Here is a 57,671-nt window from a genome sequence, read left to right as displayed (position 1 = left end):
GAAAAGACTATATATATTAAACCAGCTTGAAGGAGCTGGAATCGCCTACAATATACCTGGCATAATATTGCTGGAAGGTACTGTTGATAAAGCACGTTTTGAGCAGGCTTTTTATAGTCTGATAGAAAGGCATGAGAGCTTTCGAACCTCCTTCCATATGATCGAGGAAGAGCTGTCTCAGAAAGTCCATGACAAGGCGGACCTAAGTATCATGTACCTGGAAACCAGTGAAGAGAAGGTTCCCGAAATAGTGGAGAAATTCATAAGGCCCTTTGACCTTGGAAAGGCTCCACTATTAAGAGTTGGACTTGTAAAGATTGGAGAAGCCAGACATATTATGGTGTTTGACATGCATCATATCATATCGGATGGAGTGTCCAACGACATACTGGTAAGAGAGTTTATAAGCTTATATGAAGGGAAAATACTTCCTCCACTGCGTATACAGTACAAGGACTACTCAGTTTGGCAGAGGGAATTGTTTGCAGGAGCTGTCATAAGTAAGCAGGAGGAATTCTGGCTCCAGACCTTTCAGGGAGAGATCCCTGTGCTGGATTTATCCACCGACTACCCAAGACCCGCAGTACAAAGCTTTGAAGGAGACTACATCAGCTTTGAAGCTGATAGCGAGCTTGCGGTTAGACTTAACAAGCTTGGATCAGACAATGGAGCTACATTATATATGACGCTTCTTGCTGCATACAATGTGTTGTTATCTAGATACACTGGACAGGAAGATATTATTGTGGGAAGTCCTATAGCTGGAAGGCCTCATGCTGACCTTCAAGACATCATAGGTATGTTTGTAAACACTCTGGCCATGAGAAACCACCCGCAAGGAGAAAAGACTTTTATTGAATTCTTGAAAGAAGTTAAAGAAAATGCTTTGAAAGCATACGACAATCAGGACTATCAGTTTGAAGAATTAGTGGATAAGCTGGACATAAGGAGGGATATGAGCAGGAATCCCCTCTTTGATACCATGTTTGCCATATACAATGTTGGAAAAGCAGAGCTCATAACGTCTGATCTAAGCTTCAAGCCGTACAACAAAGGGATAGAAGGCAGAATATCAAAATTTGACATCACCTTAAATGCATTTGAGACTGAGGATGGTATAGCCTTTGAACTCGAATACTGTACAAGACTGTTTAAGAAAGAAACAGTTGAAAGACTTGGGGCTCATTACATCAATTTGCTGGAAGAAATTGCAGCATACCCCGAAAAAAGGCTTTATGAAATCGAAATGTTATCACAGGAAGAAAAACAGCAAGTATTATACAGCTTTAACGATACTGCTCTCGAATATCCCCTGGATAAAACCATACACCAAATGTTTGAGGAGCAAGTGAAAAAGACTCCTGATCATATTGCAGTGGTTTTTGAAGGTAAACAATTAACCTACCGAGAACTGAATCAAAAGGCAAACCAATTGGCCAGGGCATTAAGAGAAAAGGGAGTAAAGCCTGATGATATTGTAGGCATAATGGTGGACCGCTCGCCTGAAATGGTTATAGGTATAATGTCAGTAATCAAGGCTGGGGGGGCGTACCTTCCTGTAGATCCTAATTATCCATTGGAAAGAAAAAGGTATATGATGGAGGACAGCAAGGCCAAAATTTTACTCACCCAAAATCATCTTATGGATCGTGATGATTTCGATGGTGAGATTATTGATTTATCTGATTATGATTATAATTTTATAAACGATGTGAATATAAAATGTATAAATAAGCCTGGTGATACAGCGTACATCATCTATACCTCTGGCTCAACGGGAAACCCTAAAGGTGTTTGCATTGATAATAAGAGTGTATTAAACCTGGTAGAGGGTCTGTTCCAGAGAATATATAGCAAATATGAATCACCGTTGAATGTTTGCCTCATTGCCCCTTATGTTTTTGATGCTTCGGTGCAGCAGATTTTCGCAGCACTGCTAATGGGGCATGCATTGTACATTGTACCGGAGGAAGCAAGGAAAGACGGTAAAAAGCTGCTGGACTTCTATAGTGAAAATAGGATTGATATTTCGGATGGAACGCCCATACACGTAAATATGATGTTAAATTCTCCTCCTATAGATAATAACCTAAAAGTGAGACATTTTATTATAGGCGGAGATGTTCTTCCATTTGATGCAGTAAAAGACTTCCTAAGCAGATTTGAGGATGTGCAACCTTGCATCACAAATGTTTATGGTCCTACCGAATGCTGTGTGGATTCTACGGAATATTTGATTACTGCGGCGGGGCTTAGTAGATTGGATAATATCCCCATAGGCCGTCCTTTGCCAAACACCAGAGCATTCATACTTGGTAAGAAATTAGAAGTAAATCCTATAGGTATCGCTGGGGAATTATATATATCTGGGGATGGTCTTGCCAAAGGCTATTTAAACAAGACGGGGCTTACTGCAGAAAGATTTGTATCTAACCCGTTTATAAAGGGAGAAAGAATGTATCGTACTGGGGACTTGGCAAGATGGCTGCCTGACGGGAATATAGAATTTTTAGGCAGGATGGACCACCAGGTAAAGATAAGGGGATTTAGAATAGAACTTGGAGAAATAGAGGCTCAGCTATTAAGACATGCTTCAATAAAAGAAGCTGTGGTTATTGTAAAGGAAGACCAACAGAAGAACAAGGATCTGTGTGCATATTTCGTTGGGGAAAATGAACTGACAATAACTGAACTAAGGGAATGCCTTTCAAAAGAATTGCCCGAGTATATGATTCCGGCATACTTCATGCAGCTGGATGAAATGCCTTTGACAGCCAATGGTAAGATAGACCGGAAGAACTTGCCCCACCCTGCTGCTCATTTAAATACTGGAGTAGAGTATGAAGCACCTTCAGGTGAAGTGGAAGAGAAGCTTGTACAATTGTGGCAGGATATCCTGGGGGTTGAGAAAATAGGGAGAAATGATAATTTCTTTGTGCTTGGGGGGCACTCATTAAAAGCAATAAACTTTGCAGCCAAAATTCACAAAGAGTTCAATGTAAATATATCTCTTAAGGAGATATTCAAGCTGCCGACAATTGCAGAAATTGCCAAGTACATCCAGGAAGCCCAAGAGAGTATTTATCAATCTATCCAGCCCACTGGAGAAATGGAATACTATCCTATGTCGTCTTCCCAAAGAAGGCTGTATATATTAAATCAGCTTGAAGGAGCAAGGGTGGCATACAATATGCCAGAGTTTATGTTGTTAGAAGGCAGTATTGATATAGAACGTTTTGAGAAAGCCTTAGATCAGCTGGTAAAAAGGCATGAGGCTTTCCGGACCTCCTTCCATATGGTAGATGGTGAACCGGTGCAGAAGGTCCATGATGAGGTGGAATTTAGTATCATGTACATGGAAACCGGCGAAGAAAAAGCCTCAGAAGCAGCAAATGAATTCATAAGGCCATTTGACCTTGGCAAGGCTCCTTTACTAAGAGCAGGGCTCGTAAAAATTAGAGAAGACAGGCATGTCATGATGCTTGATAAACACCATATCATATCTGACGGGGTGTCGGATGAAATACTGGTAAGAGAATTCATAAGCTTGTATGAAGGAATGAATCTTCCAGCACTTCAGATTCAGTACAAGGACTATTCCGTATGGCAGAATAAATTGTTTGCTGACGGCACAATCAGTAAACAAGAAGAATACTGGCTCCAGGCATTTAGGGGAGAAATACCAGTACTTGATATGCCGGTAGACTACCCAAGGCCGGCTATACAGAGTTTTGAAGGCGATATGGTCAGTTTTGAAACAGGCCGGGAACTTGCACATAAACTGAACAAGCTTGCCGTGGATCATGGAGCAACACTGTATATGGTGCTTCTAGCTTCATACAATGTGCTTCTTTTCAAATACACCGGACAGGAAGATGTCGTAATTGGAAGCCCTATAGCAGGAAGGCCACATACAGATTTGCAGGACATCATAGGCATGTTTGTCAATACCCTAGCTATGAGGAATTACCCTCAAGGTAAAAAGAATTTCAGCGAGTTTTTGAGGGTAGTAAAAGAAAACGCTCTAAGGGCTTATGAAAACCAGGATTACCCATTTGAGGAACTTGTGGAGAAGCTTAGCATTAAGCGGGATTTGAGCAGAAATCCGCTGTTTGATACTATGTTTGTCTTGCAAAATAAAGAAGCATCAGAATTTAAGATGAATGGGCTAAGGTTCATGCCCTATGATAATGAGTTCAGGGCGTCCAAATTTGATTTGACCCTAAACGCCCAAGAGACCCAGAATAATATTGTATTTGGGTTAAAGTATGCTACTCGTCTGTTTAAGAAAGAGACAATAGAAAAACTTAGGGTCCATTTCATCAATGTACTGGAAGAGATCACAGCTTACCCCGAAAAGATGCTGTCCGAAATAAATATACTATCTCAGGATGAAAAACAGCAAATACTAAATAGTTTTAATGATACAAAGGCAGAATACCCTAGGGATAAGACTCTACATGAGCTGTTCCAAGACCAAGTGGAAAGGACACCTGATAATGTAGCTGTAGTGTTTGAGGACAAGCAATTAACCTACAGGCAGCTCAATGAAAAGGCAAATCAGCTTGCCAGAGCACTAAGAAGTAATGGTGTAAAGCAAAACAGCATAGTTGGAATAATGGTAGAAAGATCCGTAGATATGCAGGTTGGAATACTGGGAATTTTAAAAGCAGGAGGTGTCTATTTACCAATTTCAACCAAACTTCCTGAACTAAGAATAAAAAAATTACTGGAAGATAGTAATGCAACTATGCTGTTGACGCAATCACATTTAGCGGATAAAGCAGAGTTTTACGGTAATATATTACTGCTTGATTCCCCTGAAATATACATTGGAAGTGCTGAAAACCTTGATAAAATAAATAAACCAGAGGACTTAGCTTATATCATTTATACATCGGGATCTACTGGAGTTCCGAAGGGTTCAATGATAGAGCATCGAAGTGTAGTTAACTTGGTTTATGGACTAAGAAAGCTTGTCTATGAAAATTATGATAATTATTTAAATGTTGCCCTTGTGTCCCCTTACTTTTTTGACGCATCTGTAAAACAAATATTTGCGGCTTCTCTCCTTGGCCATACGCTGTTTATAGTTCCTGAGGATACAAGGCTAGATGGTGAGGGCCTTCTAAAGTACTATAACAGGAATTCAATTGCTGTTTCAGACGGAACACCAGCACATATAAAGCTTTTAACAGATACTGCCAGGCCTGGCGAAAGTCTTTCAGTTATGCAGTTTATTATCGGAGGGGAAGAACTTTCATGTAAAGGTATACAAGGTTTCTATGATCGGTTTAAAGATAATAACCCTACTATAACAAACGTTTATGGTCCAACAGAATGCTGCGTAGATTCAACTTATTACCATTTAAGCCGTGAGAAGGTGAGAAATCTAACAAGTATACCTATAGGTATGCCATTGCAGAATTATAAGATATATATACTTAATGAAGACATGAATATCTTACCGGTTAATACAACTGGTGAAATATATATATCTGGAGATGGGCTGGCAAAAGGCTATTTGAACAAACTTGAATTGACTACGGAAAAATTTGTAGCTAATCCTTTCAGCTCTGGAGAAAGAATGTATCGTACCGGTGATCTTGGAAGGTGGCTTCCTGACGGAAACATCGAATTTATAGGCAGAGTAGACCATCAGGTAAAGATTAGGGGCTTTAGGATAGAGCTTGGGGAAATAGAAGTGCAGCTATTAAAGCATCCTTCAATAAAAGAAGCTGCGGTAATTGCAAAGACAGACCAGGAGGGCAACAAGTATTTGTGTGCTTATATAGCAGGGGAAAGTGAATTTACAATATCAGATTTAAGGGCGCTTCTCTTAAAAGAACTTCCCGATTACATGATACCACAATACTTTGTTCAGCTGGAAAAGCTGCCTTTGACAGCCAATGGCAAAATAGATCGGAATAATTTACCCCAAAATGACGGTACTTTAGCTACATCAGTAGAGTATGTAGAGCCTTGCGGTGAAGTTGAGGAGAAGCTTGCACTGCTGTGGCATGATGCCCTTGGAGTACAAAAAATTGGTGTGAATGATAACTTCTTTGAACTGGGAGGATACTCACTGAAGGCAATATCCCTTATAAGCAGAATTTATGAACAGTTAAATGTTGAGGTACCACTAAAAGACTTTTATATGGCCCCAACCATAAAGGAAATTGCCCGTTTTATACACAATACGTACGCCAATGATTATATTACACCAAGTCCGGCAATTCATTTTAATTCAGCAATGGAGAGTCTTATGTTTGCATTCCCTCCAGGAGGAGGAAATGGAATAGCTTATGGTAGTTTATCAAAACAAATGAATGCTTATTCCATATATTCCTTTGACTTTATAGAAAATGAGAGCAGGATGGAGGAGTATGTGAAGGCAATTACTTCTGTCAAACCCGAGGGCCCATATATTCTATTTGGTTACTCGGCAGGAGGTAATCTGGCATTTGAAGTTGCTAAAGTATTAATTGAAACTGGACATCATGTATCCGATATAATCTTTCTGGATTCGGCTAAATCATTTGTCCTTATTGAGGAAGAAAGCGAAGATGCTAAGAAACTTGCTGAGCAACAGGATAAAGAATTTATAGAAGAAAATGAGAAACTTATAAAAGGCATGTTTGGAGATAACCAGGCAGTTATTGAAAAGGCCATTGAAAGAATGAGAAATTATCATAAATACACTAGAAGTGTTATAAACTCGGGACAGATAAACTCCAATATCCATCTTATTATATCACAGCAGCAAGACAATGAAGGTGAAGCTGATTTATGTGAAGGATGGAGAGAGGCAACAACGGGAGAGTTCAAAGTATATAACGGATTTGGCAGTCATTTTGATATGTTAAGTACAGGATATATAGATAAAAATGCGGCTATTATTAAAGAAATATTGGAAGAGATCAACCAATAGTTCAGATATAAGGGGTAGATATAATGGATAAGATTAAATTGTTTTGTCTGCCGTATGCAGGAGGTTCTGCAGCAGTATATAAATATTGGGAACAATACTTGCATGATAGGATTGAGCTTTTCCCGATTGAGCTTGCGGGAAGAGGCAGCAGGATTGGTGAACCGTTTTACGGAAGTGTTGAGGAAGCGCTTGAAGATATACACCGTATTATCATAAGCAACCTTGAAGAACAACCTTATGCGTTGTTTGGCCACAGTATGGGCAGTGTACTTGTATATGAACTTGCCTATAGAATAAAGGAGCTCGGACATCCATATCCTGTCCATATGTTTATTTCCGGCAGATATCCTCCGGGTTTTGTAAGTAAGAAGAAGGTACTCTATGATTTGCCGGATAAGGAGTTTGTGGATGAGGTATTTAAGCTGGGAGGCACGCCCAAAGAGGTTCTGAAAAGCAATGAATTAATGGAGTTGTTTTTACCGATACTCAGAGCGGATTTTAGAATTACTGACACATACAGGCACATTGAAAAAAACGCTAAGCTTGACTGCGATATAAGTGTATTGTGGGGAAAAAGAGAAAAGGGAGCCACTATTTTTGACGTTGCAAAATGGCATGATTATACGTCCAAAAGTTGTAAAATTCATATGTTTGACGGGGATCATTTTTTTATACACGATTACAAAAGGGATGTAGCAGCAGTAATAAATAGTAGTCTCATCGACTTTGCAGACAATGTTATGTGAAGACTGAAGTTTATTTAAAATTTAATATGAAATCAAGAGGCTAAGTTTTTAGGTTGACTTTAATGACCTGTAGACTTAGCCTCTTTCCAGTCTAATTAAGAATTTCAAGAAAGTAGAACCTACGTCCTATTGGAATTATTTTCATGTTTCTGTATTACGACGAAAGCAGCGCTCCATTCCTATACGCTATCCCAACGGTACATGCTTAAAGACACATCGGTGAAAATCCTGGAAATTGCGCCGCCAGGGGTTCAAACGTATTTCAATAACGATCCGAGCTCTATGCTACTAGCATCATTCATTGATGAAACGATGAAGGTACTTGGTACGGATGCGGACGAGGTTCTAGTGGAAGAAGCGAAAGTATTTCGAAACAACCCGGGCCCGAACGAAGGTATTTTTGTGAACCAGTTAAACAATATGATGTTTGAGCCGCCAAAGGGTCATTAATCCGTTTAATACTTAGCGTATATTTTCGTTAATTATCTCAACTCGCTTTTAGAAAATCCTTGATTATCAAGGGCGTGTACATCGAAGACATGTAAACAACGTATTCGCCTTGACAATGAGCCTCGCGGCATCGGAGTCTAAACACGTGCGCCGATGCCCATAGGACACGGTTTACCTAGGGCTTGCTGAACGAATCAAAACTCCAACAGGCACAAGGGTTTAGGGCCTCTTATGTCGAAGGAAAACGGGGCAGCCCCGTGAAAAACCGTGCACTTGGAGGCGTCAGGATTGTATCAGCGAACCGAGAACCAGATGAACCTGCCCGTCGACTTTTTTCTGCCGTTCGGCGGAAAGCTCGCAGAAGATAACCGCTGGGTGCTGCTGGCCCAGATGATTCCGTGGTGGATGCTCGAAGAGAAGTATGCGAAAAACTTCAAGAAAAGCCTCAAGGGCCAAAAAGCCGTTTCGATCCGTATCGCGCTCGGCGCACTCATCATCCAGGAGCGGCTTGGCACCGATGATCGGGAGACACTTCGTCAGATTCTGGAGAACCCGTATCTGCAGTACTTCCTCGGTCTGCCGGAATATCGGTACCGCCGTCCGTTTCATCATTCTCTCATGACGCATTTCCGCAAGCGATTGGGTGGCGAAATTCTGGATGAAGTGAATGAATGGATCGCTCTGGAAGAAGCGCGCAAGTGTCGGATGATTCATCGGACGACGATGAACCTGGCAGCGGAACTGACGCAGCGTCCGGTAAGCCTTCAGAAACGCAGCCACAGCAGATGGAACTGACGAACGAGGGCGAACTGCTGCTGGACGCTACCTGCGCGCCGGCGGATATCGCCTACCCGACGGATTTGTCGTTACTGAATCAGGCCAGAGAAAAGCTGGAGAAGATCATCGACATCCTGCACGAACCGGAACGTGGAAAGACCCGCAAGCCCAGAACATACCGAGAGTGTGCCCGCAAAGCCTATCTGGCGGTTGCCAAGCAGCGGCGCGTGAAGCCGCGCGCGATACGAAAAGCGATCGGCAAGCAGCTCAGGTTCGTTTCCCGTGATCTGCGCATGATCGCCGAACTCGCCGATATGACGAGCGGCCTGCCGCGGCGTTTGTACAAGGAACTGCTGGTCATTCAAGAGCTTTATCGTCAGCAGCAAACGATGTATGACAAGCGGACACACAGCATATCGGATCGGATTGTCAGTATCGCACAGCCACATGTCAGACCGATCGTGCGCGGCAAAGCCAGGGCAAACGTCGAGTTCGGAGAGAAGCTGGCGATTAGCGTGGTGAACGGCTACGCTTTCCGCGAGCATCTGTCGTGGGATAGCTACAACGAAGGGCAGACATTGCAGGACGCCGTAGAGCGTTACCGCGCCAGATTTGGTTATTATCCCAAAGCGGTGCTGGCCGACCAGATCTATCGAACCCGCGACAACTTGCGCTTCTGCAAAGAGGGAATTCGCTTAAGCGGACCGCAGTTGGGTCGTATTAATAATGGTTTCGCATTTTCAATAACCTTAGATATAGTCGAGCTATTTCATAACTACACTCACCTAAAATCACTTTGCGATGATTCGCTGCTCTCATCAGTTGGAGTAACTACAGACAATCTCTTTGTATTCTACTAAAGTAGGGAACTTTGTGTCATTTTAGTAGGGGATTTTGTGTCAATGTACAACAACAGTTGCAGCAGAAAACTACATCTATAAGGTTCTCTTCAGACATATTCACAAAACCCGTATTTTGTACATATGTATAGCATGATCTTCGGAGATAAAAATGCCTTAACATAAACTGTTGATTGACACAAAACTCCCCTTGTTTTCGATACCAAAGCACCCTCTTTAACTTTATTCCTTGTGCTATCATTGAAAAATCATTATGTAATTTTATGTTGGATGTAAAATTGCATAGTTCTCACTTATTATAGTGGGATTTTGTGTCACTGATTTCATGTTTCCTTACGTTGGAAATTGCTCACTTATCCATATTATTAACTGCAGTTCTCATTTCTTCATCAGACAAATGTGTATAGATCATGGTTGTTTGTATAGACGAATGCCCTAACTGATTCTTCAACCTAGGTACGTTATTGTTCTCCAGGTGATAACGAGTTGCGAATGAATGTCTCAAAAAATGCACTGTCAATGCGGGTTTGCCAAATGCCTTCGCATATTTCTCAACGAGCTTTTCATCCAGCAGTCAATAATGTCAGCAGACTCGCCAGACGTTCTTCCATCTGTTCCAATGTCAATATGCTCATTCTGGAAGCCGCAAGCTCAATGGCTAACGGAATCCCTTCTATTTTTTTGCATATGGCACCTACAAGCTGCAAGTTTTCCAGCGTGGGCTGAAGCTTAGGAGCAACCAAAAACGCACGTTCCATAAACAGTTGCACGGCTTCAAATTCCTTGATTTCTTCTTGCGAAAGCATCTCCAGCGAATACTCCTCCCCTGGAAAGGATAACTGGGGAATCCGATAGACGTATTCCCCAGTTTACTTTATGACGTCCTGGCAATCACTTAGGACGAGGTGCAGCTGGTCCAAGCCCAATTGAGCAGAGCCAATTCAGCGCTACCTCATGTAGCACGTTGATGTTGTCTACCTGACAGTGTTCTAATCCCCCAAGTCTTCTATCCTCTATCGGGAAGAATGTCTTGTTTTTCGAACCCGCTTGCTCATAATTTTTCAAGGCTTGTGTCAGCGGATTTGGCTGAACCAATATCTCTTCCGCTCCGTGCATTACAAGAAGCGGACATTCTATCTGGTGAAGCACCCCCTCAAGATCATAGGCAAAACGCGGATTACCCGCAAAGTCCTCCATGCTTTTTGCCCCCAGAATTCTCATGCCATGTGCGGCCAGACTCGGTGGCATCCATTTAAGCATTGCATCCCAATCAAAGGCATGCGTACCGCCGTCGGAGATGACGGCAGCAATTCTGTGATCGAACGAAGCGAATCGCAAAGAGTCGTAAGCCGCAAAACTCTCACCGTGCACGATAATCTTATCGGGATCGACTTCTGGCCGCGTTAGAAGAAAGTCGATTGCTCGGGAATGGAAAGCCTCACTGTCCGCTCGTCTTCCTTTTCCCTTTTCGTACAGCGAGAGGCCGGTGCCAGGCTGGTCATAAACCAGAAAGTTATATCCACACGAAATAAAAGCGGGACCTAGCCAGAAATAGTTTTCAATTGACCACTCGTCGCCACCGTTGAGAGCAAAAAGGGTCGGCTTCGGACCTTTTATCCAGGAAGGGGAGAAGAAGTAACCATCCAGCTTGACATCTTCGTAATCGACTTGGATCTTCTCCGGTTGGACATCGAAGTACTTCCCGGCAGCTTCGAAGAGTTCATTTACTTTTTTAAATACACGGATTTTCTCGGTGTCATCATCCATCACCGTATATTCTGCAATTCTGTAGTAATTGCAGGCACGAATGTAGCAGTTTCGTGCTGTATACCAGTTTCCAGCTGTTTCGGCCTCCTTGCCGTGTCTTTCCAATGCCTGAGCCGTTATGAGCCATTCCCTGTGCCACGTGTCCTTGTCTTCGGGGTCGATTTTTTTGCAGGCCTCGTAGATCTCGGTGACGTCCGTAGCACCGAGGCTTGCCATACCTAAAGCTTTGGTGACTTGGTATGACATCATGTAGTGATTGGGCCAACGGCTGAACTCAATTGACATTGTAACATCCCCCTTTTCCAGTTCTAGTTCTTGTAGTTTTTTTACTACAAGTAATTTTTACAACACAAAGATAAAGCTTCTTTAAAAGAAAAATAAATGTTTGTAAAGAGAATATAAAAAATTATAAAACACTAAAAAAATAAAAAATGGCTGCTGCCTGGGTGTTCATAGCTGGCAGCAGCCTTTAACTCCTGTAGTAAAAGAAAATGTGCAAAAAATAAAATCAGTGTTGTGCGGCCAAGGGAAGGCTGAATCTTATCCCCAAACCGCCATATTCGGAAGGGTAGGCGTCAATTTCGCCCCTATGATGTTCAATAATGGATTTACAGCTTGCAAGACCCAGCCCCAGCCCGCCCTTTTGGATTTGTCGCGATTTATTCACAGTGAAAAATTTGAGGAACAGAGAAGATATATCCTTATCCGGCACTCCAATTCCATTATCCTCGATTTGAAAAAAGGCATACTGTCCTAGCGGGTAACCGGTCATATACACTTTCAGCTTATTTTTCCCTCCATATCTTACAGCATTGCTAAAGAGGTTGCCGAAAACCCGACGTATCATCGGTTCATTGATCATCAGCCATATATTTTCCGTGAATGAATGGCGGCAAGTAAGCTCATTGTCAAGTCCCGCCAACTCATATTCATATTCAAGGGCAATGTTTTCAAATAATTTTGATGCTTTTACAGGTTTAGCTACCATAGATTCCAACTCCAGTTTTTCTTTGGTGAAGCTGGAGAAATCATTGATGAGTTCGACCATATATCCTGACTTCTTTTGAATCAAATCATAATATTCCTGCTTTTCAGTTTCTGGTAAATCCTTGTGCATAGCCAGCAGTTCAGTAAAGCCATTAATAGATGTCAAGGGAGTTTTCAAGTCGTGGGCAATTGCCGCGATCATATCGGTCTGCTCTTTGTGCGCGAGTTGAAGCCGATGCTCCATCTTATTGAAGTGTTTATAAAGTTCTCCGATCTCGTCATTACTTCTTAGAACTAGGGGAGGCAGTGGATGTACAATATTTACTTCTTCAAGCCTGGTATTCAGAAGCTGAATGGGTTTCTCTATGCAAAAATGAATATAGATAATTAGAATAATAAATATGATGCAGGCAATTGCAAATATGGGCAGGAGCAATGCTATATATCGCGAGTCCAGTAATGAACTGCGTATAGGAGAATATACTGCAAAGACAAGCTTCAGGTACATTCCAATCGAAAACATGAATATTATAAACATCAGCAGGAACAAAAGAGGAAGCTTTATTTTCAGTTTCATACTATTGCTCTCTTTCCGTGTATTTATATCCTATGCCCCATATTGTTTTAATAAAGTCATATTCAGGACCAAGTTTCTTACGGATATTTTTTATATGAACCGTTACGGTATTTATTTCTCCGTATTCGTCTCCCCAGACGTTTTCATATATCTGCTCACGAGTCAATACATTATTGGGGTGGCGCATGAGGACAGACAGAATCTGAAATTCCTTCGTTGACAAGTCGAGCTTCCTGCTATTCAGGAATGCTTCAAACGTCTTATCGTTCAGAATGAGCGGAGAATCCGCCTTTTCGTTACTGGGACTAAGTTCATCCCACTCTTTAAAAAGCCTGTCCACTTTTCTGAAGTGAGCCTTTATCCTGGAGACAAGCTCCTGAATACTGAAAGGTTTGGTCATGTAATCGTCTGCTCCTATTTCGAGCCCGACGATTTTATCAATGTCCTTATCACGCGCACTTAAAAACAAAATTGGAACATTATAAGAGTTTCGGATACTTCTGCAGACATCAAGTCCATCCATATCAGGCATCACTATATCAAGAACGATGAAATCAATATGATTTTCTTCCAATGCGGATAAGGCTTCTTTCCCAGAATATGCCGAAGTTATTGCAAATTGCTCGTATCTTAAACTCTTTGTGATGAGTTTTACGATTTCTTCATCGTCGTCTACAACTAATATCGTTTTTAGCATATTTATACCTCCCAGCCGCTTTAAATGGACTGAATTTATAAAACAAAAGCCGCATGGACTTCTCGCTTTGAAAAAAGTCGCGCTCAAAGCGTCTCTCCAGTCCCGGATAAGCTGGAAAAAGAGCTTGAGCAACGACCTGGGCAATGCTGGCTTTAACAAACTGGTATGCTCTTCAATAGCGTTCGAGCTATGTACATATTCCAGCTTGAAGGCCTGCACATAGCTTTTGACGTAATGTCCGGGAGTGTGTCTAATCAAAAGACAGTGTGAAAAGGAGCAAGAAAACCATCACAAGTTTTGGTTTTCAGCCTTTTCCGATAAAGTCCATCCGAGCTCCGCACTCCACATGACTTGAGTGTCGGTCACTTTGCAGTTATTAATAACTTCTTGCAAGTTTATCATACAGGAGAATTGAACACTAATTCATGCAGGAAATCACTTTTGGATGATACTACCGCTAGTTAGCGGAATCATGGTATTGCCCTGTGGGTTAGGTGAAACGAATGCTAGGCCTGTATGTGTTTGAATTAAATGCAGCGGCAAGCTTAAATGACCGCCACTGCCCATAATTACCCCCCCTTAATTATCCATTACAAAAATTCGATATACCCTTCTGTTCCATGCACGCGAATTCGTTGGCCATCTTTTATCAGTTTGGTTGCATTCTCCACTCCGACAACGGCTGGCAAGCCATATTCACGTGCGATAACGGCTCCATGCGTCATCAGTCCGCCCACTTCCGTAACTAAGCCTTTTATGGATAAAAACAATGGAGTCCAGCTGGGGTCAGTAAAGGAGGTGACTAGTATGTCGCCATCTTCCAGATCAGCCCCTTCTATATTCAGGATCACACGAGCTCGCCCCTCTACAACGCCCGAAGAAACAGCCAGGCCTACAATAGCTTCAGCGGGGATATTTTCTCGTTTGTATTGACCTGTAATGATTTCGCCATCAGATGTGATAACACGTGGGGGAGTTAATTTTTCATATAATCTGTACTCATTTTTTCGTTTGTCGATGACCTGGTAATCCAGTTTATTGGTGCGTATAGTTTCCTGCAATTCTTCAAAAGAGAGATAGTAAATATCTTCTTTTTCATGAAGAATGTTGGCTTGTACGAGTCGTTCCGCTTCCTTTAGTAAAGCCTGTTTATAAATGAAGTAGCGACTAACAATGTCGTATTTCGGATATTCACGATAACCGATGAAATTCCGGATCTGGTCGATAATTTGTTTTGTCTCTTCGGCTTTTTGTTCACCACCTGGTAATTGTTTCAATCGGGCTAATAAGTCCTGTTCTTTTTTCAAAGCCTCCTGTCGCCCTTGCTCAAATTTTCGTTTACTGGCGCCAGGCTCAAGGTTTTTGATGTTACTGAGGATCATAGGCACCAGTATACTTGGTTTTTCACTCCAGCGTGTTCTTGTAATATCGATCTCCCCGGCACATCGCATGCCATATTTGTCGAGATAAGTAGCGACAGCATCACGCACCTGCTGCCCACCTTCAAATTGAACCAGTTCATCTAAAAAATTATCATCCTTTACCTGTTGTAAATACTCAACTATTTTCGGATAGGGACGAATCACATCTGCAACATCCAGTAGCTCCATGCCCATTTCAGAAGTGACGTTATTAGGTACAGATAGGGAAAGTGTGTCTGCTACATTTTTTTCTCCTAACCATTCATTCATTTTTTCATTGATCCATGCTGAAGCATGGATGGCGGACATAATTACACTCAAATTTTTCAGATCTGATGCACGCTGCCTCCGTTGCTGCATATCTTCCAGGATACAATCAAATACATCCAATCCTGATTTCGTTTGGATGTTACGTTTTAACGCTGATAACGATGTCTCACTACTCTTAATCAAATCAGCAACAATTACCGGGTCATTTCCTGCCTCTTCCAGAATATCCGCAGACGACATACCCTTATGGCTTTTAACAGGCCCCGGTTCGCTTTTGTCAGATGGGTCCAATTTTATAAAATCTCCCCGCTCTATGATGGTAATAAGCGCGTCTTTTATGAGCGGATCGGAGTGTCCTAAAACATCCAATAAATTCTGCCTCCCATCCAGTGAAGATAGGCCCATCGTGATATCCACAAACAGCCTTCCACCACCAGTTTTAAACATGGGTGTAGCACCTGTTAACATCCAAACAGATATCCCCAGTGGTTTAATAGGATCAGTCATCATTTGCTGATGGCCGACAGATACATACACGTGATTCTCCTGGTCATTTGCTTCAGGAATGGGATATAAAGTGGTGATCGGCCGACTCTGAACAATATAAAATGTATCATCAGCCAAACACCATTCAATGTCTTGTGGGCAGCCGAAATGTTCTTCGATCTGTCTTCCAATGCGTGCCAGTTGTAAAATTTGTTGATCCGTAAGGGTTTGCGTCTTTTGCTGATCAGGACTGAGCTGCTTGGTCTCTGTTCCGCCTTCTTTTCGTCCATAAATAGCCATTTTCTTGGTTTCCACCCTCTTGTTGACGATTACCCCATCCTGTACTTGGTAATAATCGGCAGATACCAAGCCGGAGACCAGCGCTTCTCCAAGTCCGAAACTAGCATCGATAGAGAGCAGCTTTCGGTTGCAATTGATGGGATCAGCGGTAAATAAAATCCCTGAAGCCTGTGGAAACACCATCCTTTGAACGATAACAGATAAATAAACTTGGCTGTGATCAAATCCATTCTGCATTCGGTAAATTACCGCGCGTTCTGTAAATAAAGAAGCCCAACATTTGCGGATATGCTCCAAGATGGATTCTTTGCCGATAATATTTAAATAGGTGTCTTGTTGACCAGCAAAAGAAGCATGCGGCAAATCCTCAGCAGTCGCACTAGAACGCACGGCATAAGCATATTCATTTCCAAACTGGGAGAGATAGTGGGCAACTGCTTTCACAACATCGGAAGGAATGGCTACTTCCATAATGGCCTGTCGAATCTTTTTGCTGACTTCATCAATTTGTTCTCGATCTTCTACTTTAAGCGTAGTTAGCTGATCCAACAAAGCATGAACCATTTCGTTTTGTTCGAGGGCTTTTTGATATCCCACTGTTGTAACACAAAACCCTTCTGGCACTTGCATTCCTTCCATTTTGGCTAATGCCCCTAAGTGCAACCCTTTTCCACCAACAAGCAAAAGCTGAGTGTTATCCATTTCTTGAAAATCAAGAACCAGTGAATTCATTCAACATCTCTCCTAACCATTAATATAGAGAAAAAAGCGAACAATCATGATCATGCCTAGTCACCACTGAAGTAAGTCGTCGTGTACTTCTTCTCAAAACCGCTTGAGGATGTACCCAGCCTGATCGCACATTCCACCATCCTTTTCTATTTTTTTGGGGGCAAAAAAAGCATTGACAAATCAAAGTTCTAGATGTATTATTAAAATAGGGATAATAAAATTATTGGCATTTATATGATTTGTCAGTAGCGTTATCGATTATATCATAGCGTTTATTCGTGTTCAATTGTTTTATATAAAAAGAGATGATCCTTGAATTTATTAGGGTTATCTCTTTTTGTGTTCAGTTGAACCATCATGTTAGTTTAGTTAGTCATTCTTGATGATTTATCGTCCCGCTGCCTCTTAGATCTATTATTGGCTTGTTAGTGATGATGCTTCCTTCTTGGGAACTGTTTCATTTCCTCTATTGACATGGAAGTTATAAGTTCGTTCTCAATCTCTTGTGTCAATCCGCTTGTCTGTTGCACCATCTCATTCTCTATATCTGTTAAATAAATTCCTTATTAGACTGAGCCTAGAAATTGAAACAGCGACAATCAAGGACGAGAAAATAAAGTCCTAGACTGTCGCTGTTCCATATCTGTAAACAACCGATTTCCACTCACCCGCCGCTTCCAAGCACCAAGATGTTTCTTCCGGGTTGCTCTTTTTTGATTCAAGAGATACCCAATCTATTCACGTATGGTTCTCACCTGTGACAAAACTGTCGGATGCTATTAGCTAGTTATAATGGGTGAATTCTTGCGAATATGCAAATCCCGTTAATGAAAGGGCAATCACCACTAGCCGCTTAAACATAAATGGATATGATAACGCAAACTCAGTCACCACTTGCCCACCGATGGAATGTCCGACAATATACTTTTGTGGGATATTCATTTTCATTTATTGAGTGTATCGATAAGGTACATTCTCGCTTCATAAGGGCGCATTTCTACATCAGACATGTTATTTGGATAATTGGATATTAGCAGCTGTTTAGTCTCTGCCAGCTCTTTCTGAAGTGGGAGATCAGTTGTGTATTTTTGAAAATTACATACTACAAGTAGTTTAGCTCCTTTCAGCGTTCGAGTGTACGCGAATAAATCTTTATTCTCGGGATACATCAGCTCATAATCCCCATATATGATCACTTCATGATCTTTCCTTAATCGGATTAGTTTCCGATAATAATGGAATATGGACTCAGGGTTATTTAAACTTTCTTGTGCATGGATATCCTTATAATTCGGGTTTACTTTAATCCAAGGATTCCCTAATGTAAAACCAGCGTTGCCTGAAGCGTCCCACTGCATTGGTGTTCGAGCGTTATCACGACCCTTTGCAAAGATTGACTCCATAACATTGTCTTCGGGGTATCCTTTCTCAATTCTATCTTTATAGAAATTTAGTAACTCAATATCCCGATAGTCTTCAATTGGATATTGAACATTCGTCATCCCTAATTCTTCCCCCTGATAAATGTATGGTGTGCCTCGCATGCCATGAAGAAGGGTTGCCAACATTTTAGCCGATTCTATCCTGTATTCTCCGTCATCTCCCCAACGAGAAACGATTCGGGGTAAGTCGTGATTATTCCAAAACAAACTGTTCCAGGCATCCCCCTTCAGCTCTGTCTGCCATTTGGACAACACTTTTTTTAATTCTAGAAAATCTAGAGGCTTAAGATCCCACTTCCCTTTTCCCTCTTGTTCATCCAAACTAATATGTTCAAATTGAAATACCATTGAAAACTCACTGCCGTCCGGGTTGCTATACAATTTGGCGATCTCTGGCGTAGCGCCCCATGTTTCTCCAACCGTCAGCAGGTCTCCAGCTTTTTGAAACGTCTCCTTGCTGAGTTCCCTTATATACTTATGCAGATTTGGCCCGTTGCTGGTAATTTTCAAATCTGGTTCTTTTCCGATTAAGTCAATTACGTCAAGCCGAAAACCGCCTACACCCTTGCTTATCCACCAACTGATCATTTCGTAAATCTCTTGTCGGACTTTTGGGTTTTCCCAGTTGAGATCCGGCTGTTTTACAGAAAAAAGATGTAAATAATATTGTCCTATCTCGGGTACCCATTCCCAAGCTGAACCACCAAAGGTGGAACCCAAGTCGTTTGGTGGCATTCCTTCAACGCCATCTCTCCAGACATAATAGTCATGGTGCGGATTTTCTTTACTTTTTTTTGCTTCTTGAAACCAGGGATGCTCATCGGAAGTATGGTTCAATACCAAATCCATTATGATCCGAATGTCACGTTTCCCAGCTTCATGAATTAACATCTCCATATCATCCAAAGACCCGAACATCGGATCAATATCCCGATAGTCCGAAATATCATAACCATAATCATCCTGAGGGGATTTACAAACTGGTGATAGCCAAATTGCACCGACACCGAGTTGCTGCAAATATTCCAGACGGGAAACAATTCCTTTCAAATCGCCGATTCCATCACCATTACTATCTTGAAAGCTCCGTGGATATATCTGGTATACAACAATTTCTTTCCACCAATTTTTATTTTCCATTGTTCATTACAACCTTTCCAATAGACGAATAGTGTTTTTATCTTAATCAAGTCACATCATACAATTACTCTTTTACCGATCCTACAACAATTCCAGTCACAAAATATTTTTGAAGCAGCGGATAAATCAGCAGCAGCGGGATGACAGCGACTACGATTTTGGCCGCATTTAGATTTTTGTTTGAAATTTCAGTCAAGTTGCTGAGTTGTGCTGAGTTGGTCCCGGATTGAAGAAGTTCCGCAATATTCACGTTAAGGGACTGAATATAAGTCATTAGTGGATAATTGCTGACTTGAGTCATATAGATCAAACCGCTGAAGAAATCATTCCACGTTCCCACGATACTGAATAGTGCTACCGTCGCCAGCGCAGGGATGGACACGGGAACATACACTTTGAACAGGACCTGCAGCGGACTCGCCCCATCGATGAATGCTGCTTCTTCTAGGGCCTTAGGTACAGCAGAGAAGAAGTTCATGACAAGGATGACACTGAATATAGGGACAGCTCCTGGTAGAACAAGCGACCAAATTGTATTGAGCATATTGAGGTTTTTGATCAATAGATAACTTGGGATCATTCCACCGCTGAACAGCATGGCAAAAATCATGACGTTCATATAAATGTTTCTGCCCCTAAATTCTCTTTTCGACTTGGAGAGCGGGTATGCCATTAGAACAATAAGAATCATGTTGAGAAGAAGTGTGAGCACAACACGTAGAACAGATATGCCAAAGGAACGCCAGAACTGAGCATCATCGATAATTTTCGTATACGCTGCGGTTGTAAAATTGACCGGTACGAGACCTACAGCATTAGCTGACACGGCCTCACTGCTGCTAAATGAAATCGCAACGATATTCCATAATGGAAGAAGGCAAATCAATGCCAGCAAAATGACGATGGCATAGATGATTAACCCGCCAATTCGACCTTTTTGGTTTACAAAATAGGACACAGGCTTGACCTCCTTAAAATATTTTTCGGTCAGTGTATTTTTTGGCCAATTGGTTGGCGGACAATAGCAAAACAATACCGATCACTGACTTGAACAGACCAACAGCCGTACCAAAGCTATACTGTCGCCCGACAAGTCCAATCCGATATACATAAGTATCCAGAATATCTCCCGACTCATAGACAACGGGGTTATACAGATTATAAATTTGATCGAAGCCGGCACTCAAAATATTGGTCAGACTCATCACTCCCATGAGCAGGATAATAGGCAGCATGCCTGGCAACGTAATATGCCATACTTTTCTCCACCAGCTGGCTCCATCCATTCCTGCCGCTTCATACAGGCCCGGATCAATCGAAGTAATTGCAGCCAAATAGACGATGGAACTGTAGCCGAACTCCTTCCACACGTCTGTCCCAATAATCAGCGGCTGGAACCAGGTGTTGCTGCCGAGAAAATTAATATTCTGCAGACCGAAAAAAGCCAAAATTTGATTCACAATTCCATCCAAACTGAACATGTTAACAACCACGGACGCTAGAACTACCCAGGATAGAAAGTGTGGCAGATAAACAATGGTCTGTACGGATTTTTTAACGAATTTGATGCGGATCTCATTTAACAAAATGGAAAAAATGATAGCCATGATTGTTCCCAATAGAATCTTGGCAATGGCAATCACCAACGTATTACTAAAAACCTGTGCGATGTCCGGCAACTTAAACATATAAATAAAGTGCTTCAGCCCTACAAATTTGGAGCCTAACATTCCTTTGGCTGGTATATAATCCTGAAACGCCGTAATGACACCGACCATCGGAACATAGCTGAATACCAGCAAAAATAAAATACCCGGAAGCATCATCAGATGATATATGGCACCCGTACCGAACGGGCTCTTTGCTTTATCATTTCCCTGTTTCATGGATGGACCCCTTTCCTAAAAGCAGGGCTGCGTATCGCAGCCCTATAAACAGTTCAAGATTGTTTATTTTTTGGATGCAACCTCGTCTTTAATTTCCTGAATTACCTGATCACCGCCTTGCTTCTTCCAATTGCTAACGAATGTATCGAAGTAATTCAGAGGTTCAGCACCAGTCACAATTTTGATGAAAGATTCCTGCTCCATCTTGGTCAGATTAGCCCAGGTCTGTTTCATGCTTGGTGTAGTTCCAGAGTAAGCAGGTGTCATCCAAACGAATTTGTTTTCCCTTGTCAGTTTGTCAATAAGCCCCACTCCGTTGATACGCGAGTGATATTTCGACCAGGCTGTTACGTTATCCGTATCCATATCACTCAAGTAAGTTTGGATACTCTTAATATTGTTTTTTGATTCTGTTGTCCGGACCTGATCCAGACTAATCTCTCCTTTAATCCCGCGAACGATGTCAGAGTAGTCATCTAGTAACGAGGTCGCCGAGTTGACTTCAATATTAAACGGTCTGGTAGAACCGTCTACGCCGTTCTCTTGATACTTGGCAGCTTCTGGCATAGATGTTCCCACATTTTTATCATTTGCTAGTTTATCGTAGAAAAGGTTTACTATTTTAACAGCGAGTTCCGGGTGTTCGTATCCTTTTCTTACAACGATAAACTGATTAGCTGGATTGGCGTGTGCCACGTTTACCTTTCCATCTGCATCCTCCAAAGTGTAAGCCGTGAATTTCGCATTCTTATCCTTCTGCTTCACGTTGCCCAGACCCCAGTCGGGAATATGCCATGGTCCAAAAGCAATGCCGCATTGGCCGTTGGTGTACAGTGCCGTGATGTCATCAAATGTGCGTGTTCCAAATTGCGGATCGATGATGCCTTTCTTGAACCAATCTGCCATGACGCCTAGCATCTGCTTGGTTTCCTTTGTTGTCGAGCCATAAACAATGCTACCGTCTTTACCCTTCATCCAGTACTGAGGGAATGAACCCTTTGTTGAGGCAACTCCGAGCATGGTATAGGCAGAACCATTATAGTCAGTTGTATTCAGGGTGTTCACAAAGGGTATGCCTACCGGTTTCCCGGTTTGACCCGGATCTCTTTTCAAGAATTCCTCGGCCGTTTTCTCCACATCGTCCAGCTTGATGGCACCATCTCCGTCTGCGTCAAGATGGATTCCCAGTAGATCCAGCCAATCCTGACGAACCCAGACCATGGTTGGTGCGGAATCTAGGGAAGTAGCCGGAAGCCCCATTAAACGTCCATCTATCGTCGCATTGTCTAATGCACGGCCTTCATAAGAGTCGTAAATATTCTTGATATTATCCGTGGCATACTGTTTGTAAATTTCCGTCATATCTTCAATCAGATCATTATCAACCAGTTCTTTGAGTTCATCCTTGGAATCGACACGCATCATGTCAGGCAGTTCTCCAGAGGCGATGGCGAGAGAAACCTGACGGCTGTAATCTTCTCCGTTGGCTTCAAATTGGTCTTTAATCTGAGCGTTAAACGCTTTTTTGACCAGTCGAGTATACGCATTGTTCTCATACGAATCTCCAGCCGGCAGTTTTGGGTTGGCTGTAGTCACACGCCCCATCGTGACCGTTATTTCGTCTTTATAGGCACTGAATGGGTCTCCCGGTGTTACCTCATATTTCCCCGCTTCCTTCGCAGTGGGAGGGTTGGATGAACCCCCACAGGCTGCAAGGGTTGAAATCATCAGGGCAGATATCGACAGTACAGCCAGACGTCTCGTTAACAGTTTGCTTTTTATGGACCATTTAGTTCTCATCACATTTCTATTCCCCTTTGTTGTGAATATTTCTTAATCATTGTTGTTTACGCTTTCATTATAAAACTTGCTGAAGACAAATCGAGATAGGGATTTAACGTCTGTTTGGATAGAAAAATGTATGCGGTTTCATGTCGGACCATGAGGTCATAGTTAGCTTGTAATCATTTATCCTACCTATCGACATACATCTGTCTATCCAATCTTACTAATCAAAGTGAAGAACAAAAAACCGGCAGCTCCTGAAACAGAAATCTGTCGGCTTGATTAATGGAATTATAAAAGAGTACGCTTTTTATCCCCTCTGCCCAGCTGTCGATATTCACTTGGCAGCAGACCTGTCAATTCGCGAAAAATTCGGCTGAAATATTTTTCATCCGTATAACCCACTCGCTCCGCAATCCAGAAAATCGTGTTGTTTGTATTCAATAAATACTCTTTAGACTTCTCTACTCGTATAAAACGGGAGTATTCATTAAAGGTCTTCCCCATCAGATCCTTGAAGCATTGACTGAAATAGCTTCGGCTGATGTTCAGTTGCTGGGACAAACTTGAAGCAGTAAAAGCCTGGTCCAAATCATTTTGCATGATCATAATCGATTTTTTGACGGCGTCTACAATTTCCTGTGAATATGAAGTCTGTTCATCTGCCTTACGAATACCCACAGACGTCTGCTTGATCCAAGCTTCTACCTCGTACCAGGATAGAAAAGAATGAATCATTGAGATTCTACCCAGCTTAGTCTGGGCAAAAAGGTGATTCCATTCCATAACTATCGAGTATAGCAATCCCATCAGCTGGCTTTTATGCAGTCTTAGTGATTTAAACTGTTCAATCAGTTGGTTGTAGTAACTGTCGTTATGGGTCCATGGTGTTAGAAACCAACTTTGCTTAATTCGATCCATGTCTTCATCCTGCGGTTCTATTGGAAATGAGTCCTCCACATTCATCGAAACAGCAATGACAGGATTATAAGGGTCGTATGCATAGAATAAGGACGTTTCAGTATAATTCATAATCCAGTTTTGGATTTGCGACCACGTTCGCTCTTGTACATCGGACATAACCAGCAAGGCGCTTTGAGGAACTTGGTCTAGGTATTCCTTCAGCCTATGGAAAAGCTGTTCCTCTACGTCCATGGGTGCCGTCCACATCCAACTGTTCCGTTCAACCTCCCACCGGATCTCATCTCCATTGGATGTCGGTTCAATCGGCCAACTCTGTCCTAACTTGCGATCCAGTGAAATAAGTGCATACACATGGCGATAATGGACATTGGTCTCACTTAGCAGCGGCAACTTTCGTTTTTTATTCGCCAGCTCGTCAATCCGTGTATGTATTCGGTCCAGCACATGTTCGAATTGCTCCTTCTCGAGCTGAACCTTGGCTATATAGTCGATGGCTCCCAACCTTAGCGCTTCCTGGATATAATCGAAATCTTGATGCAGTGTTAATACGACAATATGTAGTTCTGGATAGAGCTGCCTTGCAGCTCGCATCAGTTCAATACCTGACATCACCGGCATCGCGAGATCCGTCAACATCAGATCGACCGGTTGGGATTTTAGAAAATCCAGTGCTTTCAACCCGTTACTTGCTTCTCCTACAACCTCCATATTGAACTCGTTCCACGGCATCGCGGAGCTTATTCCTTTTCGTACTAATTTATCGTCATCCACTATCAATACCTTAATCATCCTCAGACATCTTCTCCTTTGATCGGAAGTATGAGCAGTATACTTGTCCCTGTACCCAATTCACTTTCGATCACCAGTTGTGCTTGATCTCCGTACTGTGCCCTCAACATGCGGTGGACATAATTGAGTCCGATGCCCATCCCTACTTTTTTATGTTCAGTTATACGATTGTTCAGAAGTCTTTGAATCGCTTCCTCGGTCATGCCTGCTCCATTATCCTGTATTAAAATATTCAGCGTTTTGGCAAGTGTAACTTCAATTTGAATAAAACCTTCGTCACTCAGTCCATGATAAAGTGAATTTTCAACCAACGGTTGCAAAATAAAACGAGGCACAGGTATTTTAAGCACTTGATCATCCGCTGAAATACGTACGTCAAATTCAAAGTCATATCGAATTTGCTGCAGGATTAGATACTGTCTTAGCGCATCAATTTCCTCTTCCATCGTGGATACTTGCCCTAATTTACCCAAGTTGTAATACAACAGCTTGTTCAAGGATTGCACCAACTTGTCAATCTCCCCTTGTCCGTTCATGACGGCCAGCCAGTGTACAGTATCCAGTGTATTCATCAGAAAGTGAGGATTGATCTGATATAACAATTTTTCCACTTCCAAATCTGCACGAATCTTCTCTTTCTGCTGCACTTCCTTGAACAGGTCGCCGATTTGATGCTGCATATTTGAGAATTCCCCCAACAGAAAGTCAAACTCAGGAATTTGAGTGCGGGTCTGGCTGCCTGCCTTTTGTGGATTCTGAGACATTCCGTTAATTTCCGAATGGAAAAGACCGAGTGGTTTGTAGACCATCTTCCACAGAAGCCAAGCAAGGAATACGGTAAAGCCGAGAAAAAATAAAGCGACCAGTAATATTTGAAGCAACCACTGGTTTTTCTCCTGTTGATACTTAGCCTGCGAAATTACCGATATGACGCTCCAATTCTGAGCGGAGTCCTCCTTAAACCAATGGTAATCACGGGCTATTCCATCTTTTGCAGCACTTTTTGATAAGCTGGAGAAATTCTCCCCGACTTTCATCACTTCTGGAATTTCACTGTACACAATTTTGCCCTCACCATTCAGGATCAAATGCGATAAAGCTCCTTGGTATTGATTGTAACCCAGTATATCCTGTGTAAGACGAAAGCCGGATTCGACGTAAATATATACATCGTCCCTTTGAGGCAGCTGTACCTTTCGCATAGCAGATAAAACAAGCTGATCATCAAATCGGTTCATACTCATATGGGGACCATAGTACGCAATGCCATATGATTTGGTAAGCACAGGCAAAGACTCAGGAGAAAAACGATCTTTGATGGGAAAGTTAGCGAACTGTGTAGTGCCTTCTTTCTGGAAATAGTACAAGGTTAGACCTATATTCGGATTAGTAAACGTTACGACATTTAACTCATTCTTTAATTCATCTCTAGCCTCAACCAATTCAAATATATTGGAGGAAGGCTTCAAGACTTCATCCAGTTTTTTTCCTAATGTACCACTATATGATAATTGCTGAGTAACATGATTCAGGTTAGTAATTGAATTTTCCAGTGATGAAGTTACCTGCTGTAGATTGCTCCTAATTCCATCATTGATTTTATTCGCAAAAATGGAATCAATGGTATAATAAGAAATTGTAAATATACTGATAAAGGGAATAAACGCGCTGAGAAAAAACAATAAAAAGATTCTTTTTTTAAGTGTCATTTCGACCATTCTCCTTAGGTAAATAAAACAGCAAGCCCCTGATTATGGAGCTTGCTGTTTATTGAACAACAGCTCTATCGATTATCGTATTCCTGATAGGCAACAACCCATTAAAAAAACAGGTAACATCATCATCTGATTCAGACTGAGAAAAGTCAGGATTCTTCCCTCTCGGTGAGGTGAAGTCTGCTCATAATTATAGATTGATATTCCAATATGTCAAACGCTTACAAGGAATTTATTTTCCCTTCCTCTTTACATACATCGACTTGCCGTTTTTTAATTGCTGATTGTAGTCATTCCGTTCATCACGTACCCCAAAAAAGCGACATCGTTCAAAATTCTAACCAAGGTTTTTTCTTGTCTTTACGTGTTTTCTTCTGTTTCCGCTACCAAGCAAAGTCTTCAGCCAGTCCCAATGCCAACCACTTTTAACAGCACATCCACAAACCTCACCACTCTACCTGTTCACGTTTTGCGTCACAAACTCTTTGAATGGGTGAAACGCTGCGTCACTGTACATTTGTGTCCCATCCTCATATTATCCATTAGTTCAGAGGCCCTTGACTTCGTCTCTTCACATGTTAAAATTCTATTCATCAATTGATGTAGTGCCCTATTATGAGGAGAATGCTGGATTCAAAGGTTTTTTCAGTGTATAAATAAGTATTTTTGATTTGCCATATTGGTCAAAATATAAAGTGTAGAATCCTTAACATATATCACCAAGTTGAAATGAGGTTATAAATGAATGGAAGATATGCTAAAGTGCGCAAAGCTTTTCAAAGAAGATCTATATAAGCAACTGGCTAGAATAGGTAAATGTCTATCAAGTGACAAACGCCTTGAAATCTTGAATGTACTATCACAAAGTCCCAGAACAGTGGAGAAATTAGCAACATGTACGGATATGAATATAGCTAATGTTTCTCGTCATCTGCAGGTGTTACTGGACGCTAAGCTTGTTAAGTTTACAAAGAAAGGAACTTACGCCATATACTCGCTAGCAGACCCGGAGATCATTGACTTTCTCTCTTCACTGTGGAAGATTAGTGAGAAACAAATTCCTGATATCGGGAAAATGAAAGATGACTTCTTAAACAACTTGAATGACATTCATACCCTATCCATGGATGAAGTAAAGAAAAAACTAGATGAAAACTCCATTATCTTAGTTGACTTGCGTCCCAAAGAAGAGTTTGAAACAGGACATATTCAAGGAGCCATTTCAATGCCTATGGAAGACCTAGACGTATTAATGGGAGAGTTACCAGAGGAAGCTGAAGTGGTCGCTTATTGTAGAGGGCCATTTTGCGTTTATTCGGCACTTGCTACGCAAAAATTGCAAGTTGAGGGATTTAAGGCGTATCGTATGGAAGACGGATTGAATGAGTGGCAGGAACATTTTCACTAACAGTAACCAATCTAAGCATCAAATAAAAAAGACTTCGAAGCCCACATATTTGTGACTTTGAAGTCTTTTTGTGAATAATGCAAGCCTGCACATTATGCACTTCATTAGATTGAAAAATACGACTTAAAAATTGGTGCTTAAACTTACCATTCCAATCCGTGTTCTGCAATATAGCTACTAGTAAGATCCTCTCCAGAATCAATGGTTACTTTTCCTTGAGTTCCTACGGAGACGCCGGCCTTTATTAGTAATTGACCAATATGGCAATTTTCTTCTGCTTTTTGTATAAAATCTTCCGTCATGCTTACGTCTTCATGGGTTGCTCCTGGATTCAGAACAACATGCGGGCGGTGGGTAATACTTAACTGATCACCTTGAGTTATGTTACCTTCTGTATCCATAAAGAATCCAGTCACAGGAAGTTTATTTTTATCTAACATATATGCTAAGGTCATCGTGTAACAAGCCACCGCAGAAGAGATAAGAAGTTGTTGTGGTTCAGCCCCTTCACCACTTCCCCCTTTGGGGACTGGAATTGCAATTTGAGTTTGGAGATTGTCACTTTTAATGCGTCCATCGCCCTTAGCATCTTTGTACCAAACCGTATTCATGCTAATTATCTTTTCTGCCATATTAACATCCCCTTTTTGGTATTGTAAGTCCAAAACTTCGTTAAGATTAAGATCCTCAATCAATGCACATAATTCTACCAAAACTTATGGTTTGCTCTATTTAACGAAAGAAACCGACATTACAGCTGTGCTCTGTCGGTTTCTTTCCTGATTTTAAGCCTAATTGAAATAGTCAGAGTGTGCTAAATCAATTTCTAGAATGTGCTATAAATCCGGATTTCTGGCTCAGCTTGAAGCAGGTCTTTGAGTCCAACAACGACATCATTATTAAATAGATCACTTTCGAGATAAGCCTTGGCATCGGTTTCACTGTTAAAGCCATGCAAAACTTGAACATCCTCATCACGCACAAGCAATTCTTTAGAAACCGCACCGGGAATACCAGACAGGAAAGGCTCTTTATAAGTTGTATAAACCTTTGCAGCTGCCTCACGTTCTGGTGCATTAATTTTCAATGTAATTTGAAGATATGCTTTTGCCATTGAAATCAAACCTCCAATTAAATTTATGTATCGCTCGATTAAATTATCAATTAATCAATCGATCAATTGAATTATAATGGACAATTTTTCTAACGTCAAGGCTACAAATAACACATTCACATATTTGTAATATAAATTTATATTTTGTCTTATTAATTTTGTTTCTAGAATTAAAACATGCTATGCTGACACAAAGAGGTGGGTAGAGTTGGCCAATATTCAGGAAATTGCTGATTTAGCGGGGGTTTCCACAGCAACGGTATCACGCGTCATTAACAAACATCCCTACGTACGGGAATCCACTAGGCAAAAAGTGTTGAGAATTATGGAGGAACTTGATTATGTCCCAAATGCCAATGCGATCTCTCTAAAAAAGGGCGAGACCCGTTTGATTGGGATCATTGCTACTTCATTTAGTTCTATTATCGTAACCTTTGTTCAAGCGTTTATAGTTTTTGCTGAAAGGCATGGATTTAATATCTCGCTGTTTATCACGAATGAAGATCCAGAGAAAGAACTTGTTGCTCTAGAAATGCTTAAACGGAAACAATTGGATGCTATTTTATGTCTAATTAGGAGTAATAGTTGGGATATCATCGAATCGTATGCACAGTATGGTCCTATTGTGACCTGGCAGCGTGTTCTTAATGAGAAGCTTCCCTCCGTGTTTATGGAACAATATCAAATTTATTTCAATGGACTGGAGTATCTTTACTCCAAAGGGTATCGTAAGATACTTAGTGTTTATCCAATGACGGAAGGTTTGAATACAAGAGAACGTATCCGTGCTCATAGAGATTTTGTGCAAAAGCATCAGCTTAACGCGAATCAGTTCCCTCACATTGAAGAAAAATTATCTGTTCCGGATGGAGAAGAACTTGCAGATTGGTGGATTTCGCAAAAAGATCGACCAGATGCTATATTTTGTGCGAATGATGAAGTAGCTGCAGGTCTGGCAAAAGCATTACGTACCTCAGGTTTTTCGATCCCTGGAGATCTAGGTATTATGGGGTTCAATAATTCCGTACCCGCTCAGTTGTTGGATCTAACAACGATCAACTATCCTGTTGGCTTACAGGCTGAGAATGCCTTTATTATTATTCGTAATAAGCTTAACCAGACGGAGAACGCACTAAATTCATTAGAGTTTACTTTGGTGGAACGAAAATCAACATAAAAGAACACATAACGCATGTTTTTCAGTGGAATCACAACAAAAACTGGTCATTACTTGAAATGCACCTTCAATAAAACGCCTAAAAAAGGACATAATACTGAAGGTGCATCGTTTGTTTTTCATCGAAAAATTAAACTTCATCGGACAATAACTGTAATTGTTTTTTTAGTTGTTCAAATTGAACAAAACGCCCTTCGCGTAGATATTCTCTCCCATCAAGAAAAATCAAGATTGTCGGTACAGAAAAAATCAAAAATCTTCCTGTGATTTCCTCCACTTGACTAGCATTAACACGAGCAAGAGCCAATTTAGGATATAGTTTAAGCATTGTTTTGAGCTTGGGGTAAATGGCATGGCATACGTTACAATCTTCTTGGGATACGTATAACATACTCAAAGGATTAATTTCGATAAAGGAATCTATTTCTTCTATTGATGTCAGTTCCACTACACTCATAATAAAACTGCTCCTCTCTTAAAGATACTTATGACTCCTCACACACATTCCAATCATGAACTCCTTCTTCAATTCGATAAGCCATATACCCTTGCTTCAGCATATAATCAACCGCTTGAGATGCCAGCGAACAGTATGGGCCTCTACAATATGCGGCAAGTTCTATAGTACTTTTATCAACTGTCTTCAGGTAGTTCTCAAGTTGGTCTAATGGTATTGAAATGGCATCTGGAATATGAGAAGCATCATATTCATCTGTGGGACGAATATCTAGAAGAATAACAGTCTTTTTTTTCATTTTTTCTAACAAATCATGTTTGGTGATGGTTTGAACCTCTGGATATTGTAATTCCAACTCAGTTTTAATCTGCTTTATATCAGATAGTCGATCTTCACATATTCTCCGCAAAGAAGATAGAAATTCAATTACTAAAGGGTCACCGATACTGTATATGACGTATGTCCCTTTTTTGCAGCACTTGACCAATTTAGCATCCAGTAAGATTTGTAGATGACGAGAAACATTTGCAACGTTCATACCCGTTTGTGTTGCTAAACCTTCAACTGATTTTGGACCATTGGACAAAATGTCCATGATCTCTAAGCGCTTGTCACTCGATAAACATTTCCCGATTCGAGAAAATTGTTGATATAATCGATCTTTGATATCTATTTCTTTCATTTTGAAGCCCCCAAACTTTATCTGAAACACTTCATATTCAATAGCATGTTAAGTTAGCGAAGCATGACCGTTTTTTTACAACTATCTGTACTATGCTTCATCATATCGTTCTAAAAATCTTGCTACGATTCGATCAGCTGATTGAATCGCCCCTTCCAAATGTCCTCCCTGTTGATCAGCCGTCTCAGTGCCCGTAAAAAATATGCCCTCTCCCCAAGGATCTCCGTAAACAGGGCCATAATTTGGATAGTCACGAAGTGGTTCAGCGTCTTCCTCAACAGCTGTATCGGTGTCGCTTGACCAATCTTTAAATAGTAATGTATTTACTTTCTCGGCAGCAGGCCCATAAAGTCTAGCCAATTGTTCCAACACAAGCTGCATGAGTTTATCTTCGCCCAAAATCTTCCGCTTTTTTGCCTGTAAACCAAAAAAGCCAAATAGCGCACCTGTTCCTGTACCTGGTGAAGCATCATGAATTTCTTGTAAAGGGCCCACCCAACTTGATGCAAAACCGGAGAGCCCAGCTTCACGCCAAAATGGTCGGTCGTAAATGGCAATCACTTTAGCTTGACCAGCCATCCATGTTGGTTTATCAATTAAAAAAGACTTCAGTTCATAAGGAAGTTCTGGCTCGAATTTAATATTTTTTTCAATCAGCCGTGGTGGAATAGCGATAATAACTGCAGTTGTGTAAAATTGTTTTCCATTGGCTTCTAAGGAGATTGTACCGTCTTCTTCTTGATGAATCGAAGTTACACATGTATTGAGCTGGATTGCTCCTGACGGCAAAGTAGCACTAAGCGCCTCAATCAGAGACTGCACCCCACCAACAAATCTTAGCGAGGGCTCCATTGCCCCCTCTGGCAAAAGATGCTGTTGTGGTGTTTCATGTTGGGAGCGTTCTAGGAGCATTCGTCCTTCGTTAAATTGATTAAAAGTCTCCAAACCCAGTTCTTTCGTGAGCTGAGTAATAATTTTCTCAGAGCGTGGCCAGAACCATGTGGGTCCAAGATCGAATTTTCCGAGTTTAGGATTGTCTAAAACCTCTAAAGTCAAAACTCTACCACCAATACGATCTCTCGATTCTAAAACAATGCATTCTATACCGTGAGCGGTGAGTAACGATGCTGCGCGAAGTCCACTCAAACCTGCACCAACGATGATTACCGGAGCATTTTTTTTAACTTGGTTTCTCATTGTTTCTCTCCTTCTCCATGTTTCAGCAGGGAGTCACATATGTTAAAAGATTATCTTCTTTATATGATGATATTGAGTCACTCTCAAATTGTATCCGCTACGTTGAAAGGGGCGCTCTAAGAGCAAAAAATCGACAACATTATTTCATTATAATGTTGTCGATTTTCATATCAATTAGCCAATTTAAGAATTTTGTCCTTAAGAACATTTTTTTGATTCACACCAACCATGGTATCAACGAGCTTACCATCTTTAAACAGCAACAAAGTTGGAATACTTCGAATGCCAAATTGTGAAGCTAATTCGGTTTCTTCGTCGACATTAACTTTTGCCAACGTCGCCTGTCCTTTCAGTTCATCAGCTAATTCTTCCACAATAGGAAGCTGAATTTTACAAGGTCCACACCATGGAGCCCAAAAGTCTACCAAGGTCACACCGGATTGGATTTGATTTGAAAACGTATTTTTTGTCAATGTAGTTGCTCCCATTAGAAATACCTCCAATAAATATAATTTTCATCAATCATATATTATTCAATTGATTGATTGAATTATAAAACTGAAGTTCTATATCTGTCAAGAATGAAGAGATTTGCGAAGGATTTATCATTTGGTCATGCTCAACACGGCACGGAATCGTGTCTTAGCCGACATCATTTTTTCATATGCTTCACTAGCTTGTTCCAACGGGAAAACTTCGATCATAGGTCGTACATCGGTCAGTACACTAAATCGAACTGCCGCATCAATTTCCTTCGATTGTCCTGTAAACGAACCCCGAACAGTATGGGGTCCCTTCAGAAAGTCCATGGCAGACAGTTCTAAACGTTCACCAGAACCGGCTACAATAATGAGCTCTCCATCTTTTCCTAACCCATCAATTAATGTGGAAATGACTTTTGCATTTGGTGCTGTAGCAAGAATAACTTTTGCTCCCCCTAGCGCTTGTAAAGCTTTAGCAGGATCTTCTTTTTCGGAATCAATATAACAATGTGCCCCAAGTTCCCGAGCAAGCTTCTCTTTATCACTACCACGAGATACTGCTATGGTCTGATACCCAGCTTTTTTTGCGTATTGTACAGCCAAATGACCAAGTCCACCAATTCCGGAAATCGCAACGAGGTCCCCTGGTCGGGCTGAGCTATTTCGCAGTGCACTAAATGTAGTTTCTCCTGCGCACATCAAAGGAGCTGCTTCTTCAGAAGACACTTCATTAGGTATGTGGGTCAGACTATCTTCAAATGCTACCATGTATTCAGCATAGCCTCCATCCATAGTCAGGCCGGTAACATGATCATGTCCTCCATGCCATCCAATACCTACTCGTTGTCCGATTTCCCATCTGGTAGATCCAGATCCTAACTCCGTCACGATTCCGATCACTTCATGGCCTGGTATCCGCGGATATTCTGGGGAAGCACCACCAATGGCCATGGAATCACCATTACATAGTGTATGCTCAAGTAGGCAAAGCCAACCGAGTTAACATCCAGGACGAATGCCTCTCCATAGCAACAAGTGCTCGGTGATCATAAAGTGACATTTCAATTAATCAATAATGATTCTCATTATCAATTATAGTGTATCAAGAACTACAAAATTACAAATACACAAATTATGAATGTTATATGTATAAAGACAAAAGCCCTCGAACCTAGAGGGCTTTTGGGATAAATCAGCTATTCATTTGAGTCTAGTTTTGTTTCACTCATCTGCACCAATATTCACGGCCTTCCCTTTCATGCGGGGCTCCCCGTCGATATCCTCGGTTCCGATGATGGTGTTATCCGTTGATCCTGAATCGATCGCTGGTGACGAGGGCTGCAAATGGAAGTCGCCATTCGTGGCATTCACGAATTTAGGATCGACAAACAGAGAATGCGCATCGTTACCCGTTCCCGATTTGTACGTGGCGAATCCCGTATATTCTTTATCTTTCCAGGTCCAGTTGGCTCCCGAACTGCCACCAGGTGCAAAATATAAATTATAATCAACAACATTGCCGGAATTTTGGGTATATCCATTGTAGATCAACACATCAGTCGAACTCGCTACGAAAATATTGTTCTTAATCACGTTGTTTCGTGTATCATACTGAACTAAAAGCTGGCCGCTTCCATCGTCCAATGTATCGTTCTTGTACAGCGTATTGTTCACGATCTTGCTGTTTACCGTTGAGCCACGCTCGTCATCATAGCCGCCCATAGCGATGCCGGTCAATCGGTTGTTATATATCACGTTACTGCGGACCGTAATATTGCTGGTGGCTTTGCCGGCATGCTCGGAGGCTATTTCGACACCGATGTCATTGTTATAGCTGTAGTTCTGCTCAACAATGTTGTCCTTGCCCCCATCTACATAAATGCCGCCGGCCGAGTTGTCATCGCTCTTGTAGGATGGGTTATTTCGAACCGAATTATTGTACACTCGGTTGCCCTTTACCAACCCGTTCCGCACTTGATCGTAAGCAGTATTCGGTGCGGTTCCTTCAAAGCCGATCAGATCGATTCCTATGTTGTCGTTATCGTGAATGAGGTTGCTGGTCACTGCAAAGCCGTCCACATTACCGTTTAAAACAAGCGATTCGCTAGAGCCGAGCACGAGATTGTATAGTTCATTGCCGCTGATTGTAAGGTTATGAATCGATGCAGGAGCTTTCGTGCCATAAACAGCGATGCCGTGAGCGTCCCGTCCCAGCCGGTCCTTTCCGGTTGGGGTGGCCGTGTTTTTGATGTCGTGGATTTTATTATCGGACAGATTGATGAAGTTCCCTGCACCGTAAACGTAAATGCCTGTAGGCACTGCGTTCTTGGAAGCTGTGGTAAAATTGCGGATTTCAAACCCCTGGATGGTAACGTAATCGACATTGACCAATTCGATTAACCCCTCGTTCCCGCTGACCGATAGACCTGTTCCGTCAACAATGGCGGTTTCGTTGCCATAGCTTGCGAACACGATGGGGCCTTGCGAGGCGGAGCCAGAGCGGGTGATTTTCAGTTTCTCCTTGTAAACACCGCCTCGGACATAGACCTTGCTGCCTGGAGAGACTGTGTCAGCCGCATGCTGGAGCGTTTTCCACGGCGCGTCGCTTGTTCCCGCGTTGGAATCGCTACCAATTGTCGACACATAATATTCGGTACCAGCGGCAGAGGCGGCAGGAGTCTGTAGATTACCGATTGCAAGGCCCAACCCCAAGCTTAAACCTACAAGCAAAAATTTACCGAGTTTCTTCAAGAATTTTCAACTCCCATCCTAATTTAGCTTTCGTCAAATTAACGTTATCATCAATTTACGGCTTCTTGCAAGCGAAGAACGTCCTCTACCGTACGTCGGCAAGCTTTCCGTAAAAGGGCCGACAGTATCCCACACGCATTGGTGAATTGCAGTAATTTTTCGCTTTGACAAAGAAAACCTAATAAAAACACCCCTGAAAATATTATGTATATTTTCAGGGGTGAATAGCTAACTCAATGCCTCCAATAACACTGACCACTGAAATAAAACATATTGGATGCCGCCTGTATGAAGGGCCTTTATGATCACACACCATGAGAAGACTGCCGATAAATTTCATCGACAGCCCTTCTTTTCCAAGTAGTATACTCCTCACTCCTGTTCGCTGGACAATTCCTTTAGCGATTTGATTTTACCATGGGGATGCTGTTCTTGCTTTCGTGACTTCCATGCAGCTTCTTTCCTTCTCTTCTGGTGAGCCATAACAGATATCCTCCTTTGGAAATTGTGAATGTATACTACTTCCTTAAGTTGTCATTTCTCGTCTCTATTCATTCATAAAATTAAATTCGTTGGGTTTTGTTTTTAGTTAGCGGGCATCTCGTTAAAGAATGTGATGTCGTCTATCGGCAGCCGAGTTGTCTGATGACCCGGTTGTGCCGCTTTACCGAGTGCAATCAGCATGATTGGAATGTAGCGGTCTCTAATACCGAACGCTTGCTTAAGCTCGGCCGCATTATAGCCACCCATCGCGACCGTATCGTAGCCGTGAGCACGTGCAACCAGCATGAGCTGCTGGGATACAATACCACCATCGATATGAATGACTTTGTGAAGGCTTTCCTCTGGTAACGAAGCATACGTATGAATCGACCTTTCTACGAACGATTTAGCGGTATCTTCCGCTATATAGCCATGTTTTACTGCTTCGCCGAAAACTTCATCGAGCTTCTTATATCCTTCCGTATCACCAAGCACAACGATCACCGCTGCAGCCTCAGTAACCTGGGATTGATTATAGGCGATTGGCTGCAGTTTTGCTTTCAATTCCTCTGTTTCAATAACCAAGAAGCGCCAGGGCTGAACATTACTCGAAGAAGGTGCAAGCGACGCTTCTTTCAGAATATCCTTAATTTCCTCGTGAGATAGACGAACCGATTTGTCGTAATGACGCACAGAGCGGCGCTCGCGGATGACATCGGCGAACAAGGCGGAGCTCTGGCCAGTATGAGTTGAAGTTGACATTATGAATCCTCCTTTTAAATAAATACTGTTTTTTATTCAGCACAGTTAAATTCAGACTTTGCGGCTAGTCAGAGCTTGAATTCCATCTAAAACGAAGTACCTTGAAAAATCCAAAATATTTCCGCTTCTGCGCACAGATATAACTGTGCTCATTATCACACAGATAACCTTAAAAATTAACGCTGCGCGCGGCTTGCATTTAACTGTGGTTTATATTGCACAGTATAAAATCTAAGCAAGCCGCTGTCAACCGTCTTTTTCCAGGTCCATCTAAAGCTTGGCTTCCAGTTGGTTGGCGAGATCTGCAATCGTGTACTTGCTTAATACTCCGCGTATGCTGTCGTCCATTTCTTGAGTAATATCCTCAAGCGTAGATTTCATACATTTACCGAGCGGATGCGTGCCAGCTGTCTCGGTAATACCGAAGGAAAGCCTGCTGCCTGAACGAAATACATCGTATACATCAACCAGTTGTATAGATTCTGCCGGTTTCCTAAGGTGGTACCCGCCGTCACGGCCTTCCCGGGTCCCGATAAACCCTTCCTTTGCGAGAACGGAAAGTATGCGGCGCAGCAAAGAAGGTTCCGACTGAAGATATTTGGCGAGTTCAATACTTGGACAAGCTATGCTTTTGTCTTCCTGCGACAATATAACAAGCGCTTGAACAGCCAGTCCAAACCACTTTGGGTGCTGAGTCGGCGTACAATACTCCTGCTTCAACCTTTACTCTCTCCTTCCAGCTTACTCATAAGTAGCATGAGTAAATTCTACCGAATTCCCTAATATGCTGCAATAGACGAGCTTACATCCAATATATATTTAAATATGATATTGACCTTTAAATGCGAAAATCTCATTAACAGCTTGGTGATATCCACCAGTTTTTTGAAAAGATTCTCTAATATGTGCAACAGCTTTTTTGAATGGGAGGCTTAACACATGATCTGCGGCTTCACGCAATTGATTTGCAGTCAAGCTTTCCATTTGTAACTTAATACCTGCTCCCATATTGGCGACTTGTCCTGCGATGATCGGTTGATCCGCGCTTTGCGGGACTATAATCAGCGGAACCCCGTAATATAGACCTTCGTGGGTACTGTTCATTCCACCATGTGTAATAAATAATTTAGTGTGTTGCAAGATATCCGTTTGTGGTACATCATTTTTTACGATGAAGTTTTCAGGAACTTCCCCTAAATCGGAAACTTGGGTTCTATTCCCAATCGACATGACAATTGTATGATCCGTGTTCCCAAACGCCTCAATACAAAGCTTATAGAAGTCAATTGCTCGGTTAAAGACTGTACCCAATGAGATGTAAATTTTTTTTTTCCCTTGATTGCAGTAAAATCGAAGCTTTCTTGCGTTAATCGTGAAGAGATGGATGGACCTACAAATTTATAAGTTTGGTCGAATGCTTCTCCATAAGGTTGAAACTCTCTTGTTGTATATACGATTGTAAGTGGTGCAGGATTACAAAACACTTCGTAAGGTGAATGGATCTCCACTCCATATTTCTCCTTTACCATTGCCGTCAGGTTTTGAAATTTATCATTTATAGGTTTAACTATATCTTTAGGGACATTAATGGAGAATTGTTCCATAATATGATTGAATGATTCTTTTGTCTGGGCGAAAGAAGTACAAGAATTGATTGCAGGAAGCTTAAGAATTTGAGCAAGTATACGTCCACACCCAAACATGGAATCATGGATGATATAATCAAAATGCTCTCCTTTGATCTGTTCGAGAACGCTTGGAATGATGATATCTGCCGTAAGTAAAAGACCGTTAATTCTTTCCAGCAAATAATCTCTTCCACCTGAGATAAAAGCTTTTATAAATTTTTGATCGTCAAATGTTCGTACTGAAGCTCCCGTCCTCTCGATACGCTCCCGAAAGGCTTCTATAGAAAAGTACACTACCTCTTCTCCGCGCGAAATAAGCTCCTGTACAACTCCAATGGTTGGATTGATATGTCCCTCTGATCCACCATTAATAAATAAAACACGCGCCATTTCAACCGCTCCTTAGTTCATTTTCTTCAGTAAAATTATCCGTTTCTGATTCTAACATGTTCTCTGAATTTCAGGGTGCTGCTTCTCTAATGAACATTGTAGCTGCTTTCTCAAGTTAATATACTTTCAATCGTCTCCGTCTCCATAACTTGTTTATTATTCTTTTAAGTTAGTAGGTTGTAAGACGACATTTGAATTGATTCGATGTATATTCTTACTCTGCAACAAAAAAAGCCGCCAAGTTGGCGGCTTTGCATACAGCAAAGACTTGTTTTCATGCTGGACACTGTTGGATAACGTTAAATACTCATGGTTTACTGGATGACTATTTGTTGGCTGAATCGCTATAAACCGTGCTTAATCTTGATGTCGCCCTAATACCATTAGGGCCTTCAATGATAATACGACCTTGTTCCGTAAGGCTGGATCCTTGCCAGTCAGTGGCCATATCCAGATAATCAAGACCCGGGCTGTTTCCTTTCCAAGACCATGCAAGATAACCTACGCCCTTTTGCTCAGCGTAACTCATAATGGTAGCCTCATCCACATCACCGCTTGTATGCTTAATACCAAATTCTCCAATCAGCAGAGCCAGGTTTTTATTCAGTACATTATCCATATTGCTCTTTACTGTGGCGGCATTTCCGCCGGCATATTCGTACATATGAATGGAGAACATCGTATTTTTAAGTGGATCTGCATTAAAGACTTCTGTTCCGTAGTCAAAAATAGATTGCGGGTACTGCCCCCATCCTGCACCGTCAACAATAATTGTATTTTTGATGCCAGCATTTCTGAGCTTAGGAATAACAGACTTATAACCTTGCGCCCAGCCTCCTCCATCCCAGGTTCCATACCATTCGTTCGCGATATTGAGGATGACGGTGCTTTCTTTCCCAATGAGTGCGCTTTTCATTTCAATCCAGTAATTAGCGATATTATCCAATACAGCAGCGCTGTCAGACCCTGTGCCATCATGGACTTCAAGAACAACGACCAATTTGTTTTGCTCTGATAATGTGATTAAATTTTGTATCGCTGACAGATCATCTTTCGTCCATTGCTGACCATCTGACAGTACGATTCTAATAGTATTCGCTCCCGTTTTCGCAATGGCAGGGATCGCTACAGACTCTTGTCCCTTGTACCAGGTATAAGCGTGATTGATTCCCCTCATCACAAACGGATTTCCCTTGGCATCGTAGAGCGTTGTTCCGTTAATATAAAAACCTGTATTCTCAGTTGTAGAATTCGTCGTAACTTTTATGATATTACTTGCTGCTGAAATATTTCCTGCTGCATCCCTGGCTTTTACAGTGAAGCTGTATGCTGTATTAGCGGTTAGTCCCGTCACCGTATAACTTGTCGTGGTTGTTGAATTGACTAAAGTTGTTCCATTATACACATCGTAGCTGGTAACATCTACATCGTCTGTTGATGCGGTCCATACAAGACTCACCGAAGTGTTTGTTTTGGAGTAGCTTTTCAGATTTGTTGGTGCCGTTGGTGCCGTCGTATCAGGGGTTGAGTCAACAAGCGTAAACTTCCACTTCTGCTGATCATTTCCGTTATCTGTCCATTGCTGCACATTTGCCCCGTCATTAGTATAACCCCCGATTACATCCAGCGCTTTACCGCTAGATTGTACAAGCAGCTTATAATATCCACCGCCGACGTCAATCATTTTCCATTTTTGATTAGTTAAATCGCTGTCTGTCCATTGCTGTACACTAGCACCATCTTCTGAGGAGCCTCCGGCTACTGTCAATGCTTTACCGCTGGATTGTACAAGCAATTTATAATATCCGTCGCCAACGTCAATGACTTTCCATCTCTGCCGAGCGCTGCCGCTGTCCGTCCACTGCTGCACCTTAGCTCCATCGGCAGTTGAGTCTCCTGCTTCCAGATTTTTGCCGCTATGCTGTGCCGTTAGTTTATATGTTTCACCAGAAACAATATTTGTGTTAGCTGTGGTGGTGGTAACATCAATCACATTGCTTGCATCTGACACGTTACCTGCGGCATCTCTAGCTTTCACGTAAAAGCTGTACGCCATGTTGGCTGTTAAGCCGGTAACGATGAAGGATGTCGACGCACTGGAACCTACGAGGTCTGATCCTTTGTAGATGTCGTATCCTGAAACACCTACATTGTCTGTAGATTCCGTCCACTGCAAGCTTACTGTCGTATCCGACACAGAGGAACTGACCAGATTGGAGGGCGCTGTTGGAGGTGAGTTATCCTCCGGCTGGTCAGCTGAATGCACTTCAAATTCCCAAAGGGAATATCCGTAGCTGGTAGCCCTTTCAATGCCACTCATTTTTACATATCTAGCGTCTGTTGCTTCGAAAGATATCTTATCGATTCCTCCATCTCCAGTCGTGGTGGAATAGACGGTAGTCCAATGATCATCATCCGTCGATGTCTGAACTTGGTAAGACTTCGCGTAAGCGGCTTCCCAGTTGAGCGTAACACCATTGATTTTGGTGGTGCTACCGAGATCTACACTTATCCACTGCGGATCTGAATATTGTGAAGACCATCTAGTTAGCGGGTCACCGTCGATCGCAAAATCAGCCGCTTTACTCGAATCTTCGACGGAGCTTGCGGTTACCGATTGGGTAAGCCTAGCATTATCGGAAGCGCTCACATTTTTGATCGGCAACATACTCATAAGCAGTCCAAACAAAATCAAGCAAGTTATGGTTTTTTTCATTCCCAAACCTCCTATTGAGCATAATAAACAGCTAATTGGTTACCCCTGCGTCTCATAGATTTCAATTCCAATCTCTATCCCTGAGGCATGGCAAAGTCTTCTCCTTTCCGTTCATAATTGGGACAAAAACAAACAAACGTGGAACAACCCTTAAGTAACCGTTTTCTTTTACAACTAAAAATTTATTCGCTTTAATAGATTTTCTGTATCATTCCCAGCGATGAAATTTTATCAAAGCGACCTAAAGCATATATATTTTTGTTTTCCAGTACTATGCCTTGATGATCAAAAAGTTTTAAAATCTGTTTTCCTAACTCCATAGTATAGGTCCTAAAAGTGCAAAACAAGACAACTTTCTCTCAACAGTTGTCTTGTCTAGTTTTGTTATATTTATATAGTTGTCGATTAAACTCGATATTCTTAGGGGTGTAATCTTGGCATGTTTTCGAGGTCCAAGGCAGAAGAAGCTTTCCCGAACGGATCTCCGGTCTTGCCGTGTTTGGCTCGAATGATGAGAAGAATTGGACCCGTTTGACGGATCAGCTCACTGTACGAACCGAAGAAAAGCAACGGCTTTACGTGAGGGATGAGTATAAAAACACCTCTTTCCGCTTTTTCAAGCTGGCGATAATCGAGCCGCAAAGTACGATGTTTGAGATCAGTGAATTGCGAATTTACGGTCAACGTCATGAATTTTAAGTAAAGTGCCCCACACCAAACAAACAATCCTCTACCTATTTGGTAGAGGATTGTTGCTTTCTTACGCTTCCTATTATGTATCTGTGCGCACATCATCCCAATCCTGTCCCATGTAACCAGTGAGCCATTTTAGCACACGATGACGTTCATACACTACACCATCATCCAGATTTCCAGGGGCTGGCTGTTTATGAATGCGGCTATCCACACACATCCAGTCGTAACGACAGATTAAATCGGCTTCATCTAAAATTTCCTTGCTACTGCGCAGCCTTGAGCTTGACAGAAAAGCCTCAAATGAGTGAAATTGCTGTAACTTTGAAACAGACAATGGCACGTCGCAAATACCAGTTGGGTCACCTAGCTTCTCAAGATGGCCCAAAGCCCATAACAGAGTCCAAAAGCCTTCATAACGCCAGGAGAACTGGACACCCTCTGACTCATCGTCATACTCATTGGATAGGAACCTCTTCTCTTCTGGTGAAAAGAAACAGTCCGCGCCATACTGATCAGTCACTTGATTTATCATTCGATTCGTATCATCCATGCTTTCGCCCGCACCGATACACTCGCCTTTCAGGGCTACAATACACAAAGCAACGGCACGGCCAGCCACTTCCTTAAGGGATCGGATGCTGTCTGCGGCTTCATCTCCTAGCCTTCCTGGGATCGGCGGCATTTGCGTAAAGCCTTGATCGAGCAATATCTTTTCTGACTGCAGCTTTCGCTCCATCCCGGATTCGCTAATTTGATCCTCTCCGTACAAATAACTAACATGAGCAGTCACTGTATAATCTTCCACTTCCGAACGTCCATTCACATCTAGTAGCAGACTTCCGTCAGGTGCAAGCAAATCACCGCCACCCCGGAACATCAGTCCATCCAGCGAATTTATGATATCAAGTAATTCGGCAAAAAAGGCTTCAGATATATCCTCCTCAGTCTCCACACCAATCACCATATTCAGCGTACTCATTTTGATCAACAGCTTTTGCTGCAACTGTTCGTTTTCAGCAGGAATTTGACTAAAAAAGTTTATCATTCCGTTAAGCATGGAGGCAAACTCCTCCGGATTCGTTTTGCTGGTCATTATGTTAAATCCTTTGATCTTTATACTAAACCAGCCCCGGCTTTTGACCTCAAACTTAGTTTTGCTTTCATTCACGTGTATCTTGTTGTTGGGATAAATCGACTTTAATAGTCTCTCAACCTGATCCAGATCGAAGGTTGAGCTGTAAAGCGCACAATTTCTCATGATGACCTCCTTATGAAAATACTACGAATAGCCGATGTTTGTTACGGGCACGATTCAACTAACTCTGCAAAATTCGATGCAGTAATGCCTCTCCCTCATTCTCAAACCTTCGCTGTTCCTTCAGAAATTCAGGAACATCTTGTAACCGGGAAGTTCTGTACCCAGGACCGCCACACCCACAGGAATGGTAAGAGTATCCGTTTCGATACAGAAGCTCTACCTTTTTCCACTGCTTGATATCCGTTTGCTTCGGGGCCTGAAAATCATGACCCATGTCATGCATGGGCGTCTGGCATTGCGGACAGACATGAACAAGCCGTTCATATTCATCCTTTGGCATCTCAAAGCGGGATGTTTGCTTATACACCTTCCTACAAGTAAAGCAGGCAAAGATATCTTTGTATGGACCGTACATTGCATATCTACACATATTTTCACCCTCTTCAAAAATTGAAATTGATCTGATATTTTTCTTGTATTATCAGAATACATTCACAGCGCCACCGTATTAAGAATACATTGATGTCCAGCTGATGTTTCTTTTATATTAGAGCGAAATTACAGAACTAATCAAGCTAAAAGGTCCGTTCTAGCGCATTCCTCGCAGTAGTGATGTTATTTTTTATAGCATAAAAATCTTGTTCAAGGCTCGAAATGATTGTAGCATGATGTCTTGAAAGTTAACTAAGAAGACTCCTAAGCCGCAGTCAAATCGGGGCTGGAGCCTTCTTTTTTAAGTAATAAATAGTCAAAGCAGAATGTGCAAATCCCAGACCGACTTTTGGGACAGCCCTCCAGTCTTATAATTCTTGTATGCTGCAGGTCAGCTTCAGACTGATACTCGTTTACATATCTAATGTATACAAGGGCAGGTTTTCCGGTAAAGCCGACGGGCGCTGACAGGTGCTCTGCATCGTATAAAAGGTCTCTTGATCGGAAGAGTCATGGAACGCCCACATCGCTTCCAGCACATGGTAGGCCAGTTCCCCGCTAGCGCGGTGAGGCCGTCCGCTACGGAGAGCATAGGCCATATCGGCAACACCGATACCCCGTGTATTCTCCTTGTATCCCGGCTGCAGCGGTGCCTCTGTCCATTCTTGCTCGCCTAACAGTCTATAGTGAACTGGTCCTCCGAACGTGTTCGGGTCAGGCACCTGTAGCGTGCCATGCGTTCCATATACCTCGATCGGTGGCAGAGTGCTTCCACCAAAGATGTCAAAGCTGGTAATCAGCGTGCCGACAGCCCCCTGCTTAAAGCGCAGCAATCCGGCTACATGGGTCGGAATATCGACTGGGATGGTCTGGCCTTTCTTTTTCTCGCTCGTAATTGTTCGCTGATCCATCGCCTTGCGGGTCATGCCCGAAATAGCAGTAATCGGTCCCAGCAGTTGTACCAGAGCCGTCAAGTAATAAGGGCCCATATCAAACATCGGGCCGCCGCCGACTGCATAATAAAATTCAGGATCGGGATGCCAATGTTCATGCCCACGGCTCATCATGAAAGCTGTAGCAGCTACTGGATTCCCAATGACACCGTCCTCAATCAGCTTCAATGATGTCTGTATACCGGAACCGAAGAAAGTTTCCGGTGCGCAGCCAACAAGTAGTCCTTTTTGACGAGCAAGATCCAAGACAGCCTGGCCCTGCTCACGGGTGACGGCAAGTGGCTTCTCCACATAGACATGCTTGCCAGCCGCAAGAGCTCTGAGACACACCTCGGCGTGAACGGCCGGAATGGTCAAATTAATGATAAGTTCGATCTGCGGGTCAGCTAAAATCTCATCTACTGTATATACGTTCGGAACGTTGAACGCTATCGCCTGCTCCTCTGCTCGACCTTGGTCCAGATCCGCTACTGCGAACAGCTCCAGAATGTCGAAACGATGGCAATTTTCCATGTAAATTCCGCTAATTTTACCACATCCGATAATGCCTACTTTCATTTTGTTCATGCTGGACTCCCTTCTCCTTGAGAAAAAATGGATAATGGCGTTCTTTTATTACATCGGATACCATCCTGTTCGCGCTACTGCTGCTGGTTGTCTGCCATACCCGTGTATGCCTCTGCCAGCAAGCTACCGTAGCTGGTCGCTGCCTGTTTGCCTGCCGCGGTCCACAGGAACCCGCTGCGCATCATCTCGGTCACTTGAGGTATATCTATGATATCTGCGTGATGACCTAGCGAATTGTAGAATACGCGTCCGCTTCCCCACCGCTTTGTCCATACAACAGGCATATCCACCGGCCCATTAGCCGAATGAGGTCCTGGTACGACCGGGAAGCGTGTGGTTGCCAGCACCTCAACTGCAGGGTCTACATGGAGGTAGTACTGCTCGCTTTTGACCTGAAAATCCTCAATATGGTCCAGCAGCGGGCTGGAGCCACGCTTTATGTTCACCATATACTCCACTCCATCATTACCGGGATGAGCAACCCATTGCCCGCCTGTCATGAACTGCCAGTCCACGTTGTTCCGAAAGGCATCACACATGCCACCGTGACAGCCTGCCAGACCTACACCGCTTTGAACCGCTGCTGAGACATTATTGACCAGTTCCTGCTCGATCTGGCCCATAGTCCACATGGGAATGATCAGGTCCAGGCCAAGCAGTTTCTCCGCATCCTGGTAGGCATCAAGGGTATTAGATACCTCCACCTCGAACTGTTCTTCCTTTAAAATGCGTTCAAAAATAGCCGCCACCTGCTCCGGCTCATGTCCGTTCCATCCACCCCATACAATCAGTGCCTTGCGCATCTATAATCCACTCACCTTTCGGAATGTGTAGTTATACTACATTTCTTCAATGGATACCCAGCGACGTTCCTTTATAGATCGTTCTACTGCTTCAAGCACAGCCTGACAAGCGACCCCGTCGTGGAAATTCGGCGAAGGTTGCCGTCCTTCGGAGATGGCACTCAACATCTCAAGCATCTCGTGGGTGAAGGTATGCTCAAATCCGATTGTATGTCCTGCAGGCCACCAGGCTTCGGAATACTTGTGTGCTGGATCGGTGGCGAGCACGCGGCGGAAGCCCTGAACGTCTTCCTCATCCTGTGTGAAATACACTTCCAGTTCATTCATCCGCTCAAAGTCAAACCGTACACTGCCTAGACTACCGTTGATTTCGAATGAATTTGTGCTCCGATGTCCGGCAGCAAAGCGTGTGGCCTCGAAGCTGCCCAGCGCACCTCCAGCAAAACGTGCTAGGAACAGCGTGGCATCATCGACCGTCACTTCTCCCATTGGTGCATTGGCCTCGGTACTCCTTTTGGAGCTCAATCCGCTCATCTCCATAGCCAGCGGACGCTGTTTGATGAACGTCTCGCTCATGCCGATAACTTCGTCGAACTCGCCGACCAGAAACCGAGCGAGATCAATCAGATGGGCGCCAAGGTCTCCATGAGAGCCAGAACCGGCCACTTCTTTTTGCAACCGCCATACCAGCGGGAAGGACGGGTCCATGATCCAGTCTTGAAGGAAAAACGCACGGAAATGATAAATTTTGCCTAGGCGACCGCTTTCGACGAGCTGCTTCGCCAGCTGGACAGCCGGAGAAAAGCGGTAGTTGAAGCCAATCATATGGTTGACTCCTGCTTTCTCTGCTGCCTGCAACATGTCACGGGAATCCGCCAGTGAAAGCGCAAGCGGCTTCTCACAAAACAGATGCTTGCCATGGAGGGCAGACTCGATAACAATTTCCTTATGAGCATTACTCGGGGCGTTAATGTCAATGAGATCAATATCGTTACGCTTCACTAGATCACGCCAATCCGTAACACTCTCGGTCCAGCCGAACTGGCGGGCAGCCGCCTGAACCCCCTGCTCGTTACGTCCACAGATGACGGACATCTCTGGCTGCAGCGGGGCATCTGGGAAGAACATAGGTAGACTACGGTAAGCGTTGCTGTGAGCCTTGCCCATAAATTTGTAGCCAACCATTCCAATACGAAGACGATTAGACATGTCGTGATCCTCCTTATAGATATGAGTTTCAACGAATTATTGATGAATGGTGTTATTGACGAATGGATGACGCCCTAATAATCAGCTCTGTGGACAGAAGTTCTCTTATTGAGTCGCACCCAGTCCCAGTCAGTTCCAGAGCCGGAATGTGGTCCTGAGAATCGGGTATAAGCTTCGAGGCTGCAAGCTCCCCCATCTCATAAAAAGGAACACGAACACTGCTTAGTGGCGGAACAGCCATCTCAGCCGCATCCGAATCGTCATAGCCCACAAATGCTGGGAACTGGTCAATTGCCAGTCCGCGCTCACGGAGACCCTGCATTACGCCGAGGGCCATCCGGTCGTTCGCCGCAAAGACGGCATCAATATCATCTAATTTGTCTGCGATGGTAGCCGACGCTTCGAGCCCGCTTCGACGACTGTAATTGCCTTGCAGAATCAACTCATGGTCATATTCAATACCAGCCTCCTGAAGCGCGATGAGATAACCCTTCAAGCGCTCCGTACTGTTGGAATAGATATCCGGACCGTTGAGAAAGGCTATCCGCTTGCACCCCTGCTCAATGAGATGACTAACGGCCGCTCGGCTTCCTTCTACATGGTCTGCATCCACTTCACAGAACGACTGTCCTTCAAAATGGTGATTCATGACACAAAACGGTCGCCCCTCTTGCTGAAGTCTCTTCAGAGCCTCCACCTCATTGTGGTCATCCCTTGCTCCAAGGATGATACAACTGTCGACCTTCTGCTGACGGAAAAGACTGCTGTAGTCCATCCGTTCCCCCGGTTTTCGGAATAATAGTAGTAGATCGAGCCCGCTGTCTCTAGCTTTATTGCCGATGCCGCTCAGCATCTCAGAGAAAAAATAAGCAGAGAACAGATGCGCCTTCGGGACATAAGGCATAACCACACCAAGATGGCCACTCTTGCTTCGGGCAAAGTTGCGGGCCAATGCACTGGGAACATATCCAAGTTGATTGGCAACGTCCAGGACCCTTTTCCGCGTATCTTCCTTAATAGGACCGGTCGCGTTCAATACTCGAGACACCGTCGCTTCAGACACGCCAGCGAGTTCTGCTACTTCCTTGCGCGAAACGATATTTCCCACCTCCAATCATTTTATGTACGCGCGTACATTTTCTCATGCTGCTATATCTCTGTCAATCCCGAAAAACGTGCCCTATGGATATATAAGCTTTTTTCTCCACAAATTCTCTCTAGGGCTTTAGCAGGCTGATCATTCCTACTCCTATCATCAGCACCGTAATTCCCACAAGTATAGCTATCCATTCCTGAGAACTTTTCTTTTCCTTAAATATTAAAATGCTACCGACACAAGCAATCGCAATGCTCGCTTGAGAGATCGGAAAACTAGCCGCCATGCCGATCAAACCGTTGGAAATAAATAGTGCTAGATTAGCAATGCTCCAAACCAATCCTGTAGACAAATTGCGAAGTACTGGAGAGAATCGCAGCCGCTGTTTGCCTTTCAGATTCATGACTATGGCCGAGCATAACATTCCGAGCGATTGCGGCAGAATGATGGACAACCCAGATATATTAAAGTACTGATTGATAACTACATAACTGCTTAACGCTAACCCGGAGCAAAACAGCATCATGATCATTCCTAATCGCAAAGGCTTAGACAGCCCAGCAGACTTGCCCTGATAGCTGGTCAATAGAACTCCCGCCAAAATACATAGAAGAGAACCAACACCCATCCCATATTGGTAACCTGTTATCCATTCACCCAAGATAAGTGCAGCAAATAACGTCGTCCCTAACAACTGTAGACCGCAAATGACAGGAATGGCGATCGATACGCTTACTTTTTGGAAAGATCGAAACTGGAGCAATTGTCCAGCGGCCCAGAAAATACCGGATATAAAACTTATTCCAAAAGGAATCGGTGCTAATGAGGCTGGCTGAATGATATACAAGCACAGGGCAAACAACACAGCACCAATAACAGTACCTGTCAGCTGTTCTCGGGGACTGGCTTTAGTCATATACGCCAATATCGGCATGACTCCCCAGCCGACAGCTGGAATAAAAGCAGTTAAGAAATCCACGCACGGTTCTCCTCCCGCAAAAGTACTCTTCCTACAATCGCTAAAAATACCATGCAGGAAAAAACCAACAATTTTACGATAGCAAAGAAAACCGCTTCCAAATACTGATATTTTTATAGATTTGTATAGTAAAACCAAAGAAATTGTTCCCTATATGTGCTTGTCCCACAATTATATAGAATCAGATCCAATATATTTTTAAGCTCTGAACTGGGATGTGTATCCACAACATCCTGAAAATCATATTCTGGCCCATTCGCACCTTCCCCGTACTTTCCCTAATATAGAATCTATATTTGTTAATTTATCAGTATGGCATAAGTTAAGGATGGCAAATAACCAGAAAAAAGGTTGAACTTAACTATAAATTTCCTTTGGAAGATTCTTTGTTTTTCCCATAATACGCTTAAAAAAAGTAATGTATTTTCTATCCCTGGCTTTGTTATGCTGAGTTCAATAATAACGCTTTCAACAGGTCTGTTATATTTTGAAAGGAGCTATGTACATGGCTAGTATACAAGTTAACCCAAAGGAACGTACATTTCACTTAACGAACAAATACTTCAGTTATCTTTTCCGTGTCATGGAGAACGGGCAATTGGAGCATTTATATTATGGCAAAAAAATGGAGTACCTAGGTCAATATGACCGTTTTATTGAACGAAGCTACCGCTCTGTGTCTGTCGGTGAGTTTGATGGCGACTTAGTAACATCATTGGAAAGCATTAAGCAGGAATTTCCTTCTTCGGGAAGTGGAGACTTTAGAGAACCAGCAGTTGAGATCATACAGGAGGATGGTTCTCATATAATGGAGTTCATTTTTGACCGTTACAAGGTCATCACAGGGAAACCTAAAATCCCCCATCTCCCTGCTACGTTTTGTAAGGAAGCAGATGCAGCAGAGACACTCCTGATCACGCTGACCGATTCCCTTACAGGGGCGGTTGCCGTACTTGCTTACACCATCTTCAGTGAACTGCCTGTAATCACGAGATCCGTATCCATAACGAACTCCGGAAATAGTACTCTGAGAGTCAACCGTCTAATGAGCATGAGCCTTGATCTTCCTGACTCCGAATATGAATTTGTTCATTTGTCGGGGGCATGGGGTAGGGAACGACATGTGGAGCGTACACCACTCAGACCAGGTGTTCAGTCCATTGGGAGCACACGAGGAATTAGTAGTCATATTCACAATCCATTCATGGCGCTTGCCAAACCGGGGTCTCAGGAACACCAAGGAGAAGTATATGCAGTTAATCTCGTCTACAGTGGAAACTTTCTTGCCCAGGCGGAAGTGGACAGCTACTCAACTACCCGACTGAGCCTCGGTATTCATCCTGACAAATTCTGCTGGACTCTGAAGCCTGGAGAATGTTTTTATTCGCCTGAAGCAGTTATGGTTTACTCACAGAACGGTTTGAACGGAATGAGCCAGGCGTTCCATCGCCTATACAATAAACACTTAATTCGTAGTAGCTGGGCCGAACGGGAACGACCTGTATTAATCAATAACTGGGAGGGAACCTACTTTGATTTTACCGAGAAGAAAATAGTGGATATGGCTAAAAAAGCAAGTGAACTAGGGATTGAGCTCTTTGTCTTGGATGACGGTTGGTTTGGTCAAAGAAACAATGATACTTCCTCACTCGGTGACTGGTTTGAAAATCGTGAAAAGCTACCGAATGGAATCTCGAATTTGGCAAAGAAGATCAATGAGCTCGGTATGAAATTCGGTCTTTGGTTCGAGCCGGAAATGGTTAACTCCGACTCTCATATTATGAGGGAACATCCAGACTGGGTTGTGGGAACACCCGGGCGTAAACGCAAGCATGGACGGCATCAGTATGTTCTTGATTATTCCCAACCGCCTGTTGTGAATTACCTGTTTAAGTTAATGGATGACGTGCTCTCTTCTGCTCATATCGAATATGTAAAATGGGATATGAATCGCTGCATTTCAGAAGCCTATTCATTATCACTTGGCAAGGAAAGACAGGGCGAGTTTTTCCATCGTTACGTCCTAGGCGTGTATGCTTTATATGAGAAGCTGATTACCAAATACCCTGAGATTTTGTTTGAGTCCTGTGCTTCCGGTGGAGGACGGTTTGATCCAGGGATGCTTTATTATGCTCCGCAAACATGGACGAGCGACGATAGCGAAGCTATTGAACGTCTTAAGATTCAGTATGGCACTTCCATGGCTTATCCGCTTAGTAGCATGGGTGCTCATGTGTCAACCATTCCGAACCACCAGGTGGGCAGAACTGCACCACTACAAACCAGATCAAATGTCGCCTACTTCGGTGTATTCGGTTATGAACTTGATCCATTAGCTTTGACCGAGGAAGAGTGCAATATAATCAAAAAGCAAATACAATTGTATAAACGTCACCAACGATTAGTTACCCAGGGAACGTTTTACCGTCTGCTAAGTCCTTTTGAAAAAAATGAGACAGCTTGGATGACCATTGATGCAGAACGTGAGCATGCTCTCGTTGGCTGGTACCAGGTGCTCTCGCGCCCCAATGCAGCTTATTCACGGCTAAAGCTCATCGGACTGGACGAAAAGGCAGTATATTTCGTGAAAGAACTGGACCGACGTTTTACAGGCAGCGAGTTAATGAACATCGGACTTATACTCACCCCACCTTATCAGGCTGACCAGGATTTTAATATTGCGGGGAAATGTGATTTTTCATCTCAATTATTCACTTTAACTAAAGAGACTTCCTCTTAAACATATCGTACCGGGTGAAATCATTTTCGTGTAAATCTGATGATTTTACCCGGTACAACTCTCTGAAAATAAGGGTTTCCTTCAATCCATTCTGCATAGCTACGAAAGACTTGAAGAATTAAATCACAGACCCGTTCTTCTCTCCAACTCCTCTGTATATCTCGCGCCCATCAATGTGATTTGTGAGGCTGCGTTGCTAATGTTCCGCACATCTTCAGACGTAAGCTGAAGGGTCACGGCACCTAGATTTTCTTCCAAACGACTCAATTTCCGCGTGCCCGGAATCGGAACGATCCACGGCTTTTGGGCAAGCAGCCAGGCGAGTGCAACTTGGGCTGGTGTTGCCTTTAACTGCTCAGCCATCTCTTTAAGCAGGTCCACCAGCACCTGATTGGCCTCTAGCGCTTCTGAAGTAAAACGCGGAAGAATATTGCGCAAATCACCATGACTGAATGTCGTGTCTGCGTTAAAACTCCCCGTTAGGTAACCCTTGCCCAAAGGACTGAACGGAACGAAGCCAATGCCGAGCTCTTCAAGCGCAGGAAGGAGTTCCTCTTCTGGACGTCTCCACCACAGAGAATATTCACTCTGAATTGCAGTGAGCGACTGAACGGCGTGTGCTCGACGGATCGTCTGCACTCCTGCTTCAGATAATCCCCAGTGCTTCACCTTTCCTTCTCGGATCAGATCTTGCACGGCTCCCGCTACCTCTTCAATTGGCACATCTGGATCGACCCGGTGCTGATAATACAGATCGATGGCTTCAATTTTGAGACGTTTAAGCGATGCTTCGGCAACTTTCTTGATATGCTCAGGGCGACTGTTCATACCGAACTGCTTGCCATCCTGAATATGGAAGCCGAATTTCGTGGCAATCACGACTTGGTCGCGAACAGGAAGAAGCGCTTCGCCTAAAAGTTCCTCATTCGTATAAGGTCCGTATATTTCGGCGGTATCAAAGAAAGTTACGCCGCGCTCGACTGCTTCCCGAATGACTGAGATCATTTTCTTTGGATCAGAAGCTGGGCCATAACCGTAGCTCATTCCCATGCATCCAAGCCCCATCGCAGAAACTTCCAGACCGCTATTTCCCAATTTACGCTTTTGCATCATAATTCATCCTTCCTTAAGACGTTAATTATCTTTGTTTAGTTAATTGGCTTACGATTCTGTCAAGAGAACTATTATATAATTGTTTGAAACCTTCATGCTCTTCAAACTCTATTAATGTGATAAGCCTTTGAACCAATAAGTTCCTAAACCAACGATTCAAATGATTCATCTTCTCCCTCTGTTGAAAATTGTTCTTGTTAAATGCCGTTATCTTGAACCCACTTCCTATTCCGTTATCCACCTCCTTGCTTGATTCTGTGAGTTTAGTTTTATTATGCCAAACAGAAGAAGCAAAGCGGTATCTCATTTGTCTTAATTGATTGCCTGATCCTATCACCACTACTTTTGTTACAGGCAGTTGCGTTTTATAATGGAGCCAGACAAACTCGCAAGGAGGATTTGAATGTCGGCGAACATTCTTGAACAACAAAAAGAGCTCACCAGTTTGATCGAGCGTCACTCACTTCAAAATAGTTCGAGGGAAACAGCAATTCCTTCCCTTTTTTTCTATCAGCATTCCAGCAAAACCGAGCCTGTTTACCGGGTTTACAAACCTTCCTTTTGTTTTGTTGTTCAAGGTTTGAAAGAAATTTTGCTGGTACAGGAAAATTTCAAATATGGACCTTCCGATTATCTGATCGCGTCTATGCATCTGCCAGTGATCGGTCAAATTATAAAAGCTTCTCCAGGATCTCCTTACCTAAGTCTCAAGCTCGAATTTACCCATAATCAAATCCTTGAGGTACTGAACGATTCTAAAATCCAGGTCAAATTAAAAGAAAACGCCAAACGTGCCTTATTCGTCGGCCGAATGGAACCGTCTATTCAGGATGCTGTGCTTAGACTTGCCCGCCTGCTGGATACTCCAGAAGAAATCCCGTTTCTCGCCCCACTCTACACAAAAGAGATTCTGTACAGACTCCTTCAGGGCCCCTATGGAGCCGAATTGGCTCAGATTGCGGTCGCCGGAAATTGTGAATCTGGGCGAAAAAAGAGTAGCAGACGTATCTATCTGCTACTCTCACATCCATGAGTCAGAAGCAGCTCAAGCGAGTTGCTTCTTCAATTTTAGGTACAAGTATTTTAAAGATTATGTTTATCAGGACCAAACACAAGATTCGCCGACTGTTTGGCCTCCTCAATGACATTCATAACCTTTTCGCTATGTTCAAGCATATCCGAGACCTTTTCCAAATCGTTGTCACGGATGATACGGTCGAATTCAACGAATTCGTCATACATACGATGCGAATGATCCTTCAGATCCACACGGATGGGCGTTTCCTTATTAGGAGTGTATTCAAAATAATCGCATATATTAGCTGAACTCGCCATGTGTATATAGCCTTTATTGCCTTGAATGTTCACTGCATTGGGTGCCGTACTGTCTTTTGAACCTATGCAAACACACTTAAAATTGCCGTAATCAAGTAGCAGTATGCCTGAAGTATCAATTCCACGTTCCATGTTCGCCAAATATTCTACCTTCTTAGCGCTCCCGAAAAGGCCAACAACAAAATGAATATTGTATAAATTGATATCCATCAAGGCTCCGCCAGACATTTCTGGATTAAACGCAGGCTGGATTACTCCCGATTTAAAAGCCTCATACCGAGATGAATATTGAGAATAGTTGCATTCAACTATTTTAATCTCACCAAGCTTAGGCAGATACTCCTTCATGGAAAAATAATTTTTCAAATATTGATTCGTAATGGCTTCCACCAATACCAGTTTTCTTTGCTGAGCAATTTCTTTTAGCTCTAGAAATTCATGCAAATTGGATGTGAACGGCTTCTCACAAATGACATGTTTACCACTCAGTAATGCTTCTTTGGCATATGAATAATGAAGATGATTAGGCAACCCAATATAGACAGTATCAACGTCATTATTCATCAGCATTTTGCTGTAATCCGAATAAATCTGAGAGATTCCATATCTACGTTGCCAATCTAGTAATTTCTCCTCATGGCTAGGTCTAGAACAAATGGCCTTTAATAAGATAGTCGGGATTTCCTGAATAAAGCTCAATAGATCCCCTACAATCATTCCTGCTCCGACAATTCCCAATTTCATTCTAGTTACACTCCTCTATACCCTTCTCAAGTATTTCCATTGAAGTTATTGTTTCTTCATCTGTAATCGCTTTTTCTTTGCCGTGTATGATCGAATGATAGAGATCGTCATATACTCGGGCATAATTTCCTTTTTCAGAAACAACTTTTTCTTCATGATACTGACCATCATCATCAAGATACGTTAAAATACCATAATGCTCAGGCTGGTCGATGCCGAAATCGGCGTGTCCCTTAGGCAGATAGTATAATTTAAGATGCTCCTCCTGACGATCCTTTGTCTGCTTTATGAAAACACCTTTTTTGCCATATACTACAAAACTCGGCCGCTCTTTTAACCTAAAAAAGCTGGATTTGATGGATACCTTGAGTGAAGAATAATAAAAATCCAGATCAAAATAATCATTCATTCTTCCAGAACCGAGCAATTGGCGCACATCGTAATGGATCGTGTCAGGCTTCCCAAAATAGGAAAGAACCTGGTCAATGGTATGAGCGCCATGTCCATAAAGGTAACTGTTATACTTGGAAAAATGAGAGGTGGAGTTGGGGGTTTCAGGGCGATAATAATCGAAATGCATTTCCACCTCCAGCAAATCACCGAGTTTTCCTGATTCAATAACCTTCTTTGTAGTGAGGAAATCCGAATCGTAACGTCTATTCTGATAGCACTGTATAATCAGATTTTTCTCCTTGGCATATTGGAAGATGGACACAGCTTCTTCTTTCGTTAACATAAAGGGTTTCTCGACAAGTACATTCTTTCCGTGGTCGAGTGCCATTTTCGCATAAGTATAGTGGGATTCTACAGGTGTACAGACAACAATCAACTGAATTTCTTTATCGTTCATTAGAGAATCAAGATGATCTGTATACTGCACGCCAGGGATTTTCTCCCACTCCCCTTTATCTGGATTACGCGCGTAGATCGTCTTTACGTTCAAATGATCTCTGGTCAATGAAAAAGGAAGATGATACCGATTGGTAATTTTGCCATTCCCAATATAACCGATAGTAAGCATATTAATTCCCCCTAGGCTCTTTTTCATTTATTATAGTAGAAGAACGTCGATCGTAAAGAATTTGCCATCAAAATGGTACATTTAACCGAATATTTGTAAGCATGGCGGCTTGTTTTTAAACAAAATGTTTATTCTTTTGTAAAACGTTAGTTCAATTGAACCGGGGGGGACCTGTTGAAAATACTGATGCAATTATCTGAAATGCAAAACTTTACACCAAACGAAAAAAGCATTGCTTCCTATATTTTGGTCCACAAGGAAGCGATTCTGCACTTAAATATTCAGGAGCTTGCCAAAGCTACGTATACTTCGCATTCCGCCATTAATCGATTAATTCACAAACTTGGGCTATCCGGCTTCAAGGAGTTTATCATAAAACTCGCTCGGGAATTTCAGCAAGATACCCAGAATATATCCAATGTGGACCCTAACTATCCATTCGGGTTTGATGAAACCCCACTTCAAGTGGCGAAAGAAATTGCGGAATTAATGAAGGAAACGATTGAAAAAAACTTTACATTCATGGATGATAGCATGCTGTCACAAACGGCTCAGTTGCTGGATCAAGCGAACAGGATCTTTATATATGCGTTAGGCGATTCACAAATCCGAGCGAAAAGTTTTCAGAATAAATTAGTAAAAATCAACAAGTATGTGGTTATAGCCACGGAGCTATCTGAATGGGCTTACCATACGGCTAATCTAACTTCAGAAGATTGCGCTATTTTCTTAACTTACCACGGTAAGTCACCGATTTTTTTAAAAGCGGCACGACATTTTACGCGTGAGAATATCC

Annotated in this window: 43 protein-coding genes and 4 pseudogenes (2 of these 47 cut by a window edge); 10 read left to right on the top strand and 37 right to left on the bottom strand. The window is 42.7% G+C overall.

Going from position 1 to position 57,671, the window contains the following annotated elements:
• The 4 genes and pseudogenes from G9G57_RS22410 to G9G57_RS26085 all read left to right on the top strand — a co-directional run.
• Positions 1–6,931 carry the 3' portion of a non-ribosomal peptide synthetase gene (locus G9G57_RS22410; RefSeq protein ID WP_164965570.1) on the top strand. The gene continues 3,179 nt to the left of window position 1, outside the view, so only the last 6,931 of its 10,110 coding nucleotides appear in the window; its start codon lies beyond the left edge, outside the window; the stop codon is at positions 6,929–6,931.
• Between the two features lie 23 nt (positions 6,932–6,954).
• On the top strand, positions 6,955–7,677 hold the full coding sequence (locus G9G57_RS22405) for a thioesterase II family protein (RefSeq protein ID WP_019687303.1): 723 nt from the start codon (positions 6,955–6,957) through the stop codon (positions 7,675–7,677).
• Positions 7,678–7,806: 129 nt separating this feature from the next.
• A complete protein-coding gene (locus G9G57_RS22400) occupies positions 7,807–8,127 on the top strand; it encodes a short-chain dehydrogenase (protein ID WP_023988770.1) in 321 nt (106 codons plus the stop codon).
• Positions 8,128–8,415: 288 nt separating this feature from the next.
• A pseudogene (locus G9G57_RS26085) lies at positions 8,416–9,623 on the top strand (IS5 family transposase); the annotation flags it as partial.
• A gap of 490 nt (positions 9,624–10,113) precedes the next feature.
• Here the strand turns inward: G9G57_RS26085 and G9G57_RS22385 are convergent.
• The 13 genes and pseudogenes from G9G57_RS22385 to G9G57_RS22330 all read right to left on the bottom strand — a co-directional run.
• A pseudogene (locus tag G9G57_RS22385) lies at positions 10,114–10,329 on the bottom strand (tyrosine-type recombinase/integrase); the annotation flags it as partial.
• The gene (locus G9G57_RS22380; protein ID WP_019687305.1) at positions 10,328–10,570 is read right to left on the bottom strand and encodes a hypothetical protein; all 243 of its coding nucleotides are present in this window, start codon (positions 10,568–10,570) and stop codon (positions 10,328–10,330) included. The gene G9G57_RS22380 and the pseudogene G9G57_RS22385, both read right to left, overlap by 2 nt.
• Positions 10,571–10,655: 85 nt before the next feature.
• Positions 10,656–11,816 carry an alpha/beta hydrolase family protein gene (locus G9G57_RS22375; RefSeq protein ID WP_016820873.1) on the bottom strand — a complete coding sequence of 387 codons (1,161 nt, stop codon included), beginning with the start codon at positions 11,814–11,816 and terminating at the stop codon, positions 10,656–10,658.
• A 223-nt stretch (positions 11,817–12,039) separates the two neighbouring features.
• On the bottom strand, positions 12,040–13,095 hold the full coding sequence (locus G9G57_RS26310) for a HAMP domain-containing sensor histidine kinase (protein ID WP_019687306.1): 1,056 nt from the start codon (positions 13,093–13,095) through the stop codon (positions 12,040–12,042).
• Between the two features lies 1 nt (position 13,096).
• Positions 13,097–13,792, bottom strand: coding sequence for a response regulator transcription factor (locus G9G57_RS22365; protein WP_019687307.1), 696 nt, complete (start codon positions 13,790–13,792; stop codon positions 13,097–13,099).
• Between the two features lie 435 nt (positions 13,793–14,227).
• Positions 14,228–14,359 carry a hypothetical protein gene (locus tag G9G57_RS26270; protein WP_019687308.1) on the bottom strand — a complete coding sequence of 44 codons (132 nt, stop codon included), beginning with the start codon at positions 14,357–14,359 and terminating at the stop codon, positions 14,228–14,230.
• Between the two features lie 23 nt (positions 14,360–14,382).
• Positions 14,383–17,001, bottom strand: coding sequence for a phosphoenolpyruvate synthase (gene ppsA, locus G9G57_RS22360; RefSeq protein ID WP_164965569.1), 2,619 nt, complete (start codon positions 16,999–17,001; stop codon positions 14,383–14,385).
• A gap of 944 nt (positions 17,002–17,945) precedes the next feature.
• Positions 17,946–19,583, bottom strand: a complete 1,638-nt coding sequence (locus tag G9G57_RS22355) for a glycoside hydrolase family 13 protein (protein ID WP_164965568.1) — start codon at positions 19,581–19,583, stop codon at positions 17,946–17,948.
• Positions 19,584–19,647: 64 nt separating this feature from the next.
• Positions 19,648–20,541: a carbohydrate ABC transporter permease gene (locus G9G57_RS22350; RefSeq protein ID WP_016820867.1), complete on the bottom strand. Its 894-nt coding sequence runs from the start codon at positions 20,539–20,541 to the stop codon at positions 19,648–19,650.
• Between the two features lie 13 nt (positions 20,542–20,554).
• A complete protein-coding gene (locus G9G57_RS22345; RefSeq protein WP_016820866.1) occupies positions 20,555–21,469 on the bottom strand; it encodes an ABC transporter permease in 915 nt (304 codons plus the stop codon).
• Between the two features lie 63 nt (positions 21,470–21,532).
• Positions 21,533–23,269, bottom strand: coding sequence for a sugar ABC transporter substrate-binding protein (locus G9G57_RS22340; RefSeq protein ID WP_016820865.1), 1,737 nt, complete (start codon positions 23,267–23,269; stop codon positions 21,533–21,535).
• A gap of 276 nt (positions 23,270–23,545) precedes the next feature.
• Positions 23,546–24,967 carry a response regulator transcription factor gene (locus G9G57_RS22335; RefSeq protein ID WP_164965567.1) on the bottom strand — a complete coding sequence of 474 codons (1,422 nt, stop codon included), beginning with the start codon at positions 24,965–24,967 and terminating at the stop codon, positions 23,546–23,548.
• 2 nt (positions 24,968–24,969) lie between these two features.
• Positions 24,970–26,676, bottom strand: a complete 1,707-nt coding sequence (locus G9G57_RS22330) for a sensor histidine kinase (protein WP_045244559.1) — start codon at positions 26,674–26,676, stop codon at positions 24,970–24,972.
• Between the two features lie 751 nt (positions 26,677–27,427).
• Here G9G57_RS22330 and G9G57_RS22325 point away from each other — a divergent pair.
• Positions 27,428–28,090, top strand: a complete 663-nt coding sequence (locus tag G9G57_RS22325; RefSeq protein ID WP_019687315.1) for an ArsR/SmtB family transcription factor — start codon at positions 27,428–27,430, stop codon at positions 28,088–28,090.
• A gap of 143 nt (positions 28,091–28,233) precedes the next feature.
• Here G9G57_RS22325 and G9G57_RS22320 read toward each other — a convergent pair whose 3' ends face one another.
• Both G9G57_RS22320 and G9G57_RS22315 read right to left on the bottom strand, forming a co-directional pair.
• On the bottom strand, positions 28,234–28,722 hold the full coding sequence (locus G9G57_RS22320; protein WP_019687316.1) for an OsmC family protein: 489 nt from the start codon (positions 28,720–28,722) through the stop codon (positions 28,234–28,236).
• 194 nt (positions 28,723–28,916) lie between these two features.
• Positions 28,917–29,204 (bottom strand): hypothetical protein, encoded by a 288-nt coding sequence (locus G9G57_RS22315; protein WP_019687317.1) that lies wholly within the window; start codon positions 29,202–29,204, stop codon positions 28,917–28,919.
• A gap of 208 nt (positions 29,205–29,412) precedes the next feature.
• Here G9G57_RS22315 and G9G57_RS22310 point away from each other — a divergent pair, with 208 nt between their 5' ends.
• The gene (locus tag G9G57_RS22310; RefSeq protein WP_019687318.1) at positions 29,413–30,381 is read left to right on the top strand and encodes a LacI family DNA-binding transcriptional regulator; all 969 of its coding nucleotides are present in this window, start codon (positions 29,413–29,415) and stop codon (positions 30,379–30,381) included.
• A gap of 130 nt (positions 30,382–30,511) precedes the next feature.
• Here G9G57_RS22310 and G9G57_RS22305 read toward each other — a convergent pair whose 3' ends face one another.
• From G9G57_RS22305 to G9G57_RS22260, 12 genes and pseudogenes are all read right to left on the bottom strand, one after another.
• On the bottom strand, positions 30,512–30,838 hold the full coding sequence (locus G9G57_RS22305; RefSeq protein WP_019687319.1) for a thioredoxin family protein: 327 nt from the start codon (positions 30,836–30,838) through the stop codon (positions 30,512–30,514).
• Between the two features lie 28 nt (positions 30,839–30,866).
• Entirely contained in the window at positions 30,867–31,520 is a 654-nt protein-coding gene (locus tag G9G57_RS22300; protein ID WP_019687320.1) for an ArsR/SmtB family transcription factor, read from the bottom strand.
• Between the two features lie 90 nt (positions 31,521–31,610).
• Positions 31,611–32,717 carry a flavin monoamine oxidase family protein gene (locus tag G9G57_RS22295; protein ID WP_019687321.1) on the bottom strand — a complete coding sequence of 369 codons (1,107 nt, stop codon included), beginning with the start codon at positions 32,715–32,717 and terminating at the stop codon, positions 31,611–31,613.
• Between the two features lie 170 nt (positions 32,718–32,887).
• Positions 32,888–33,205, bottom strand: a complete 318-nt coding sequence (gene trxA, locus G9G57_RS22290) for a thioredoxin (RefSeq protein WP_019687322.1) — start codon at positions 33,203–33,205, stop codon at positions 32,888–32,890.
• A gap of 117 nt (positions 33,206–33,322) precedes the next feature.
• Positions 33,323–33,898, bottom strand: coding sequence for a zinc-binding dehydrogenase (locus G9G57_RS22285; protein ID WP_256620841.1), 576 nt, complete (start codon positions 33,896–33,898; stop codon positions 33,323–33,325).
• A 45-nt stretch (positions 33,899–33,943) separates the two neighbouring features.
• A pseudogene (locus G9G57_RS26465) lies at positions 33,944–34,159 on the bottom strand (alcohol dehydrogenase catalytic domain-containing protein); the annotation flags it as partial.
• A 261-nt stretch (positions 34,160–34,420) separates the two neighbouring features.
• Positions 34,421–35,950, bottom strand: coding sequence for a right-handed parallel beta-helix repeat-containing protein (locus G9G57_RS22280; protein WP_019687324.1), 1,530 nt, complete (start codon positions 35,948–35,950; stop codon positions 34,421–34,423).
• Between the two features lie 372 nt (positions 35,951–36,322).
• Entirely contained in the window at positions 36,323–36,433 is a 111-nt protein-coding gene (locus G9G57_RS26075) for a DUF6254 family protein (RefSeq protein WP_019687325.1), read from the bottom strand.
• 102 nt (positions 36,434–36,535) lie between these two features.
• Positions 36,536–37,195, bottom strand: coding sequence for a nitroreductase family protein (locus tag G9G57_RS22275; RefSeq protein WP_016820849.1), 660 nt, complete (start codon positions 37,193–37,195; stop codon positions 36,536–36,538).
• Between the two features lie 270 nt (positions 37,196–37,465).
• Entirely contained in the window at positions 37,466–37,915 is a 450-nt protein-coding gene (locus G9G57_RS22270) for an RrF2 family transcriptional regulator (protein WP_016820848.1), read from the bottom strand.
• 99 nt (positions 37,916–38,014) lie between these two features.
• Positions 38,015–39,213: pseudogene (locus G9G57_RS22265) on the bottom strand (macrolide family glycosyltransferase).
• A 325-nt stretch (positions 39,214–39,538) separates the two neighbouring features.
• On the bottom strand, positions 39,539–41,929 hold the full coding sequence (locus G9G57_RS22260; protein ID WP_164965566.1) for a cellulase family glycosylhydrolase: 2,391 nt from the start codon (positions 41,927–41,929) through the stop codon (positions 39,539–39,541).
• Between the two features lie 531 nt (positions 41,930–42,460).
• Between G9G57_RS22260 and G9G57_RS22255 the strand changes: the two genes are divergently transcribed.
• On the top strand, positions 42,461–42,628 hold the full coding sequence (locus G9G57_RS22255) for a hypothetical protein (RefSeq protein ID WP_153795228.1): 168 nt from the start codon (positions 42,461–42,463) through the stop codon (positions 42,626–42,628).
• Between the two features lie 73 nt (positions 42,629–42,701).
• On the opposite strand, the gene G9G57_RS22250 is transcribed toward G9G57_RS22255, so the two are convergent.
• From G9G57_RS22250 to G9G57_RS22220, 7 genes are all read right to left on the bottom strand, one after another.
• A complete protein-coding gene (locus tag G9G57_RS22250) occupies positions 42,702–43,883 on the bottom strand; it encodes a DUF4272 domain-containing protein (RefSeq protein WP_017426984.1) in 1,182 nt (393 codons plus the stop codon).
• Positions 43,884–43,941: 58 nt separating this feature from the next.
• Positions 43,942–44,313, bottom strand: a complete 372-nt coding sequence (locus G9G57_RS22245) for a hypothetical protein (protein ID WP_017426985.1) — start codon at positions 44,311–44,313, stop codon at positions 43,942–43,944.
• A gap of 415 nt (positions 44,314–44,728) precedes the next feature.
• A complete protein-coding gene (locus G9G57_RS22240) occupies positions 44,729–45,835 on the bottom strand; it encodes a Gfo/Idh/MocA family protein (RefSeq protein WP_164965565.1) in 1,107 nt (368 codons plus the stop codon).
• Positions 45,836–45,909: 74 nt separating this feature from the next.
• Positions 45,910–46,638, bottom strand: coding sequence for a ThuA domain-containing protein (locus G9G57_RS22235; protein ID WP_017426987.1), 729 nt, complete (start codon positions 46,636–46,638; stop codon positions 45,910–45,912).
• A gap of 36 nt (positions 46,639–46,674) precedes the next feature.
• A complete protein-coding gene (locus G9G57_RS22230; protein WP_017426988.1) occupies positions 46,675–47,847 on the bottom strand; it encodes a Gfo/Idh/MocA family protein in 1,173 nt (390 codons plus the stop codon).
• A 52-nt stretch (positions 47,848–47,899) separates the two neighbouring features.
• Positions 47,900–48,961 carry a LacI family DNA-binding transcriptional regulator gene (locus G9G57_RS22225; RefSeq protein WP_017426989.1) on the bottom strand — a complete coding sequence of 354 codons (1,062 nt, stop codon included), beginning with the start codon at positions 48,959–48,961 and terminating at the stop codon, positions 47,900–47,902.
• A gap of 103 nt (positions 48,962–49,064) precedes the next feature.
• A complete protein-coding gene (locus tag G9G57_RS22220) occupies positions 49,065–49,922 on the bottom strand; it encodes a GRP family sugar transporter (RefSeq protein WP_164965563.1) in 858 nt (285 codons plus the stop codon).
• A gap of 505 nt (positions 49,923–50,427) precedes the next feature.
• Here G9G57_RS22220 and G9G57_RS22215 point away from each other — a divergent pair.
• Positions 50,428–52,662, top strand: coding sequence for an alpha-galactosidase (locus G9G57_RS22215; protein ID WP_164965562.1), 2,235 nt, complete (start codon positions 50,428–50,430; stop codon positions 52,660–52,662).
• Positions 52,663–52,785: 123 nt separating this feature from the next.
• Here the strand turns inward: G9G57_RS22215 and G9G57_RS22210 are convergent, their stop codons facing one another.
• Positions 52,786–53,772, bottom strand: a complete 987-nt coding sequence (locus G9G57_RS22210; RefSeq protein WP_031461512.1) for an aldo/keto reductase — start codon at positions 53,770–53,772, stop codon at positions 52,786–52,788.
• A gap of 406 nt (positions 53,773–54,178) precedes the next feature.
• Between G9G57_RS22210 and G9G57_RS22205 the strand changes: the two genes are divergently transcribed.
• Complete coding sequence (locus G9G57_RS22205; protein WP_312024624.1) at positions 54,179–54,808, top strand: AraC family transcriptional regulator; 630 nt, start codon at positions 54,179–54,181, stop codon at positions 54,806–54,808.
• Between the two features lie 50 nt (positions 54,809–54,858).
• On the opposite strand, the gene G9G57_RS22200 is transcribed toward G9G57_RS22205, so the two are convergent.
• Positions 54,859–55,854 carry a Gfo/Idh/MocA family protein gene (locus G9G57_RS22200; protein WP_164965561.1) on the bottom strand — a complete coding sequence of 332 codons (996 nt, stop codon included), beginning with the start codon at positions 55,852–55,854 and terminating at the stop codon, positions 54,859–54,861.
• 1 nt (position 55,855) lies between these two features.
• Positions 55,856–56,875 (bottom strand): Gfo/Idh/MocA family oxidoreductase, encoded by a 1,020-nt coding sequence (locus G9G57_RS22195; protein WP_164965560.1) that lies wholly within the window; start codon positions 56,873–56,875, stop codon positions 55,856–55,858.
• Between the two features lie 174 nt (positions 56,876–57,049).
• Here G9G57_RS22195 and G9G57_RS22190 point away from each other — a divergent pair, with 174 nt between their 5' ends.
• Positions 57,050–57,671: the 5' portion of a MurR/RpiR family transcriptional regulator gene (locus G9G57_RS22190; protein WP_164965559.1), read on the top strand. Its footprint extends 245 nt past the window's final position; only the first 622 of its 867 coding nucleotides appear in the window; its start codon is at positions 57,050–57,052; its stop codon lies beyond the right edge, outside the window.

Origin of the sequence: Paenibacillus sp. EKM211P (genome assembly GCF_011066175.1) — a bacterium.
Classification (GTDB): Bacteria; Bacillota; Bacilli; order Paenibacillales; family Paenibacillaceae; genus Paenibacillus; species Paenibacillus polymyxa.
Note: the sequence above shows the minus strand (reverse complement) of the source record. Positions and strands in the feature narration are given on the sequence as shown.

Coding starts and splice junctions, on each gene's coding strand:
- G9G57_RS22285 (WP_256620841.1), bottom strand. CDS start 33,898: ATGTGCGCAGGAGAAACTACATTTAGTGCACTGCGAAATAGCTCAGCC.
- G9G57_RS22315 (WP_019687317.1), bottom strand. CDS start 29,204: ATGGCAAAAGCATATCTTCAAATTACATTGAAAATTAATGCACCAGAA.
- ppsA (WP_164965569.1), bottom strand. CDS start 17,001: ATGAATTCACTGGTTCTTGATTTTCAAGAAATGGATAACACTCAGCTT.
- G9G57_RS22250 (WP_017426984.1), bottom strand. CDS start 43,883: ATGAGAAATTGTGCGCTTTACAGCTCAACCTTCGATCTGGATCAGGTT.
- G9G57_RS22375 (WP_016820873.1), bottom strand. CDS start 11,816: ATGTCAATTGAGTTCAGCCGTTGGCCCAATCACTACATGATGTCATAC.
- G9G57_RS22200 (WP_164965561.1), bottom strand. CDS start 55,854: ATGAAATTGGGAATTGTCGGAGCAGGAATGATTGTAGGGGATCTATTG.
- G9G57_RS22405 (WP_019687303.1), top strand. CDS start 6,955: ATGGATAAGATTAAATTGTTTTGTCTGCCGTATGCAGGAGGTTCTGCA.
- G9G57_RS22195 (WP_164965560.1), bottom strand. CDS start 56,875: ATGCTTACTATCGGTTATATTGGGAATGGCAAAATTACCAATCGGTAT.
- G9G57_RS22245 (WP_017426985.1), bottom strand. CDS start 44,313: ATGTGTAGATATGCAATGTACGGTCCATACAAAGATATCTTTGCCTGC.
- G9G57_RS22330 (WP_045244559.1), bottom strand. CDS start 26,676: ATGACACTTAAAAAAAGAATCTTTTTATTGTTTTTTCTCAGCGCGTTT.
- G9G57_RS22305 (WP_019687319.1), bottom strand. CDS start 30,838: ATGAGTGTAGTGGAACTGACATCAATAGAAGAAATAGATTCCTTTATC.
- G9G57_RS22340 (WP_016820865.1), bottom strand. CDS start 23,269: ATGAGAACTAAATGGTCCATAAAAAGCAAACTGTTAACGAGACGTCTG.
- G9G57_RS22300 (WP_019687320.1), bottom strand. CDS start 31,520: ATGAAAGAAATAGATATCAAAGATCGATTATATCAACAATTTTCTCGA.
- G9G57_RS22205 (WP_312024624.1), top strand. CDS start 54,179: ATGTCGGCGAACATTCTTGAACAACAAAAAGAGCTCACCAGTTTGATC.
- G9G57_RS26310 (WP_019687306.1), bottom strand. CDS start 13,095: ATGAAACTGAAAATAAAGCTTCCTCTTTTGTTCCTGCTGATGTTTATA.
- trxA (WP_019687322.1), bottom strand. CDS start 33,205: ATGGGAGCAACTACATTGACAAAAAATACGTTTTCAAATCAAATCCAA.
- G9G57_RS22210 (WP_031461512.1), bottom strand. CDS start 53,772: ATGCAAAAGCGTAAATTGGGAAATAGCGGTCTGGAAGTTTCTGCGATG.
- G9G57_RS22260 (WP_164965566.1), bottom strand. CDS start 41,929: ATGAAAAAAACCATAACTTGCTTGATTTTGTTTGGACTGCTTATGAGT.
- G9G57_RS22320 (WP_019687316.1), bottom strand. CDS start 28,722: ATGGCAGAAAAGATAATTAGCATGAATACGGTTTGGTACAAAGATGCT.
- G9G57_RS22275 (WP_016820849.1), bottom strand. CDS start 37,195: ATGTCAACTTCAACTCATACTGGCCAGAGCTCCGCCTTGTTCGCCGAT.
- G9G57_RS22345 (WP_016820866.1), bottom strand. CDS start 21,469: ATGAAACAGGGAAATGATAAAGCAAAGAGCCCGTTCGGTACGGGTGCC.
- G9G57_RS22355 (WP_164965568.1), bottom strand. CDS start 19,583: ATGGAAAATAAAAATTGGTGGAAAGAAATTGTTGTATACCAGATATAT.
- G9G57_RS22295 (WP_019687321.1), bottom strand. CDS start 32,717: ATGAGAAACCAAGTTAAAAAAAATGCTCCGGTAATCATCGTTGGTGCA.
- G9G57_RS22325 (WP_019687315.1), top strand. CDS start 27,428: ATGGAAGATATGCTAAAGTGCGCAAAGCTTTTCAAAGAAGATCTATAT.
- G9G57_RS22365 (WP_019687307.1), bottom strand. CDS start 13,792: ATGCTAAAAACGATATTAGTTGTAGACGACGATGAAGAAATCGTAAAA.
- G9G57_RS26075 (WP_019687325.1), bottom strand. CDS start 36,433: ATGGCTCACCAGAAGAGAAGGAAAGAAGCTGCATGGAAGTCACGAAAG.
- G9G57_RS22215 (WP_164965562.1), top strand. CDS start 50,428: ATGGCTAGTATACAAGTTAACCCAAAGGAACGTACATTTCACTTAACG.
- G9G57_RS22380 (WP_019687305.1), bottom strand. CDS start 10,570: ATGCTTTCGCAAGAAGAAATCAAGGAATTTGAAGCCGTGCAACTGTTT.
- G9G57_RS22335 (WP_164965567.1), bottom strand. CDS start 24,967: ATGATTAAGGTATTGATAGTGGATGACGATAAATTAGTACGAAAAGGA.
- G9G57_RS22240 (WP_164965565.1), bottom strand. CDS start 45,835: ATGAACAAAATGAAAGTAGGCATTATCGGATGTGGTAAAATTAGCGGA.
- G9G57_RS22230 (WP_017426988.1), bottom strand. CDS start 47,847: ATGTCTAATCGTCTTCGTATTGGAATGGTTGGCTACAAATTTATGGGC.
- G9G57_RS22235 (WP_017426987.1), bottom strand. CDS start 46,638: ATGCGCAAGGCACTGATTGTATGGGGTGGATGGAACGGACATGAGCCG.
- G9G57_RS26270 (WP_019687308.1), bottom strand. CDS start 14,359: ATGGGCAGTGGCGGTCATTTAAGCTTGCCGCTGCATTTAATTCAAACA.